A 56,430-nucleotide genomic window follows, 5' to 3' on the forward strand; every position below is an offset into this window, starting at 1 on the left:
TTCCAAGCTGGCTGAGCCGGATCCAGGCCGGTGGCGCGGCCCCTGCCTTCAGCACGCGGCTGCAGGCGCTCAATGTGCACGACGCGGCCATGAGCCTGGTGCAGGGCGGCAGCGATCTGGCCATGGTGTACTGGAATCCGCGCCTTCCGGTCCAGCTGGATCCCCGGCATTACGACATGCTGGTGCTGGGCACCGAAACCGTCTATCCCTATGCACGCCGCACCGCCGACGGCCGGCCCGAATATGCGCTGGACGGCAAGAACGACCGGCCCACACCGTACCTGGGCTACACGCCCAATGCCTACCTGGGGCGGATCGCCGAACTGATCCTGTCGGAAGCCAAGCCGCGGCCCGCGCTGGAACAACGCTATGAAACCGACATGGCGGAAGCGCTGAAGGTCATGGTCCTGGCGGGACATGGCGTGGCCTTCCTGCCCGACAGCGCGGTGCGCAACGACCTGGCGGCGCAGCGGCTCGCCTGCGCGGGCGAAGCCTATACCCAGACGATGGAAATCCGTCTGTATCGCGAACATCCCGCAGGCGGCGGTGGCAAGCCGGTGGTCAACGCCTTGTGGGCCTACCTGAATGCGCAACAGGCCGGCGACGTCTGACGGAGCTGCCTGCGGCTGCGGCACCCGGATACTGCACCTGGCTGCTCCGTCTGGCTGCGGCATCTGGATACTGCATCCGGCTGCGGCATCTGGCTGCGGCATTTGGATGAGGCAAGCATCCCGCCGCGGCCCGCGCCGCCCTGCAATGCACAAACGGCATTGGCTCATGTTGGAATAGCATTGGCGCGCCGTAGCGAGCGGTCCCTATAGTGTCTGCATGGCCGGCGCACCGTGCGCCGGCCGCAGCCGATGGAACCGCAATGAGCAATGCAGGCCAGATCAAAGCCTTCCGGATCGAACACGATCTGCTGGGCGAACGCGACATTCCCGCAGCATCCTACTGGGGCATCCACACGCTCCGGGCCAAGGAAAACTTCCCCATCACCGGTACCCCGATCGGCGCGCAGCCCGATCTGTTGCGCGCACTGGCCTGCGTCAAGCAAGCCGCTGCCCGGGCGAATCGCGACCTTGGCGTGATCGCCCCGGAACGCGCCGCCGTAATCGTGCAGGCCTGCGAAGAGATCATGAACGGCGCGCTGGCCGACCAGTTCGTCGTCGACGTGATCCAGGGCGGCGCGGGTACGTCCACCAACATGAATGCGAATGAAGTCATCGCCAATCGCGCGCTGGAACTGCTTGGCCACGACAAGGGCCGCTACGAGGTCCTGCACCCGATCCAGGACGTCAACGCCTCGCAAAGCACCAACGACGTCTATCCGACCGCGCTGCGTATCGCCACCTGCTTCGCCATCGAACGCCTGCTGGCCGCCATGGCCGAATTGCGCCAGGCCTTCGAAGCCAAGGCGCACGAATTCGACGACGTGCTGAAAATGGGCCGTACGCAGTTGCAGGACGCCGTGCCCATGACCCTGGGTCAGGAATTCCTGACCTACGCCGTCATGTTGGGCGAAGACGAATTGCGCCTGAGCGAAGCCCGCGCCCTGATGGTCGAAGTCAACCTGGGCGCGACCGCCATCGGTACCGGCATCAACACGGATCCTGACTACAGCCCGCTGGCCGTCAAGTACCTGGCCGAGATCACCGGCCTGCCGCTGGTACGCGCCGCCAACATGATCGAAGCCACGCAAGACACCGGCGCCTTCGTGCAGATGTCGGGCGTGTTGAAGCGTATTGCGTGCAAGCTGTCCAAGACCTGCAACGACTTGCGTCTGCTGTCGTCCGGACCGCAATCGGGACTGAACGAAATCAACCTGCCCGAACGCGCGGCAGGCAGTTCCATCATGCCGGGCAAGGTCAACCCGATCATTCCGGAAGTCGTCAATCAGATCGCTTTTGAAGTCATCGGCAACGACATGACCGTCACCATGGCGTCCGAAGCCGGGCAATTGCAGCTGAATGCGTTCGAACCGATCATCGCCTGGAGCCTGGTCAAAAGCATTTCGCACCTGGAAGCGGGCTGCACCACCTTGGCGCGCAACTGCGTCTCGGGCATCACGGCCAACCGCGACAAGCTGCTGGATGCGGTAAAGCGCTCGGCCGGTCTGGCCACCGCGTTCAATCCGGTCATCGGCTACGAAGCGGCTACCCGCGTTGCCCGCGAAGCCATTCGTTCCGGGCGTTCGGTGTCGGAACTGGTGCTCGAACTGGGGCTGATGGACGAGGCCACCCTGGCGCAATTGCTGCGTCCGGAAGTTCTCACCAAACCCTATCGTTACGTCCGTCCGGTCGTCCCCGATGTGGTGCCCGCTGCACCGATCAACGACTCGTCGGAAGTGCCGCCGCCCCCGCCTGAAGAAGTGGCGCACTGACCTCGGGCGCGCGCCAGCGCAGTGGGCGCCTGCCCACTGCAGCACGTCATTTTCCGGTGTGATGCAGGGGCTGGACGAAGGGTCGCAACACAACGACATTCGCAAGGAATTTCGCAGCTTCGCAACGACTGAAGTCGCAACAATTCCCTGGCTTTTTTCCGTTCGTTGTTTGCTACACTCGTCCGAACCCCATCTACAGGAAGGCGATTTCATGAAGAAGTCCATCGTGCTGTTTTCCGTCGCGCTGACCCTTGCCGCGGGCTCCGTCCACGCGCAGGAACTGACTGGCCGCCTCAAGAAAATCAAGGACACGGGAACCATCACACTTGGCCACCGCGATTCGTCCATTCCGTTCTCGTATCTGGACGACAAGCAACAGCCGATCGGCTATTCAATGGACATTTGCAACCGGATTGCCGATGCCGTCAAGACCGAACTGAAGCTGCAAAAGATCAACGTCAAGCTGCAACCCGTCACGTCCGCCACCCGCTTGCCGCTGATCGCCAACGGCACCGTGGACCTGGAATGTGGTTCCACCACCAACAACACCGAACGCCAGCAACAAGTCTCGTTCGCGCCCACCACCTTCGTGACGGCCACGCGGTTCGTCGCCAAGACCAGCGCCAAGCTCAATGACCTGCCCGACTTCAAGGGCAAGACGGTCGTGTCCACCGCCGGCACCAGCAACCTGAAGTGGCTGACCGAAACGAACGGCAAGGACAATCTGGGCATGAACATCATTCCCGCCAAAGACCATGCCGAAGCCTTCCTGATGGTCGAAAGCGGCCGTGCCGCGGCGTTCTTCATGGACGACATCCTGCTGTACAGCCTGGTGGCGGGTTCCAAGTCGCCCAAGACCTACATGATCAGCACCAAGCCCTACACGGTCGAACCGTACGGCATCATCGAACCCAAGGGTGACGACGCCTTCAAGAAGGTGGTCGACAAGGCCGTGACCGACCTGATGAAGTCCGGCGAACTGACCAAGCTGTACACCAAGTGGTTCAATCAGCCCATTCCGCCGCGTAACCTGAACCTGAACGTTCCCATGAGCGAACAGCTGAAAAAAGTCATTGCCAAGCCCACCGATTCGGGCGACGGCAAAGACTACATGTAAAGCCACTTCCAACGCGTTCCGGATCCACCCGACGACGCCTGGCTCACAGAGGACCCACCGCGGGTCCTCTGTGTTTATGGGCATCGCCGGGGCATCTCCCGATTGACGAATCCACCCCGCAGGAAACGCCATGAACTACAACTGGAACTGGAAGATCTTCTGGGAGCTTTCCCCGGACGGCCAGGGCACCTATCTCGACACCATGATCTCGGGGTTGTGGTGGACCCTGTCCACGGCCTTGCTGGCCTGGGTCATCGCCTTCACGCTGGGCTCGCTGGTCGGCGTCATGCGGACCACGCAATCCAAATGGGCGGTCCGCCTGGGCAATGCCTACGTCGAACTGTTCCGCAACATTCCCCTGCTGGTGCAGTTGTTCCTGTGGTACTTCGTGCTGCCCGAAGCGCTGCCCGAATCGATGGGCGACGCCATGAAGCAAGTGCCGCCACCCTGGGGTTCCTTCATCCCCGCCGTCCTCTGTCTTGGTTTCTTCACGTCCGCGCGGGTGGCCGAGCAGGTGCGTGCCGGCATCCAGTCGCTGCCGCGCGGCCAGCGCATGGCCGCGACGGCGCTGGGCATGCGCGGCTTCCAGGCCTATCGCTACGTGCTGCTGCCCATCGCGTATCGCGTGGTGCTGCCGCCCATGACGTCCGAGTTCATGAACATCATCAAGAACTCGTCTGTCGCCCTGACGATCGGGCTGCTTGAAATCACGGGCCGCGCACGGTCCATGCAGGAATTCAGCTTCCAGGTGTTCGAGGCCTTCACGGCCGCGACCATCCTGTATCTGTGCATCAGCCTGTGCGTGGTGTTCGGCATGCGGTGGGTCGAGCAGCGCGTTGCGATTCCAGGTTTCAGCGGGCCCCGGCAGAACGCCGGCGGCCATTGATCGGAGCGAGCCATGTTTGAAAATTTCGACTTCGATACCATCTGGCGGACCGCTCCCTATCTGTTCAAAGAGGGCATGGTCTTCACCCTGACGCTGACCGTCACGGCAACCTTTTTGGCGTCATCTTCGGCACCTTGCTGGCGATGATGCGGCTGTCGCCCTACAAGGTGCTATCGGGGGTGGCGGGCACGTACGTGAACCTGATGCGCTCACTGCCCCTGCTGCTGGTGATCTTCTGGTTCTACTTCCTGGTGCCCTACATCGGCGCGTGGATCATCGGTTCCAGCACGCCCATCCAGGTGGGCGCCTACTGGTCGTCGGTCATCACCTTCACGATGTTCGAGGCGGCCTTCTTCTGCGAAATCATGCGGGCCGGGATCCAGTCGATCTCGCGCGGACAGGCGTGGGCAGGCTATGCGCTGGGGCTGAATTATTGGCAGGTCATGGCGACCGTCATCCTGCCTCAGGCCTTCCGCAACATGATCCCGATCCTGCTGACGCAGACCATCGTGCTGTTCCAGGACACGTCGCTGGTGTATGTGCTGTCGATCACGGACTTCCTGGGCGCGGCGTCGAAAGTGGCGCAGCGCGACGGCCGGCTGGTCGAAATGTATGTGTTTGCCGCATTGGTGTATTTCATCATCTGCTTTGGCGCATCGAAACTCGTGAAGCACCTGCAGCAACGCGTCGCGATCATCCGCTGACCCCCTATTGCCTACCCATTTCTTTACGGAGTCTCGGACATGATCGAGATCAAGAACGTCAGCAAGTGGTACGGTTCCTTCCAGGTCCTGACCGACTGCACCACCTCCATCGCCAAGGGTGAAGTCGTCGTGGTGTGCGGGCCGTCGGGCTCGGGCAAGTCGACCCTGATCAAGACGGTCAACGCGCTGGAACCGATCCAGAAAGGCGACATCGAGGTCGACGGCATTTCCGTCGCCAATCCCAAGACGGACCTGCCCAAGCTGCGCTCGCGCGTCGGCATGGTGTTCCAGCATTTCGAGCTGTTTCCCCACCTGACCGTGACGGACAACCTGACGCTGGCGCAGGTCAAGGTGCTCAAGCGCGGCAAGGAAGAAGCCCGAGTGCGCGCCCTGAAACTGCTGGATCGTGTGGGCCTGCAGGCGCACAAAGACAAATTTCCGGGCCAGTTGTCGGGCGGCCAGCAGCAGCGTGTGGCAATCGCCCGCGCCTTGTCCATGGACCCGATCGCCATGCTGTTCGACGAACCCACGTCGGCGCTCGACCCGGAAATGGTCAATGAAGTGCTGGATGTGATGGTCGACCTGGCCAAGGAAGGCATGACGATGATGGTGGTGACGCACGAGATGGGCTTTGCCCGCAAAGTGGCGCACCGGGTCATCTTCATGGATGCCGGCAAGATCGTGGAAGACTGCTCGAAAGAAGCTTTCTTCAGCCCGACCGAAGAACGGTCGGACCGCGCCAAGCAGTTCCTGTCGAAGATCCTGCAGCACTGACAGGACGGAGGAGGGCGCCGGGAATGTCGTCCTCCTCCGCTGGGGTTCGCTGTATCCATTCAGCGGCAGGTCGTTGTCTTATTCAGCGGCGGGTCGCTGTCTCATTCAGCCATGGGTCGTCACCGCCGCCAGGGCGGTACGTCTCCCAGGCTTGCGCATAGAAAGTCCACGAAGGTCTTGACCTTGGCGGGCACGCGTTCCCGCTCCGGGTACACCGCAAAAATGTCGGCCGGCGCGGGTTTCCACGCAGGCAGCACTTCCACCAGCCGTCCGGCCTTCACGTCGGCGGCCACGTCCCATTCCGACCGCATGATGATGCCCAGGCCCGCCAGCGCCCACTGGCGCACGGCCTCGCCATCATTCGACGACAGGGCACCCTGGACCCGCACCGTGCGCGCCAGTCGTCCCGACCCGAGCCGCCACAGGGCATAGGCATCATGGTTTTCGCGGATCACCAGGCACTGATGCAGCGCCAGGTCCGCCGGTTTGTCGGGCATGCCGTGGGCGGCCAGGTAGTCCGGTGACGCCAGCAGCAATTTACGGTTCGGCGCGATCCGCCGGGCGACCAGGACCGTATCCGCCAGGGGCGCCACCCGAATGCCCAAGTCAAATGCCTGATCCGCCAGATCCAGCGGTTCATCGGTCAATTGCAGCTGCAGTTGCACGTCGGGGTATTGGCGGGCAAACGCGGTCATGGCGGGGACCAGATGCGCGCGGCCAAAACCAAAGGTGGCATTGACCCGCAGCAGGCCCCTGGGCTGATGGTGCGCGGTGGCAATGGAGGCTTCGGCCGCATCGATGTCGGCCAGGATGCGCTGCGCATGCCCAAGATAGGTTTCGCCTTCTTGCGTCAGGCTCATGCTGCGTGTGGTGCGTTGCACCAGCCGCACCCCCAATCGCCGCTCCAGCTGTTGCAGCCGTTTGCTGACGGCGCCCGGCGTCACCCCCAATTCCCGCGCGGTGGCGGTCAGACTGCCTTGCCGTGCCAGCAGGGTGAAGAAAGCCAGGTCGGATTCGTTCGCCATCGTCATGGTTCCAGGGCTATGCACGCAAGATTTGTGAATGTTAGGAATGAATGGTTTTCCGGCACGCGCATTATGCCCGTGCCAGAATGTGTCCCATGCACTTGTCGTGACGCGCCGGATACGCGGTGGTAACGCCGGGGCGGCGGCATCCAGAAATGCGGCCTTGCCCTTGCGCCTCATCGCCAGGTACGCCTTGACTCCTTGTCGTCCACGACAGCAACTCCTATCTCCAGGGCCTTTCATGACTGCCACCGTTGCTCCCGATTCCCTGTTCGACCTGCCCGTCCAGCACGTGGCGGTCAACGGCGTCGACATCGCGTTCCGCCAGGCCGGCACGGGTCCGGTGCTGCTTCTCCTGCACGGCCATCCGCAAACCCATGTGATGTGGCACAAGCTGTGGCCGGCCCTGACCGCGCGCTTCACCTGCGTGGCGGCGGACCTGCGCGGCTATGGCGACAGCGAAAAGCCACAGGGTGGCGATGACCACCACGGCTACAGCAAGCGCGTCATGGCGCAGGATCTGGCCGCGTTGATGACCCATCTGGGCCACGAGCGTTTCCAGGTGCTTGCCCACGATCGCGGCGCCCGCGTCGCGCACCGGCTGTCGCTGGATCACGCCGCGCGTGTCGACCGGATGATGCTGCTGGACATCGCGCCCACGCTGGACATGTACGACCAGACCACGCGCGGCTTTGCGCAGGCCTATTTCCACTGGTTCTTCCTGGTCCAGCCCGCCCCCTTGCCCGATCGCATGGTGGAAGCCGACCCCGTGTTCTACATCCGTTCGGTCATGGGCGGACGGCATGCGGGCCTGGCGCCGTTCACGGATGCCGCCATGGCCGAATACGAACGCTGCGCCCGCAAAACGGGCTGGGCCTATGCGATCTGCGAAGACTATCGCGCGTCGGCAGGCATTGACCTGGACCACGACCGTGACGGCCGTGCATCGGGTGAAAAAGTGCAGTGCCCGCTGCGGGTGCTGTGGGGCGCCAAAGGCGTCGTGGCGCGGCACTTCGACGTGCTGGGTCTATGGCAAGCCATTGCCAACGACGTGGACGGCCACGCCATTGATTGTGGCCATTACCTGGCCGAAGAAGCGCCCGACCTGCTGCTACCCGAGGTGCTCGGTTTCTTCAAGAACTGACCCGGGCAAGGCGCGCCGGGGCGCGCGGCCTTTCATCCGCGCAACCGATCCACACGACCGCTTCACACGACCGACCCGCACAACCCATCGAACCGGAACCCGATGGGTTCCCCGAATTGCACTTCAACGCAAATCCCCGCTTTCCAGGAGACTTTTCCATGACCCACCGTATTGCAGTGATCCCCGGCGACGGCATCGGCACCGAAGTGATGCCCGAAGGCATCAAGGTACTGAAGGCCGCGGCGCAGCGCTTCAACATCGACTTGAGCTTTGACGAATTCGACTTTGCGTCCTGCGACTACTACGCCAAGCACGGCACCATGATGCCGGACGACTGGAAGGCGCAGATCGGCGGTCACGACGCCATCTTCTTTGGCGCGGTGGGTTGGCCTGCAACGGTGCCCGATCACATCTCGTTGTGGGGCTCGCTGCTCAAGTTCCGCCGCGAATTCGACCAGTATGTGAACCTGCGCCCGGTTCGTCTGATGCCGGGCGTGCCGTCGCCGCTGGCCAACCGCCAACCCGGCGACATCGATTTCTATGTCGTCCGCGAAAACACCGAAGGTGAGTACTCCAGCGTGGGCGGCCGCATGTTCGAAGGCACCGACCGCGAAGTGGTGATCCAGGAAACGGTCATGACCCGCACTGGCGTCGACCGGGTGCTCAAGTTCGCCTTTGAACTGGCCCAGTCGCGTCCCAAGAAGCACCTGACGTCGGCCACCAAGTCGAACGGCATCGCCATCACCATGCCGTACTGGGACGAACGCGTCGAAGCCATGTCGGCCAACTATGGCGACGTCAAGGTCGACAAATTCCACATCGACATTCTGACCGCACACTTCGTGCAGCACCCCGACTGGTTCGACGTGGTGGTCGCATCCAACCTGTTCGGCGACATCCTGTCCGACCTGGGCCCGGCCTGCACCGGCACGATCGGCATTGCGCCGTCGGCCAACCTGAATCCGGACCGCAACTTTCCGTCGCTGTTCGAACCCGTTCATGGTTCGGCGCCCGATATTGCCGGCAAGGGCATCGCCAATCCGATCGCGCAGATCTGGTCGGGCGCGCTCATGCTGGAATTCCTGGGCTACCGAGAAGCGCACGACGTGATCCTGGCCGCCATCGAAAAGGTGCTGGCTGACGGCCCGCGAACGGGCGACATGAAGGGCACGGCCAAGACGACGGAGGTCGGCGACGCCATTGCCGCGATCGTCGCGGGCTGAAGGCAGGCCGGGCCCCGGCGGCGCCTGCCATCGCCAGCGCGGCCTGTGAACGCGGCTCGGTCAGCGGGCCGCTTTACGGCTCGACGAACCGCTGCTTGTACAGGACGGCGTCGACCAGGGCGCCGGGAGGCTGAGTGGCGCTGCCCTCGCGCGCCACTTTCCTGAGCCCGTCCTTGGCGTCGAAGCTTGGCAACTTGCCGAGTGACAAGGCCGTCATGCGGTCCACCAGGATGTCGTTGTCGCGCAATGCCACCATCTTGCGCGCGGCCGCGATCACCGCATCCCGATATGACGCCACATCGTCCAGCCGGTAGGCCGACAGGTCAGGGTCGCGCCGTTTGCGCAGCCAGTACGCCCACGCCATTTCGACGTGCGGCGTTCCGCCTTGCGGACGCACATACCCGATGTCGCGTGTAAAGAACACCAGGCTTCGATACGGGTCATCCCGCAGGTCGACCAGGCGAAAGGTCTGTGGCAGCGCTTCGGGCGCAATCATCTGCCCTTGCGCGTTGCGCAGCCAGACGCGCCGTTCGGCCGCCATTCGTGTCCAGAAGCCGCCCCCGGGATCATCAAGCTGTAGTTTTCCTCGACCCGCACCGTCATGCGTACGTGACTGCCGCCGTCAGGCAAGGACGTCAGCGCGACGGCCGTATGGTGGCCGGACTGCAGGTAGAACCTGCCGCCCGGGCCGATCACCACGCCGTACAGGGTCGCTGCATGCGGCGAGGCCGCGTCGGGCGCGTCCTGCTTGCAGGCAAAGCTGGCCGGATCGTCGATGCGTGACCTGGCCGGGTCAAACGCCCGGACGCCGCGCTGGCCGTTGTAGAAGCAGTAGTCGTCGAACTTGTCCTGCGGGCTGCGCCGGTAGCGTTCCAGCGTCGCGTAGACCTGGTCATAGCCGACGGCAGGCTGGGTCGGGCGCAATTCGTCGATGCGCAGGTGCAATACGGCACCCGGCCGGATGTCGGCAATGGCGCGGGGAAAGGGAGATAGATCCGGGGCCGACGCAACGGCCGGTCCGGTCAAAGCCATCGAAGCGGCAACGGCGGCAAAGGTGCCGGCTGCAGCCCGGAGGCGCAAGGGCGGGAACATCATGGCAGGGTGCAACTCAGTGAATGCCAGCATGGGTGACTGGCGATGGAACATTCACTCGACGGGCACGGCGCGTCGCCGGGCGCCGTCATGTGGCATAACGGTCAAGTTCGAGAGAAAGAAAGGATCCGGTGTGATCCGGCGCGGTTCAGGTCCGCGCCAGATCACACCCCATATCGTGCAATGAACTCGGCCAGACAGGCCGGCTTGCCTGCGCCGTCGGTCTCGATGGTGATCGCCCATACAGCCTGGGCGCCGCGCTGACCGGCCGTCTCGGGCAACATGTCGATCGACATCAGCGTGAAACGCGCACGCAGACGGCTATTGACCTGCACGGGCGACACGAACCGCACGCGGTTCAATCCGTAATTGACGCCGGTCACCACGTCGGCGATGTGCATGGCGGTGGCAGCGAACAGCGGGATCAGGGACAGCGTCAGAAAGCCGTGCGCGACCGGCACGCCGAAAGGGCCGCTGGCCGCGCGGTCGGCGTCGACATGGATCCAGGCGTGGTCGCCGGTGGCGTCCGCGAACCGATCGATCCGCGACTGGTCGATCACGAGCCAATCGCTGACGGCGACCTCGGTTCCGACGTGGTCGATCAGTTCGTTCAGTGTGTCAAAATGCCGCATGCCGGTGTCTCCTCAAGCCCGCCATGTTAGCCGACAGATGACTAGAAAATGGCGCTAACGCTGGCGTTTACAACTCCAAGACCCCATTCCGCCATGCAAACGCTCCTGCTCGAATCGTTCCAGGCCGCCGTGGCCGCCGCCGACCCCCTGTGTGTCATTGCCGCGCATCTGCCTTCGCCGCCCAAGGGCCGGACGGTGGTGGTCGGGGCAGGAAAAGCCGCCGCCAGCATGGCGCGCGCCGTGGAAAACGCGTGGCCAGCCGACGCCCCCTGTCGGGCGTGGTGGTGACCCGCTATAAGCATGGCCTGCCGCTGTCGCGGATCCGTTGCCTTGAAGCTGCCCATCCGGTGCCCGACTCGGCTGGCGAAGACGCCTCCCGCGACATCCTGGCCCTGGCGCGCGACCTGGGGCCGGATGACCTCATGATCGCCCTGGTCTCTGGGGGCGGGTCCAGCCTGCTGTCCTTGCCGGTGCCGGGCGTGTCGATGGACGACCTGAAAGCCGTCACCCAGGCCCTGCTGCGCAGCGGCGCCCCCATTGAATCCATGAATGTGGTGCGCAAGCATCTGTCGCAGGTGCAGGGCGGCCGACTGGTCGCGGCCACGCGCGCACCGGTGCTGGGCCTGATCATTTCCGACGTGGCGGGGGACGATCCGTCGGCCATCGCGTCGGGGCCGACCGTGGCCGATCCCAGTACCTACGCCGACGCCTTGGCCATTCTGGCGCGGTACGAGGTCGAGACGCCAGAGTCCGTGGCCGCCTGGCTGCAGGCCGGTGCGGCGGGGAGCATCCCGAAACACCCAAGCCCGACGATCCCCTGTTCCAGCGCGTCGACAACCGCATGATCGCCACGGCGCAGCAAAGCCTGCAGGCGGGGGCGGCCGTATTCGAACGCGCCGGCATCCGCACGGTGGTGCTGGGCGATACGGTCACGGGCGAAGCCCGCGAAGTGGCCAAGGTCTATGCCGCGCTGGTCCGGCAGGTCGTGCGCTTCCAGCAGCCGTTCACCGCGCCGGTGGCGCTGATTTCAGGCGGGGAATGCACCGTGACCGTCAAAGGCAACGGGCGCGGCGGCCGCTGCACCGAATTCCTGCTGTCGCTGGCCGCCGAGCTGGGTGATCAGCCCAACGTGGCCGCGCTGGCGGCCGACACGGATGGTATCGACGGCAGCGAAGACAATGCCGGCGCCTGGTTCGACACTGCGCACCTGGCCGACGCCGCGGCGCGCGGCATCACGCCGCAGTCCTGGCTGGATACGAATGATGCGTGGGGGTACTTCGATGCGCTAGGGACCCTGGTGGTGACCGGCCCGACGCTCACGAACGTGAATGACTACCGGGTGATTCTGCTGGCCTGAGCCTGGTCACGGCTTGGCCTGGGCCTGTCGATGGCCTGAGCCTGGTCATAGCTTGCCCCGGTACTGTCGATGGCCTGGCCAGAGCCTGCCATGGCCCGAACCTGCCAATGACCTGACCCCGGCCGATGCGGCAGCCGTGAGAGCGCCACCACGCGGACCGCCGCCTTGCGCCGAGGTCCGCGCCCGGCGCGCTTAGCGGCCGGCTTCCACGGGCTCGGCAGTGTCAGCCGTTACCACTACCCCGGCATGCGCCCCGAACCACTGGTGCACCAGGTTCACCCAGTACGTCGCCCCCACTGGCAGCAGGTCATCATTGAAGTCATAGCTGCCGTTGTGCAGGGTGCAGGGCCCCAGCCCATGACCTGCTTCGCGATGGTCGCCTTCCCCGTTGCCGATGAATACATAGCAGCCCGGCTTGTCCTGCAGCATGAAGGCGAAGTCTTCGGCCCCCATGGTGGGCTCGCACTCGGCGTTGACGTTATCCGGTCCCACCAGCGACGCCAGCACCTTGGCGGCAAACGCGGTTTCTTTCGGGTGGTTGATCAGCGGCGGATAGTTGCGGTCGAACACCATGTCCACCGTCGCGCCAAAGGCCTCGGCCGTGTGCGTGGCGATCGCCCGCATGCGCGACTCGATCATGTCCAGCACGTCCATCGAGAAGGTGCGCACCGTTCCGCGCAGCACCGCATCGTTCGGCACGATGTTGGTCGCGCTGCCCGAATGGATCTGCGTGATGCTGATCACGGCGGCGTCGACCGGCTTCTTGTTGCGTGTGATGACGGTCTGCAGCGATTGCGCAATCTGCACCGCCACCATGATCGGATCGACGCCCAGGTGGGGGAGGGCGGCATGCGCGCCCTTGCCGTTCACGGTGATTTCGAATTCGTTGCTGGACGCCATCATCGGGCCGGGCGTGACGGCGAACTGGCCTACGGGAATGCCGGGCCAGTTGTGCATGCCGAACACCGCGTCCATGGGAAACCGGCTGAACAAACCGTCGTCCATCATGGCGCGCGCGCCGCCACCGCCTTCTTCGGCCGGCTGGAAAATCAGGTAGACGGTTCCGGCAAAGTCGCGATGCGCCGCCAGGTGGCGCGCCGCGCCCAACAGCATGGCGGTGTGGCCATCGTGGCCGCAGGCGTGCATTTTTCCTTCGTGGCGGCTGGCGTGGCCAAAGGTATTGCGCTCCTGCATGGGCAAGGCGTCCATGTCGGCGCGCAGGCCGATCGCGCCACCGTGGCCGGGCCGCGTTCCTTTGACAATGCCGACCACGCCCGTCGTGGCCAGGCCCCGTTCAACCGGGATGCCCCAGGCTTCGAGCTGCCGGGCGACGACGTCGGCGGTGCGGACTTCTTCGAAGGACAGTTCGGGGTGCGCGTGGATGTCGCGGCGGATGGCTTTCAGTTCTTCCTGAAATTGGATGATAGGTTCGAGCAGATTCATGGCGGGCCTCCAGGCGCGTGCAGCGGCGGGGAAGGGCGGTGCACCTGAGCTGCCGGTGCGCCCACGTCCACCGGTGCGCGAAGCCCCATTATGGCCAATGTGCCCGCGGAATGCGACCCGGCCAAAAGCGGGGGCGCAGCGGGCCGCTACGCTTGAGCCGGGGCGCGCCGCGGATCGCGGCCTGACGCTGCGGCGCCTCTGCTACGCTAGGCGCTCCGAACCGTGCAAGGATCCGACTCGATGCCCGCTAGCGTGCGCCGCCTGGTGACCGCCATCCCTTGGCTATCTGCCGCTGCCGCGATTTACCTGCTGGCCGGTTGCGCCCAGATCGGCTATTACGCCCAGTCCGTTGGCGGGCATTCGGCCTTGCTGCAGGCTGCGCGCCCCGTGGACGCGGTGCTGGCGGATCCGGCTACGCCGCCCGACCTGCGCAGCCGGCTGGCGCAGGCGGTAGCAGCCCGCCGCTTCGCCAGCCAGTCGCTGGGGCTGCCCGACAACGACAGCTACACCCGGTATGCCGACGTCAAACGGCCGTTCGTGGTCTGGAACGTATTCGCCACCCCGGAACTGTCCTTGCGGATGAAAGCCTCCTGCTTTCCGGTGGTGGGCTGCCTGGACTATCGCGGCTACTACAGCGAGACCGCCGCCCGCGCCACGGCGCAGGACCTGAAGGCCGACGGCTGGGAAGTGACGGTGGGCGGCGTGCCGGCTTATTCGACATTGGGCTGGTATGACGACCCGCTCGTCAACACCTTCATCCGCTATCCCGCCGGCGAAGTGGCCCGGCTGATCTTCCATGAACTGGCGCACCAGACGGTGTATGCGCGCAACGACACCATGTTCAACGAATCCTTTGCCACTACGGTCGAAGAAATCGGCGTGGAACGGTGGTTGCAGCAGCCCGAGAATGCACCGATCCGCGATCAGTACCTGGCGTTTGCCGGGCGCAAGCGTCAGTTCATCGCCTTGTTGCTCGACACCCGCAGGGAACTGGAACGGGCGTATGGCGAAGACAGCCCCGACGCCCGGCGCGCCAAGGCGCCGACCCGCCCCGATCCGACTGGCCTGTCGGGCACCCAGATTGCCGAGCGGCGCGCTGCCAAGGCCGCCATCCTGGCTCACCTGCGCGCCCGGTATGACGCCCTGAAGCGTGACGCCTGGCAGGGCTATCCGGGCTACGACGGCTGGTTTGCCGGCGAGATCAACAATGCCCGCTTCGCCTCGGTCGCCACCTACCATCAGTGGGTACCCGCTTTCCGCGCGCTGTACGCACGCTGCGGCTCGTGCCAACAAGGCAGCCTGGCGCCCTTCTTTGCCGAGGTCAGGGCGCTGGCCGACCTGCCGTCGGCCGAACGGCGGCGCGCCTTGACGGCCCTGGCGGCCGCGGGGTGAGGGCGCTCCCCACTATGCCTGGAAACGCTCTGGGCTATCATCGAAACGATGAGCAGCGCCCGTGCTGCGCCCCAGTGCCGATGTCCCGACAACAACGATAAGCGGAGGAGTCCTTTTCATGGATAAACCCTGGCTCGCGCAATATCCCCCTGGCATCCCGGCCGAGATCGACCCGACCCGATACGCCTCGCTGGCGCATCTGCTGGAAGAGTCCTTCACCAAGTTCGCCGAGCGCAAGGCCTTCGTCTGCATGGACAAGGTGCTGACCTATGCGCAGGTGGATCGCCTGTCGCGGCAACTGGGCGCCTGGCTGCAGTCGCGCGGCCTGGCGCGCGGTGCGCGGGTCGCGCTCATGATGCCCAATGTGCTGCAATACCCGGTGGCCATTGCCGCCGTGCTGCGGGCGGGCTACACCGTGGTCAACGTCAACCCGCTGTACACCGCGCCCGAACTCGAACATCAGCTGAAAGACAGCGGCGCCGAAGCCATCGTCATTCTTGAAAACTTCGCGTGCACGCTGCAGAAGGTGATTGCACGCACCCCCATCAAGCATGTCGTGGTCGCGTCCATGGGCGATCTGCTCGGACCCTTCAAGGGACTGATCGTCAACCTGGTCGTCCGGCACATCAAGAAGCTGGTGCCGGCCTGGCGGATCGACCAACACGTATCCTTCAAGCGCGCGCTGTCCGAAGGTGCGCGTCTGCGCCTCAAGCCCGTCACCATCACCCCCGACGACGTGGCCTTCCTGCAGTACACGGGCGGTACCACCGGCGTGGCCAAGGGCGCCACGCTGCTGCACCGGAACGTCGTCGCCAACGTCCTGCAGTGCGATGCGTGGCTGCTGAATGACGAAATCCGCAACGCACCCGGCACCCGGGGCTCGCAGCAAGTCTTCGTGTGCGCGTTGCCGCTGTATCACATCTTCGGGCTGACGGCGTGCGGCCTGTTGGGCATGCGCGCCGGCGGCCTTTGCCTGATGATCCCGAACCCGCGCGACATTCCCGGCCTGATCAAGGAATTGCGCAAGCGGCCCTTCACCCTGTTCCCGGCGGTCAACACCCTGTTCAATGCGCTGGCCAACAATCCCGACTTTGCCAGCCTGGATTTTTCGGCGCTGCGCGTAAGCGTGGGCGGCGGCATGGCCGTGCAACGGGCCGTGGCCGAACGCTGGCTGAAGGCCACCGGCACGCCGATCTGCGAAGGCTACGGCCTGTCCGAAACGTCGCCCGTGGCGTTCTGCAACCCGGTCACCGTGCGCGAGTACACCGGCACGATCGGGCTGCCGCTGCCTTCCACCGAAGTGCTGATGCTCGATGACGCCGGCCAGCCCGTGCCGATCGGCAGCCAGGGTGAAATCGCATTGCGCGGACCGCAGGTCATGCCGGGTTACTGGAACATGCCAGACGAAACCGCCAAGGCCATGACGCCCGATGGCTTCTTCAAGACAGGCGACATCGGCGTGATGGACGAGCGCGGCTATGTGCGCATCGTCGACCGCAAGAAAGACATGATCCTGGTGTCTGGCTTCAACGTCTATCCGAACGAGGTCGAAGCCGTCGTGGTGCAACATCCGGGGGTGCTCGAATGCGCCGCAGTGGGCGTGCCCGATGAACACTCCGGCGAAGTGGTCAAGGTGTTCGTGGTCCGCAAGGATCCGGCGCTGACCGAAGCCGACCTGCTGGCCTTCTGCAAAGAGCATCTGACCGGTTACAAGCGGCCCCGCAAGGTGGAGTTCCGCAACGAACTGCCCAAGACCAACGTCGGGAAAATTCTTCGCCGGGAATTGCGTGATTCAGACAAAAAAACGTCTTGAAATAGTCAATGCGGGCAGGTTTTTCTTTCGGCACTAGAATAGCTGGCGCTCCGACACGGGGCGCCTATTGTTTTGGCAGCAGTTCGAGCAGATCGAGGACATCATGGTGCGCAGGGGTTTCAGGTTGAACAAGCGGGTTGCCGCGGGCGGTCGGACCATACCGATGGCCGCAGCCGCGGCCGTCGCGGCGCTGGCGCTGGGCGCTCCATTGGCGGCGGACGCGGCGGTCACTTTCCGCCTGGATCGCCTGCAGGCGGGCCCTGGCGAAACCGTCAAGGTCGAAGCCATGTTGTTCAACGACGGCAACGGCACCCTGAGCTATGTGGCGCCGCGCGAACTGGTGCTGCAGTGGCGCAACGCCGAAGGCGGCGTGATCCGCTCGCGCGCGCGGCTGGAACGGGACGTCGCCGCGATCGAACTGCCCGTGGGCCGCTTCTCGCGCGTGACCTGGACGGCCACCGTGCCCCAGCAGGTCAAGGGCCTGCAAGCCGTGAACATCGAAGGCGAACCGGTGCTGCTGGCGCTGGACGCCACCACCGCCGAACGCGGCACCATCGCGTCGACCCCGGCGGTCGGCCCGATCATCGACGCCGACAAGCAGGCGCTGGACGGCAAAACCGTGGCCGTGGTGCCCGATTCGGGCGTGCTGAGCGGCGTGTCCGCAGCCAGTGGCGGCGTGGCGGGCAACGCCACGGTGGGCCCGGCCCCGGCCGACGCGGTCGCCAATTCCAGCTTCGAAAGCTCCACGCTGGACCGCTTCCGCAGCGCACTGTCGTCGTACGAACCGGTGTATTTCAGCCTGGGCGGCCGCGGCGACCTCAACGCCAAGTTCCAGATCAGCCTGAAATACCGCTTCTTCCAGCCCACCGGCACGCGAAGCTCCGGCTTCAAGGACAACCTGTACTTCGGCTACACACAAACGTCGATCTGGGACCTGGGCGAAGAATCCGCGCCGTTCCGTGACAGCAGCTACCGCCCCAGCTTCTTCTGGCTGTCGGACCGCATCTGGGAATCCGAAAACCGCCGCTTCTCGATGGGCTTCGATGGCGGTTTCGAGCACGAATCCAACGGCAAGGAAGGCACGCTTTCCCGTGCCGTGAACACGCTGTACGCCCGTCCTGCCCTGCGCTATCGCCTGGAAAACGGCAGCACGCTGAGCTTCGCGCCCAAGGTGAGAACCTTCCTGACACGCGAAGGCAATCCCGACATTACCGACTATCGTGGGCACACCGACTACCAGATCCGCTGGGCAATGGATGACGGCCCGATGGTGTCGAGCGTGATCCGCCGGGGCGATGGCCGTGGCTCGCTGCAATTCGACGTGGCCTACCCGCTGCGTGGCGAATACCTGGGCAACCTGAACGGCTTCCTGCACCTGCAGTACTTCAATGGGTATGGCGAAACGCTGCTGGACTACAACCGCGCATCGGGTTCCCAGTTCCGGGTGGGCTTGATGATCGTGCGGTAATCACCGCGGCGAATGATTACCGCGGCAAATGATTACCGCGGCAAATGATCACCGCGGCAAATGAGGCTGGACCATTGCCATCAATGCCGGCGCCACGACGTTGTTCCCCGACACCACGTTGCCATCGATCGGCCAGGGGTGCCGGCCCATGGCGTCGAAGCACTGTCCGCCGGCTTCGCGCACCAGCAGCGTACCCGCCGCCACGTCCCACGGCTTCAGCCGCAATTCCCAGAACCCGTCGAATCGCCCGCAGGCCACCCAGGCCAGGTCGAGCGCGGCAGCGCCATTGCGCCGCACGCCCTGGGTCTGGTGGATGGCGGCGTTCAGCATCGGCATGTAGTGTTCGCTGAACGACATGTCGCTGTACGGAAAGCCCGTGCCCAGCACCGCATCGTTGAATGACGCGGTTCGCGACACGTGGATACGATGGCTGTTCAGCCAGGCGCCCACGCCATGCACGGCCGTGAACATCTCTTCCCGCACCGGGTCGTACACCACGGCCACCACCGGCCCGCTTTCGGTCATGGGGGTGCCGAAACACACGGCGCAGCCCGGCTGGGCGACCAGAGCGATCGACACTGCGTAATGCGGGATCGAATGAATGAAGTTGGTGGTGCCATCCAGTGGATCGATGTACCAGCTGGCGGAACCCGTCGGCGTGCCCCCGGTTTCCTCGGCCACGATGCCGAACTGCGGCGTGCGAGCCTTGAGCACATCGATAATGGCCGCCTCGGCTTCCCGATCGGCCTGCGACACCAGGTCATTGCGCGCCTTGGTATCGATGACCAGTTCGGCGCGTTTGTGGGCGTAGGCCTGCAGCACCGCCGCGCCGGCGTGGGCGGCCGTGACCGCGGCGTCGAGCGCGGCAAAAAGATCCAGGGCAGGGGACTTGGCGGGGGCGGTAGGTGTGCTCATGATCCGAGTTTACGTCCGGCTGGACTAGGGCGTAAGGGGCAAAGTGTGAAGGCTTTGTGACCGCAAGAGGCGTCGCGTGGGATGACTAAGGCGGGCACGTCGGTGGGCATGTCGATAGGCATGTCGGTGGGCATGTTGATAGGCACCTAGGTGGGCGTGCGGGTAGGCATTGCATCAGGTATGTCGGCGGGCACGTGGGTGGGCATTACGCCAGGCATGTCAGCAGGCATGTGAGTAGGCATCACGCCAGGCATGTGAGCGGGCAGCCGCGCCTGCAGGGGTATCATGGCGCCCGTGTATACGCCCCTCATTCCTTCTCAGCCCGCTTTTGCTTCCGCCAACGTGCCGTTCAGCGAACGGTATGGCGACGTCTACCACGCCGTGCAAGGGCCGATCGCCCAAGCTGACTACGTCTTTCTGCAAGGCAACGGCCTGCCCGAACGCTGGCGCGGCCGCAAGCGGTTTACGGTGTGCGAGACAGGCTTTGGCCTGGGTTTCAACTTCCTGGCGCTCTGGCAAGCCTGGCGAGCAGATCCCGACCGGCCGGCCAGACTGCACATGGTGTCGGTCGAAGCGCACCCCTTTTCGCGCGAGCACATGACGGCCCTGCTGGCCAGCAAGCTGGAAGGCGATCTGCGCGGCATGGCCGAAACCCTGATCGCCCAATGGCCGCCGCTGCTGCCCGGGCTGCATCGGATCGACCTGGAAGGCGGGGCGCTGACGCTGACGCTGGCCTTCGGCTACGCATTGGACGTGGTGCCGCAATTGACGGCGCACGTCGACGCCTTCTTTCTGGACGGGTTTTCGCCCGCCCGCAATCCCGAAATGTGGTCGCCCCCGTTGATGAAGGCGCTGGCGCGCCTGGCGGCACCGGGCGCCACCGCCGCCACGTGGTCGAGCGCCGGGGATGTGCGCCGCGCCCTGGCCGAGGCCGGATTTGCGGTGCGCAAGCATCCTGGCTTTGGCTATAAGCGGGTGATGACGGTGGCAACTTATGCGCCACGGTATGTCCCGCGGCATGCGTCGCCGCCGCCGCCAGTGTTCAAGGAACGGCATGCCATTGTGGTTGGCGCCGGGATCTCGGGCGCCAATGTGGCGTACGCGCTCGCCCTGCGGGGATGGCGAGTGACGGTGGTCGCGCCGGAGGGGGCCACGGGCCGAGCCTGGCGGGCAGCGGCAGTGGGGACGTTGGCGCCGGCCAGGCGAGCGCGGTGATGGCAGGAGGATCGGCGGTCGACGAGGCCTTGGGTACGGGCGGCACTAGGGCTTTTGGTGCCGCCCAGGCAAGCGCGCCGCTGGCAAGGGAATCGGTGGTGGACGAGGTGTCGGGCGTCCGGGGCCCGCTCGATAACGTTCCGGCCGAGGGCGTTCCCTTCGACGAGGTGCTCAATGTGGGCCACCTCGCCGCCGCGCTGACGCCGCTCTTCGCCCGTGACGACAACGCGCGCGCGCGGCTCACACGCGCCGGCGCCTTGCGTGCCTTGGCCCGTTGGGCGCCCTGGATCGACGGCGACGTCGTTGCCCGCACCGGCACCCTGCAGCTGGCCAAGTCCGTCGCCAAGGAGGCCGACCTGCAGGCCACGATGGATGCCCTGGGTTTCCCGCCGGACTGGGTGAGGGCGGTCGATGCCAAGGAAGCCTCCGGAATTGCCGGCACCGCCATTCCTCGCGGTGGGCTGTACTTCCCGGACGGCCTGCGTGTCCGGCCGCAGGCGCTGTGCGAGCGGCTTCTGGCCCATCCAGGCATCGTCCGCGTCAAAGCGCAGGTGCACGGTTTACGTCAAGTCGACATAACGCGGGAGGCTGGCACGGCGTCTGACATTGCCGCGGCTGGCGGAGCGGCAGCCCCTGCCGCCGCCGCCGCTCGCGCCGCCGCCGCTCGCGCCGACGCCACAGCCGCCACAGCCGCCACTGCCGCAGCCGCCGCCGCCACTGCTTCCGCCACCGCCGCCCCCGCCGCCACCACCCCCACCGCCACCGCCACCGCCGCTCCTACCCCCAACGTCCCCGCCGACGCGACTTCGGCCGGTGCCCCCAGCCGCCCGCCATCCACCAGCCCCTACATCTGGCAAGCCCTGGACGCCCACGGCGCCGTCCTTGCCGCTGCCGAAGTCGTCATCATCGCCAACAGCACCGGCGCGCCGCAGCTGCTGCGCCGCGCGGAATTCGACGCCTCACCCGCGTCGTCGCCCGGCGTGCAGCCCCCGCACCAACTCCCACCCGCTTCGACGACCAACTCGCCGTCGCCGGCCAGATCACCACCCTGCCGGCGACGAACCGTGAATGGGGCCCGCCGCCCCGCTGCATCGTCGCCGGGGAAGGGTATGTTTTGCCCTCCGTGGAAGGCCAATGTGTAACAGGCAGTACCTATGTCTACGACGTCGGCACGGCCCGCGCCACGCTTGAAGGTAGCGACGCCAACCTGACACGGGCAACGAATCTCCTGCCATCCATCGCCCCTGTCACCCGTGACCTGCCCGGCCTGGGCGGCTGGGCCGGATGGCGCGCCGTAGTGCCCGGACGGCTGCCCGTAGTAGGCGAATGGCCTGCTGCATCGGGCATCTGGCTGGCGACGGGCTATGCCTCGCGCGGGCTGACCTGGTCGGCCCTGGCTGGGGACATCATCGCCGCCTTGCTTGATGGCGAACCCCTCATGCTGGAGCGGGAATTGCTTCAAATGATCGGCTGGCGCTGAAAACCGACTGAATCATGGGAAAATAGCGGTTGGATCTCGCTCAAATGGTGCGATTGCGGTGTTTTTTTCCGTGGCGCATAGTGTGGCGGGACGCGTGGGCGGGGCGCAGGGTGTCACCAGAGGTTTATTTGACACTCCGAATCCGTCAAAATAGAGGTTTTGGCAAAATGAATGTCGGCGTGCGTCCTGTCCGGTTCGATCCGGACGTTGAAGCGACTGCGCGCGGGTGCTCGTGAGCCAAGCTGCCGAAAGCGATCGAGGGAACCTGTGCCACTTCAATTCGACTCCTCCCGCTACCAGCGTCTGGAATCCCTTTCTCTTCAAACGTCCAACCCGGTCGCCTTTTCGTTTACCACCGACGGGGGCCAGGCGCTCCTGATCGAAGCGCACGCGCCGGGCGTGTTCCGCGTGTGCATCGGCGGACCGGCGGCCACGGGCCAGCCCGGCACGGGCATGGCCACGCGCGCGGCCGCGCTGCACGACCTGCTGGCGCGCGCCGAAGCGATCGGCGAAGGCACGCTTGAAGAGGTCACGGTCGATGGCCGCCCCGGGTTCAAGATCCTGCAGGGCGAACATGCGCTCGAAATCGCCACGCAGCCGCTGCGATTCACGCTATATCGCAAAGACGTGCCGGTGCTGGTGTCGTCGCCGGATCCGGCGCTGACCACGCTGGGCATGCAGGCGGCCGACGGCGATCGCCCGGGCGCCTTTGCCCTGGCGTTCACGCTGGACCCCCACGAGGCCCTGTACGGCCTGGGCGAAAGCACTGTTGCGCTGGACCGCCGCTGTGAAACCGTGGTGACCGACGACCCCGTCGCGCGCGCCTTGCCGCTGTGCTGGAGCCCGCGCGGCTGGGGTGTGTACGTCAACACCGTTGAACGCGTGGTCCACCACCTTGGTACCGACGAACTCAGCCCCGACAACTATGTCCTGGCCATCGAAGACGGTCAGCTCGACCTGTTCCTGTTCGTGGGCGAACCGGTTGAAATCCTCAACCAGTACACCCAGATCACCGGCCGCGCCGGCCAGCCCACCCTGTGGAGCATGGGCACCTGGCTGCATCAGGCCAAGGGCGCAAGCCCGGCCGAAGTGGCGGAAGTGGCGGCGCAGATGCGTGCCCGTGGCATCGGCTTCGACGTCGTGTCCCTCGATACCCCCGCGGGCTGGGAAATCAAGGCCAAGCTGGCGTTCGAATGGGACGCCACCCGCTTTCCGGATCCGCGCCAGACACTGGCCGCGTTCAAGGCAGTCGACGCCCGTGTCTGCGCGCCTGGTTTCCCGGGTGTCACCACGCAAAGCCCCATGTTTGCCGAGCTGGAAGACAAGGGCTGGCTGCTGACCAACGACAACGGCAACGCCCAGGTGTTTGCCGGCGTCCCGGCCACCCATGGCCTGGAATTCGGCCTGCTGGACCTGACGCACAAGGATGTCTGGACGTTCTGGCGCGACAAGCACCGCGCCATCCTGGATGAAGGCGTGGACGCGATCGCGTGCGATGTCGAAATCGACATCCCCGACGACGTCACCGCCCGCAACGGCGATACCGGCGCGCGCCTGCGCACCGTGTACCCCATGCTGGCCAAACGATGTCTGTTCGAGGCGGCGTCCTGGAACAAGACGCCGGCCGAAGGCGTGGTCTGGAGCCACGACGTCTTCCCGACCGGCCAGCGCGTGCCGCTGCAGGCGTCCACCGACGTGCCGAACACCTGGGAAGGCCTGGCCGAATCGATCCGCGCGGCCCTGACCGTCGGCATGAGCGGCCTGCCGTCCCATGCGCACGACATCGGCTCGCAGGAACACCCGCTCGACACCATGACGCCGGAACTCTACCTGCGCTGGCTGGCGGCGGGGGTATTCAGCTCGCACTTCCGTTTCCACGGCACGCCTGGCCTGTTGCCCTGGGCGTTTGGCGATGACGTGCTGCAACAGGCGCAGACCTGGATGCAGTTCCGCTATCGTCTGATCCCCTACGTGCTGGGCGCGATCGAAGACGCGGCGCGTACCGGCCTGCCCGTGCAGCGGTCCATGGCGCTGGCCTTCCCCGACGATACCGAAGCGCACTACCACGAACTGCAATACCTGCTCGGCCCGGCCCTGCTGGTCGTGCCAGCCGTCCAGCCCGGCAAGGAAATGCGCGTCTACCTGCCCAAGGGCGATGCGTGGTGGGACCTGAACACCGGCTGGCGCTACGAAGGCGGCACGACGTGGACCTTCGAATGCGACACGGATCGCCTGCCAGTCTTTGGTCGGGAAGGTCACATGCTGTGCCTCGGACCAACGGCGCACCACACGGGCGAATACAACTCCGCACGCATCCTTGACGAAGTCTGGCTGTTCGGCATGCCCGTCCACAATCCCGTTGTCATGCGCAACAAGATCCGTGTCATGCAGATGCAGGGATCGAGCTATGCCAAGGGGCTGGAAGGCCTGAAGATCCTGCCGTCCGAAGGGCTGGAAGTGAAGCGCCGGGGCGCGGAAGTCCGGATATCGCGGGCGCGTTGAAGGGTTGAATAGCGCACCGGCATCTGTCGGTTGCCTGGAAAAATGCCGTGGTCGCTCTCTTTACGCGCCACGGCATTTTTTTGCCCAATCGACACACTATCCCTGCATTTCGTGCCGGGCAGATTGCTGGCCAAGTCGTTCGGAAAAGTCGTCTTTGCTTGTCTCGGCTCAGGCTGTTTGCGTCCGGCCACGTCATATTGGCTTATCGGTCAGTAACCTGCCGCGCCAACGGCTGTCTGTCTAGGTAAGATCGCCGAAACGATACGTCGACACGGCAAGGAGACGGCATGCGCTACATACTGGCATTCGACCAGGGCACCACCAGTTCACGCGCCATCGTGTTCGACCACGCCGGCGCCATCCGCGGACTGGGGCAACAAGAGTTCACCCAACACTATCCGCACCCCGGCTGGGTCGAACACGACGCCACCGAAATCTGGACCAGCCAGCTGGCCGTCGCCCGCCGCGCCATGCGCAACGCCGGCGTGGCTGCCGCCGACATCGCCGCGATCGGCATCACCAACCAGCGTGAAACCACCGTGCTGTGGGACCGCGCCACGGGCGACCCCGTCGGCCGCGCCATCGTCTGGCAAGACCGCCGCACCGCCGCCGCCTGCGACGCCCTGCGCGAAGCCGGCCACGGCGACTTCATCCAGGCCCGCACCGGGCTGGTCGTCGACGCCTACTTCTCCGCCACCAAACTGGCCTGGCTGCTGGACAATATTCCCGGCGCTCGCGACCGCGCCGAACGCGGCGAACTCGCCTTCGGCACCGTCGACAGCTGGCTGGTCTGGAATCTGACCGGCGGCGCGGTGCACAGCACCGACTACGGCAACGCAGCCCGCACCATGCTGTTCGATCTGCATACCCGGGTCTGGTGCGATGCGTTGCTCGAGATGTTGAGGATTCCGCGATCGCTGCTGCCATCGATTGCGCCAAGTAGCGGCGTGGTGGGCCAGACCCTGCCGGAGCTGCTGGGCGGCGCCGTGCCCATCGCCGGTGTCGCCGGCGACCAGCACGCGGCCACGTTCGGCCAGGCGTGCCTGACGCCCGGCATGGCCAAGAACACCTATGGCACCGGCTGCTTCATGCTGATGAACGTGGGCAAGGCACCGGTTGTGTCTCACAACAATCTGTTGTCCACGGTAGGGTGGGGGTTAAAGAAGGCGGCTTCTACTGGCGCGCCGACCCCAGCCATAGCCGCGCCTAGCGCTGTGCGTGCTGACGCGTCTGATCCGGCGGTCAATGCAGGCGCGCCGGCTTCCCCAGTCGACATCGACTTCATGCTCGAAGGCAGCATCTTCATGGCCGGCGCCACCGTGCAGTGGCTGCGCGACGGCCTCGGCATCATCGACAGCTCTCCCGAAGTCGAAGCCCTGGCCACCAGCGTCCCGGACACCGGCGACGTGTTCCTCGTCCCCGCCTTCACCGGCCTCGGCGCCCCCTACTGGGACCCCTACGCCCGCGGCGCCATTGTCGGCATGACCCGCGGCACCACCAAAGCCCACATCGCCCGCGCCGCCGTCGAAGCCATTGCCTTCCAGACCGCCGAACTGCTCGACGCCATGCAGAAAGACAGCGGCATCGACCTGCAGGAACTGCGCGTCGACGGCGGCGCGTCGCACAACAATCTGCTGATGCAATTCCAGGCGGATCTGCTGGGCGTGGACGTCGTGCGTCCCCGCGTCACGGAAACGACAGCCTTGGGCGCCGCCTACCTCGCCGGCCTGGCCGTCGGCTTCTGGTCCAGCAAGGAAGAAGTGCAGGCCAACTGGCGCGCGGAGCGAAGGTTCAAGCCTGCCATGTCGGAAGAGGACAGGGCAAGGAAGATGGCGCGGTGGCGGCAGGCGGTCGCGCATGCGCGCGGGTGGGCTAGATGCTGAAATAATCATTGCGCCGTAAACCTAGATAAGAGTCTCGCGCTGCTCACTTTTAAGTGTATCTCCAGCTTTTCAATCAAGCCGAAGTCAGCGCTGCGTTAGTCGATCTAATGATTCCGTAAGCTCATTCTGGAAATCTCTGATTTTTTTAGATCGTGAATCGGATAATTTATCTATGTTTTCGTCTAGGGCTGCCATGCAATCGGTAAGTATGGGGTTGTTCTTTATTAGTATCTCTCGCGCGGCGATTTTTCTTAAAAGTGCATCGCAGAGGTGTTTGCCTTGTTGCGAAATGCCTAGAAAAATAACTACTGCTACTCCGTTCGATTCTATGCGAACAAAACGCACATGTTCATCGTACGTATGAAATCTTGGGTGGTACCAATCGACTATGGATGTTGCGCGTGGATATTTTTTACTCAGCAGATCAATGGTCCCCCAGACGGTGTCTTTCTTTATACTATTGCAGTCTGTGCAGGCAACAGCAAGATTCCAAAAGTGCAACGAGAACTGTTTGAATGCAGAACGAGGAAGTATATGATCGATAGGCCTAGCATAAGCAGAATTTACCAACCAGCGTTGGCAGTAACAGCACCTGGACGCCTGGTGCTTAATCAACTGGTCTCGCAAAGCCGCTTTTAGTTCGCGGCTTGTAAAGCCATCCGCAGCGGATAGTTCTTCAATTAGCTTCCAACCGTCCACACGCGTACGACTAGCTTGCCGATACAAATCTCTGAGCCTCAACCTGACGTTCTCACGGTGCTTCTTTACTCGATGGGGACGAAGTAGGTAAGCGACTAGTTCGCTTCGAAGGCGAGTTCTAAGTTGACTGTTAAGCACCAGGGTCGTCCGTGGTAAGTCCGTCGATAGCGGCCATTGCTGTGCTGACCAAGCTGATGTCTCTGGCAGCATCGACGCTTTGATTTTGTTCTAGTTTGAGCTTCAATTCCTTTAGCTGGCTTATACACTCCTGTTCGAAAGCCATTCCAGCCCCGTCATTGCTCGTCTCGGCGATGAGTTTTGAGACGATCTCCGCGCAACGCTCTTGGATGTGATGGGTGTTAGGAGTGTGCGTTTCGAACCCCTCAAATAAACTTGACTCTACGGATCGCCTCTGTTCGGGGAGCAACAGGGTGAGAAGTTTGTTTCGCATAAGAAAACAAAAATCTTCGTCGTTATTGGCGGAGGCGATTAGAACGGGCGAATGGGTAGCTATAACGAACTTGCAATCGAGCGCGACCGATAATGCATGAAAAACTTCCGGCAGTCTTCGTTGCCACGCGACGTGTAAGCTAATCTCCGGCTCATCGATGAGTACGACGGTTCCGGCACTGGCGAGCGCAACAGCTTTAATAATCATTGTCAAAATCTGCTGCTCCCCTGAACTTAATGCGTCGAAGATGATTATTTCCTGCGAGTCAGCACGCATAAAGGCCAGCTTATACGCTTCCTTGTCTAAGCTATCAATAATAGCTCTGTCGTTCAAGTTAGCGGAATGCTCAGAGGAAATTGGGTAAATGTCTGCCAAAACATCATCCAATCCTTCGACAGTTGAATCCATATTCAATGGTACCAAGAATTGTCGAAGTCGAAATCCAAGAACAGAAAGTGAGTGCTCGAAACAACCCGTTTTGACCGAATCGCGATAGATGCTTTTTACCTTCTCTGCAAGATCGCTCATCCACCGTTTATAGTTCGGAAGCCCTCTAAGACTTGTAGTGCCGGCGTAAGTAAAAAACGACCTCGTTGGTTCGATTGCCGATAAACGATTGAATCGGTCGTAAAAGCTAAAGGCGATTCCCGTAGAGCGCAACTCATTTTGTGCAAGCGCTGTTGCCGCGTCGCGCAGCGCCAAACTTTTGCCAGATCCATTGTTGCCGATTATGTAGACGCAGCGGCAACTGCCTTGTTCGTTTAGCAGATTAATGACAGGTTCAATTTCGACTTGCGACTCCCACGCCGGTTTCGCATGCCGCACATATGGTCCGGCACTTAAGTGGTACTCGCTGTGAGCAAGTTCATCCTGCTCTACAAATCTAAGCAAGCCCGGAACATCGTGTTCATTGCGCTCGATTCCCTTTTCTACAAAGGCAATTGCTCGCGCTGAAGCTCCGGATGCTACTAATTCGCTTCTTCGAATACCGCTTCCAGTTATCCAACATTTTAATAGCGTACCAATCAACGCGGCGCAGGAAGTCATTTCGTCTAAACGACTGTTTCTACAGAGGGCACGAGCATCGAGTGCTAGTATCTTGTCGCCAACCCATGGAAATTGAGGCCCGAAATACCAAAGGGTTATGGTCGTCCGCCGGTTGCCTGTAAACGAATGTAAATCAATGATGGCCCTGAGCTCATGTTCCTCGGCAAGCTCACGTCGGAGATTCTTGGTATTGGCAGGCGACAGCCTGTCCTTTCCTCCAATAACGACGATCGTCGGGCGGTGGTTATGTCCAAGATGCGTAGTTAGGAGCTCAAGCGGCTTTGCGTATGTTATGTTGTTGTTTACTACAACCCTAGATAACTTGAGCAGCCTGTTGCTGAGGTCGAGAACTGTCAAGGCGTCCGAACTGAACGAGCCCGACAAATTTGTATCGATGCCATGAGTTAGCAATCTTAGGTTTCGAAAAAGACTCGGCCAAGGCGGTAGTGCAAGTCCAGACTGTAAATCTGACAGAATAAAGGAAGCACTCTGCGCTTCGGTGTGACTTGCGTCAATTAAATAGTCTCCAGTCGTAGGCTCCCATTCGACGTATTTATCGAAAGCACCAGCGGCCCTGCCAGCACAAGCTGCAACTATGGAGTCGTGCTTCACGTTAGTAAAAAGATGCCTAGCAATTAATCTATAGAAAATGGTGTCTAAGGCACTGGGCACAACATCAGGTTCCAAAGATGAAATTTGACTTTCAATAAGATATGCTGCTTGTTCGATAGTGATTGCAAGCATCTTCTTATCGGACCAAGGATGGTGAACCCGTGTCTGGCAAATGCGTTCTAATAGACTCATTAACTTTTCGAATGCATCTATCACATTGACCATCACTTGCGCTCCAAGTAGTTGGTCGACCGCTTGGTTAAATTCGATGGTCTGCGTTGAGGAGAGTGCGGTTGGCAGTCGAGTTCCATGCCTAAGAAAGGAAGCGGCCGCCAATAAATAAAAAACTTCCTCCAAATCAGTTGCAGAATATCCCGAACTCGTTGCTGATGCTCTGATTGCGCGGGAGATGCGATCGCCCTGCAAGAGACCTTCAGATATCATTATTTTTCTCTCGTGATCAACCCGAATCGTATTGTAGCGAGTAAGGCTTTGTTGGTAACGACTGAATGAAGTGGCGGCCTTGATGGAAAGTTGACCGTCACGGTCGCGAACAGCTGCGGGCGCGGTCAGTGGGAAACTGGCGCTAATGGGCTCGGCGAGATGGCAGGGACCTTCTTTACCGTAACGGTGAATCGCTATCGCGTCCTGCCGATCTATCTGGCAGCTCGCATCCAGATCCTCGTTGATGCTTATGCAGATAGTTGAATAGCTATCTGAGTCGTGCGGCGAAGTGACGCACGAAGCCAAGAGGTGCAACACACCGCAGGTCCGTACGACTCTTGCTTTATCCTACGAACCGTTTGCTCGCCCCTCAACTCGTGCAGCTTTCTTCGTGCCACTTACTCCCGACAGTCCTTCATCAATCAAATCCGCCGACCTCCACCGCCACCGCACGTTCGAAGACGCCGTGGCATTGGTCGTCGGCACCCTGCTCATCTCACTTGGCGTCACGTTCTACGTCAGCGCAGGGCTGCTCACCGGCGGCATCTCGGGGTTGGCCTTCCTGGTCACCTATCTGACCGGCTTCACCTTCGGCCAGGCCTTCTTTGTCCTGAACCTGCCGTTCTACTGGCTGGCGCTAAGGTGCATGGGATGGCGCTTTACGATCAAGACCTTCATTGCCGTGGCGCTGCTGTCGGTGCTGACGGACCTGCGGCCGCACTTCCTGACCCTGGAAGCGGTGCACCCCGCTTACGCCAGCATCATGGCGGGTACCCTGCTCGGCACAGGCTTCCTGATCCTGTTCCGCCACAAAGCCAGTCTGGGCGGCGTGGGCATCCTGGCCTTGTATCTGCAGGATCGTTATGGCTGGTCGGTGGGCAAGACGCAGATGTCCATCGATTGCGTGATCGTGCTGCTGGCCCTGCTCACGCTCGACCCCATCAAGGTCGGCTGGTCAGTGCTGAGCGCCGTCGTGCTCAACCTGATCTTGACCTTCAACCACAAGCCGGGACGATACGTCGGTTCGTGATCGCTTGCACGGCTGCGTCCGGCTACCAGAAATAAAAATGCCCGCGGCGTCGACATGACTTCCGCGGGCATTCCTTTTCGATCCGGCGATCACGCGTGCCGCTTCACGTCACGAAAAACGTGTCACGATCAGCGCGTTATGGTCAACCCTCGCAAGGACTGTTCAGCGTCCCGCGCGACAGGTTCTGCACTTCCACCTGCTCAACGGGCGGTTGACCGGATGACACGATACGGCCATCCACCCACATCAGCACCGAGGTGCCGGGCGCCACGCGCAGCTTGCTGTACGCATCGGCCAAGGCCTGGCCCTGGCCGGTGGACGCCACCGGATAGGTCTTGCCCGTTCCGCACAGGGCGATGGTGGTCTTGCCCTCGGTGGACGTCACACGCCCCGCATCGCGAACGGCTCGGTGATCAGGTCGGAATCGAACTGCTGCGTCAGCGAATAATTCAGCGCCGACCGCGCGGGCTCGCCGTCCTGATCCACCAGGCGCAACGCGCTGTTCTGGGTGACTTCGTACGTTGCCGTATCGTTGCGATCGCCGATCACGCGGATCTGGCGCAGATTGTCGAGCGATCGTTCCCACCGTCCGGTGCTGATGAAGGTCTGGTCCTTGCCGTCACGCGTGCCGAAGTACGTACGGCGCATGCGCCACGTCCAGTCGGGCAGCAGCGTCAAGGTCACGCGCTGACCCGTGCAGTCGGCGCAGGGAATCACGCCGCGATAGGTCTGCGCCTCACGAATCGGATTCGACTGGCTCAAACGCTGTGCGGTGGCCAGCACGTCGCCCGGTGGAGGCGGCACGGCAGCCTGGGCTTCCGCGGTCTGGGGAATCTTGCTGTCAGGCAGAGTAATGGCGCAACCGGCCAGGGTGGCCGCCACGGCGAGGGCGCCAAGCGCCAGCGGCAGGCGTGACAGGAAAGACGAAGAAGGGGTGGGGTAAGGCATCAGGTGCTCCGGCGCATGCATAGACGAAGTCTACCTTGTGTTGTCCCCGACCATCCCGGCAACATGGTCACCAATGGCCATGCACGACGTCAATCCGGGCGACTCGATCCCGAACAGATGAATGATCCCCGGCACGCCATGGTCGGCTGGACCGGTAATCATGAAATCCACCGCCGGCTCGCCAGGCGCCTGGATCTTCGGCCGGATGCCGGAGTACGCCGGCTGCAACGCGCCGTCCTTCAGCGCCGGCCAATACGTACGGATCGCCGCATAGAAACTGTCGGCACGCTGCGGATCGACCTCGTAGTCCAGCGTCTCCACCCATTCCACGTCCGGGCCAAACCGCGCCTGATGTCCCATATCGATTGTCAGGTGCACGCCCAACCCGGCGGCTTCCGGCACCGGATAGATCAGTCGCGAGAATGGCGCCCGGCCAGAGATGGAAAAGTAATTGCCCTTGGCATAGTGCGATGGCGGGATGTGCGCTGGCGGAAACCCGTCAATCTTGTGCGCCAGATCCTGCGCGTGCAGGCTTGCGCTGTTCACGACCAGCTTGGCCAGCAGGGTCATCGGCTCATCGCCACCCGTCTCGAGCAGAATGCCGTCGTCCGTCACCTTGCCACCGATCACCGGACTGCCAAACACGACCATGGCCCCGGCGTTTTCGGCGTCGCCCTGCAGCGACAGCATCAACGCGTGGGTGTCGACAATGCCCGAGCTGGGGCTGTGCAGCGCCGCCGCGCAGGTCAGCTCAGGCTCCATCGCCATGGCTTCTTCGCCGGTCAGCATGCGCAGGTCGGTCATGCCATTGGTCGTGCCGGTGCGCTGCAACTGCTCCAGCTTAGGGATCTGGTCGGTATGGGCCGCCACGACCAGCTTGCCGCACCGTTCATGGCCAATGCCGCGTTCGGCGCAATAGGCGTAGAGCATGCGGTTGCCTTCGACGCAGAATTTGGCCTTGAGCGACCCAGGCGGGTAATACAGGCCGCCGTGGATCACTTCGCTGTTGCGTGCGCTGACACCGGTGCCAATGCCGCGTTCCGCTTCCAGGACCAGCACGTCCCGGCCCACAAGCGCCAAGGCCCGAGCAACTGCCAAGCCGACAACGCCGGCACCGATTACTACTACGTCTACGTGTTCTGACACTGTCTTGTTCCTTCTGCGCAATTCCGCAGGCTTGCGATGGCAGAAGTATTACATCTCGGGGCGGAATGTGGCTTCTACGGATGGAGCAACGTTGACGTCCTACCCCATCATGGGCGGTGGTAGTGGGAGGATACCGGGACCAAAACAGCTCCATGGAACGCTGCAATGCCTGGGTATCCGAATCAACCAGACCCCGTTCTGGAGAACGATCATGCCATCGCTGAAAGTCAAAAATTTACCGGATCCGCTGTACTGCGCACTGCGGACTCGCGCTTTGGCGCACGGAAGAAGCATCGACGCCGAAGTCCGGGCCATATTGGAGCGCACGATCGCCACCGACATCACCGTGCCGAAGTTGCAGCACACGGACGAAACCGGGCCGCTCCCGTTCCCGTGGACATCGATGTCCGAAATGTCCCGTGCGATGGGGCTAACCAACGAGGACTTCGAGGCACTCGACGCTGTGTTGGCGCAACTTCGCGCAGAGCAGGCGGCCCTTTATGTATCGTCCTCGACACCAACGTCGCCTCCGAGGTGATGAAGCCGTACCCTGATGCTCGCGTGATCGCATGGATGTGGAGGCCCACGCGTTGCCGCTTGGCTCGCTTGCCGATGTGGGCCCCGTTGCTATAATCGCCGCTCACCCAGAGGCAACGTCCTCCCCACTCCCCGTGGGTTATCAAGTCCGGGACGGCCCGGCCCTTTCAGGAGGGTCGTCATGCCCTGGATTTATCTGGTGATTGCAGGTCTGCTCGAGGTCGTCTGGGCCTTTTCCATGAAGCAGTCCGACGGTTTCACCCGCCTTTACCCCACCCTCATCACCCTTGCCACCATGACCGCCAGCTTCGTCTTGCTGTCGTTCGCCATGCGTTCGTTGCCGCTCGGCACGGCGTACATGATCTGGACCGGGATTGGGGCCGTCGGGGCGTTCGTGGTGGGCATCATGGTGCTGGGCGAGCATGTCAGCGCCATGCGGTTGGCGGCGGCGGGGTTGATCGTCGCGGGGATCGTGTTGATGAAGCTGGCGACGCCTTGAGCCGGGGTGCCGGGGTAGGACGTCTCTGTCCTGATGCCCTCCCAGCCACGCTCCCCGGCGGCGCCTTGCGCGGTTACTCTCTCGATGTGCCGGTTGCCGGCGTCTTGTCGATGAGTCCATGGAATTCCTGCAACTGCTGTCCGCGTCCCCCGGCGTCGCCTTGGTCCTGGCGGCTGTGTTTGGCTTGATCATCGGCAGCTTTCTCAACGTTGTGATCGCCCGCTTGCCGGTGATGATGCAGCGGGAATGGGAGGCGCAGTGTTGGGAGCTGATCGCTGCCAGCGGCGAAGGGCAGGTACTCCCTGCAACGCGCGATCCCAGCGCTCACCCGGGCGACGACCAGGGTCAAGAAGCGATCACTGACCGGGTCACGCCTCGGCCGGCCCGCTTCAACCTGTCCCACCCCCGTCGCATTGCCCGGCCTGCAAGCACCCGATCGCCTGGTACCGGAACATTCCGGTGGTCAGCTGGCTGCTGCTGCGGGGCAAGTGCCACGACTGCGGTACGGCGATTTCATGGCGCTACCCGGCGGTGGAAGTGCTGACCGCCGCGTTGTTTGCGGCTTGCGTGGCGCTGCTTGGCGTGACCGGGGCGGCATTGGCGGGCATGGCGTTTTGCGCGGCGTGCGTGGCGCTGGCCTTCATCGATGCGGACACGTCCTTCCTTCCCGACGACATCACGCTGCCCTTGCTGTGGGGCGGGCTGTTGGCGAATCTGTTCGGCCTCTTCGTGCCTATCTCGGACGCGGTCATCGGCGCCATGGCGGGCTACTTGGCCTTGTGGGCGGTCTATTGGGCGTTCAAGCTGCTTACCGGTAAGGAGGGCATGGGCTACGGCGATTTCAAGTTGCTGGCGGCGATTGGCGCTTGGATGGGATGGCAGGCGTTGCCAGTAGTGATCCTGGCGTCGTCGATTGCCGGGGTCATCATCGGTGGCGGGTTGATCCTGTCGGGCAGGGCGGAACGAGGGCAGGCGCTGCCGTTCGGGCCGTATCTGGCGGTGGCCGGGGTGGCGGTGTTGCTGTCGGACGGGGCATGGCGGGGGCTGATGGGCGGGTGACCTGACCGATTCGGTAGCGTCGAGGCAACCAAGCAACCTAGCAACCTAGCGACCAATCAGCCACGCTTGACTTGGCACCTCGTCGGCAAGTCCCGCAAGGCAGCCATTCCCAAGCCCCGTTTGACGCCACGCGCCGCTTGCCCCTACAAAGTGGGCTAGACCTTCAAGTCCAAAGCCCGCGCGCATGACCTCTCCCGCTCCCCTCCAGCAACCCCTCAAAATCGGCCTGACCGGCGGCATCGGGTCCGGAAAAACGCGGGTGGCCGATCTGCTGGCGGAAAACGGTGCCGCCGTCATCGACACGGACCTGATCGCCCACCAGCTGACTGCTCCCGGCGGCGCCGCAATCGAACCGTTGCGGCAAGCGTTTGGCGACGGCATGATCGACGCCAACGGCGCGCTCGACCGGGCCAAAATGCGAGAGTTAGTATTTACTAACCCGCAGGCCAAGACACAACTCGAAACGCTATTGCATCCGATGATCGGTCACAGTGTGAACGCTGAAGCCGACCGCGTGCGGGGCCTGTATCAGGTGTTTGTCGTGCCGCTGTTGGTGGAAAACGGCCGTTGGCGGCAACGGGTGGACCGGATCTGTGTCGTGGATTGCGACGAGGCCACCCAGGTGCGGCGCGTCCAGGCGCGCAGTGGTCTTGACCCTGCGCTGATCGATCGCATCATGGCGGCGCAGGCGACGCGCACGGCGCGGTTGGCAGTGGCTGACGACGTGATCTTGAATGATGGCGCGACGGACCCCGATCAGCTCGTGCAGCGCACACTGGCCCAGCATCAGCACTGGCTGGCGATGGCGCACGCACCGTGTTGAACGGCGCCGGCACCCTCGGTCTTGCAGATCTATCCCGTTGCAGGGCTGGATGCATCGCACGGCGGAGTGCCAAGAGCACCGCTCGGCGCAGGGCCTAGGCACCGCGCCAGCGCACGTCCGGCGGCCACGGCATCATCCTCGCTCCCTGATAAAGGACGAGGTTATTCATTTCATTGCGATCCGGGGCGGTCTAGTGGTTCTATACGAATACCCCTTCAACGAACGTGTCCGCACGCTGCTGCGTCTGGAAAAACTGTTCGATTCCATGTTCTTCTTCGTGCGTCAGCCCGACGCGCGCGGTCATCACGTCGCCGTGACGACCCTGTTCGAGATCCTTGACGTCTCGGCCCGTGCCGATCTGAAGTCGGATTTGTTGCAAGATCTTGAACGCTACCGGCAGTCCCTGCATGGCCTGCGCGAGCATCCCGGCGTGGATCACGAGGCCCTCGGGGCGCTATTGTCCAGCATCGAAGACGCGGCGGCCGCGCTCAACCAGCAGGGCAAGACAGGCGACCCGATACGTCAGAATGACTGGCTCACCAGCATTCGCAGCCGTCTGGCGATTCCGGGCGGCGTGTGCGAGTTCGACCTGCCCGCCTATCATGCGTGGCGGCACAAGCCCGCCCAGCAGCGGGTCAATGACCTGGCGCAATGGGTCGAGCCCTTCCTGCCGCTGCGGGAAGGGCTGACGATCGTGTTAAAAATGCTGCGGGAATCCAGCCAGCCTCAGCCCCTGTTGGCCGAAGAAGGCGCCTACCGGCAGATGCTGGGTGGCAAGGCTTTCCAATTGCTGCGCGTGTACGTGGAAGAGGGGGACGGGATCTTTCCCGAGATCAGCGCCAACAAGTACATGGTGTCGATCCGCTTCTCGATCCAGGGCGGCGACATGAAGCCGCAGCACGTCCAGCAAGACGTTCCTTTCCAACTGGCCCTGTGCAACAGCATCTAGGGACCGCACAAGACAGCCGCACACGACAACCCATCATGGTCAAAAAAGTGAAATGCCCCACCTGCTCCAAGATGGCGGAGTGGAGCACCGACAATCCCTACCGCCCCTTTTGTTCCGAACGCTGCAAGCAGATCGACCTGGGCGCCTGGGCCGATGAAAAGTTCGCGATCCCGGGCGCGCCGCTCGAGACGGATGGGCTGACCGGCGACAGTGGCGAAAAGCTCAGTCCGCCGCCCAAATCGCTGCTCAATTGAATTGTCCTGAAGCTGGCCGTCCTGCTGGAACCCGACAGGCCGGCTGCGCTGGATCGGCGCCTTGATAGTCCCGACAAACCCGGGTCAGCGTTTCGGCCGGATCAGCGTGTCGATCACATGCAGTTCCTCGGCCACGACGGCACGCAACATGTCCGTGAACGCCGCGGCAAAGCGCGACGGCGCGGGCATGTCGCGGTACACCGCTGCAAAGGGCATCGAGATCTTCGGGCTGAAGGGCCGGATCGCGATCTGCTCCGCGCCCGGTCCCATCACCGCAATCGGGTCGATCACCGCCACCCCCACGCCCTGGCTCACGTAGCTCACCACGGATGACGAATGCACGGTTTCCAGCCGGATGTTCGGCCGCACGCCTGCCTTCAGCATGGCGGCGTTGATCTGCATGCGCTGCATGCTGTTCGACCCCAGGGCAATGAAATCCTCGTCATGCAGGTCGCCCACGGCCACGGATCGCTTGCGCTCCAGCCGGTGTCCCAAGGGCATCACACAGACGGCCTGGGTCGGCGGAAACGGCGCGTGCACCAAGCCGCGCGGGTCGGCGGGCGGCACGGCATAGGCCACATCCAGCTGGCCATGCAGCAACATCTGGTTGAGGTTGACCGAGCTGTCGGGATGCACCGAAATCACCAGGTCGGGATATTGGCTCAGCATGGCCGAAACCGCCTTCGGGATGCAAACCATCGACAGGTTGGGCATGGTCCCGATATGCAGGTAACCCGCCTTCGACAACCGCAATGACCGGGCGGCATCGCGAATCCGTTCGGCGCCCGAAAAGTGCCGCTCGACTTCGCGGTACAGCTCGCGCGCTTCTTCGCTTGGAACGATATGGGTGCCCTGGCGCTGGAACAGCGACAGCTTCAGTTCCGCTTCCAGGTCGCGGATGAGCCGCGACACGGCGGGCTGCGAGATCGACAGCGAATGACCGGCGCCCGTGATGCTGCCAGTCAGCATCACGGCGCGAAAGGCTTCGAGCTGGCGAAAATTAAGGGGTCTGACCACCGGCGGGTTCCGCGAGGAAGGATCGGCCCGCACCTTACCGTTATCCGCGCCGGTGGGCAAGGTGCGCCTGCGGTGCGATCAGCGCGCCGGCGCCGTCAGCGCAAAGTCGGCATCGGTGATGGGATCCAGGCAGGTTTCCAGCAGGGTGCCATAGCCGGACACCGGCATCTTCAGGCCCAGGCGACGCAGGCACGCCCAGAAACACGCCTGGTTGCTGGTGACAACCGGTTTGCCCAGTTCCTGCTCGATCTCGGCGATCACCTCGAGCGACGCCAGGTTGGTGCACGATAGGAAAATGACATCGGCGTCGGGGCGGTCAATGGCGCGGGCAAGCCGGTAGATGGCTTCAGGCGGCACGCGGCCGATGGCGCGGCGTTCTTCCTGGGTCTCGCCCAGCAGCAAGCCTTGCATGGCCGTGACGTCAAAGCCGTATTCCTTCAGGAAGGCGACTTCACGTTGGTTGACGAAGTCAACATATGGGGTGCCTAGCGCGACGCGTCTGGCGCCCAGGGCGCGCAGGGCGGCAACCACCGCGCCGGCGGCTGCGATGGCCGGTGTTCCAGTGCGCTTGGCCATGCCGTCCACGATCTCTTCCATGGGGCACACGAACGATCCGGACGTGCAGCCATAGGCGACGATGTCGACTTCGGCGGTCGCCAGCTGCTCGGCGGCGCCATCGACCGCGGCGGCCATCCGGTAGTACGACTCTTCACTTGCGGCGCCCAGCAGCATGGCGCGCGCGGTAAAAATGGCGACGCCATCGGGCGCCATCTGCCAGAACTCGGGTTCGTTCACGATATTGGTCGATGGAACGATCAGGCCGATCTTTGCCTTCCAGCCATAGTGGCTGTACAGGGCGACTGCCTTCATGTCTTGTCTCCTGGTGCGGTCTGTCGGGGTGGTCAATCGAGCTTGATGCCCATGGTGCGGATCAGGTCGCCGTACTTCTTTTCTTCGGATACCAGCAGGGTCTGCAATTCGGCGGGCGAGCTTCCCACGATCTGCGCGCCTGCATCTTCCAGACGCTTGCGTACGGGCGGAAGGTTGAGAACGGCAACGATCTCGCGATTGAGCAGGTTCACCACGTCCGGTGGCGTGTTGGCGGGCGCGATGACCGCGCCCCACGACTCGGCGCGGAAGCCCGGAAAGCCGGCTTCGGCCACGGTTGGCAGGTCGGGGTAGAGCGGCAGCCGGTCTGCGCCCGCGGCCAGCAGCTTCATCTTGCCGGCGGCAATGTGCGGCTGCACGGCGCCTAAAGTGTCGAACACGATCTGCGTGCGTCCGGCCATGAGGTCGACGTGCGCGGCGGCGCTGCCTTTGTACGGCACGTGCGCCATCCGCAGGCCGGCCAGGTCCGCGAACGATTGTCCGAATATATGGACATTACTTCCATTGCCGGCCGACGCAAACGCCAGCTGGTTGGGCCGCGCCTTCACATAGCTGATGAGTTCGGGCACGTTCTTGACGGGCAGATCGGGCGTCGCCACCAGCACCATGGCGGTCCGCGTCGCCAGGGTGACGGGCGTGAAGTCCTTGATCGGATCGAAGGGCAGGTCAGGCATCAAGGATTTGCCGAACACGTGCGAACTGACCACCAGTGCCAGCGTGTGCCCGTCGGGCGGGGCCTTGGCAACCAGCGCGGTGCCGATCGAACCATTGGCGCCGGGCCGGTTTTCGACCATGACGGTCGTGTTCAGGCGCGTGCTCAGATGATCGGACAGCAAGCGCGCGGTAATGTCGGCCAGGCCGCCCGCGGCGTAGGGCACCACGATGCGCACCGGCTTGCCTGCCAGCGACGGCGCATCGGCCGCGGCTGCATGGGCGCCGGCCAGCGGCAGGGCAGAAAACGCGGCGCCGCACACGGCGGCCGCAACAAGGCGTTGGAAGAAAGACGTCATGGTGGACTCGATGAAGTTAGCGGTCGATATCGCCGTGGGACAGCCCGCGGTCGGGGGGCGCGATGTTCACGCGGACCATGTCCCGAAGCAGCTGGACGATGGCCATCGAGCTTTCGCCTTCGGTGCCATCGACAATGAAGCGGGAGGTGCAATACCGCATCTCCCAACCGCCCGCATCAAGGCAGGCGGTCACGATCTTGCGTTCGAGTTCAGGCGTCTGCACCAGGTCCTGCTGCTTGCACAGAAAGGCAAGCATGGCGCAGATGCCATAGGCGCCCCAGTTGGAAATCGACGCCGGCAGAAAGATGTCGGTTGCAACGATCGTCGGCACGCCCTTGCCGCCGTCGTATTGGCAGCGGCGTCCATACGGATGGAAGTCCTGCATGAAACCGTGAATGCGGCCAAAGCCGATCTCGTTGCCGTTGTCACCGATGCCGATCGACAGCACATCCCGCTTGCGGGCTTCGTCGAACAGAGGCGACAGGTCCACGCAGCCTTCCGGACGCACGCCGGTCGAGTAATGCAGGATGCCGTCCACGTTCGGACCCAGGCGTTCGATCGCAATAATCGCCGCGGGGCGGCAGATCTTGAAGACGTCGGCCGCCCATTCCTCCACGGCATGCTGTTCGGTCGGCGACGTCATCAGCGCGGCGCCCATGCGGCGCGACTTGGCGAGCGGATAGTCCCGCACCATGATGCCGGCCGCCTGGCTGCTGGCCACAACTGGAGGCGCGTGGCACGGCTCTGTCACGAACACCGGAACGGCTCGCAGTCCCCAGAACATGGCTCGGGCCAGCGCGGCGGCGCCCGGCGGCCCGTCGCTTTCGCCATTGGGCGCTTCGGGTGCATAACCCGCGCCCGTCACGATCAGCACGGTATCGCCAGGCTTGACGCGGTCCGCCAGCGCTTGAGCGGCGCGCGCGGTAATCGGCCGGCCACCCCCTCACGGCGGGCTTCGTCGTAAATCTGGCGGATGATGCCGTGGTTCATTGCGCGGTTGCGCATCTCGACGGTGATCAATCGATCGACGGTATCGCCAATGATGTCGGGCATGTGTTCTCCGGAAAGCTGCATTGGAGCAACCATTCTGGTGGACCGCGGGCCGGCTGAAAAATCAAATTATTGGCTGTCTGGATAACAGAATGTTATGGATTGCCAGTCGCCGATGGCGTGTGCAGGTCGCGTCGGCAAGATCACCGGCCGTAGAATGAGGCCCCTTGTCCGCCTCTGCGCCCACGTTGCCCGCACCCATGACTGCCTCGTTTTCCACCCTCCGCGCTTTCATGGAAGTGGCTCGGCTGCAGAGCTTCACGCGTGCTGCCGAAACGCTGTGCGTCACGCAAAGCGCGGTCAGCAAACAGGTCCAGGTGCTCGAGCATCAATTGGGTTTTCGCCTGTTCCAGCGGTCGCGCCGCGCGCTGTTGCTGACGCCCGCGGGCAGTGCCTACCTGTCGCATGCGGCCGATGCGCTGGCGATGCTGGACGAAGGCAAGGCCATTGCGCAAGAGGTCGCGGGCGAAAAGGCGGCCGGGTCGTCCGTCGAGTTGTCCGCCTCGCCCGCGTTTGCTGCGCATTGGCTGGTGGCCCGGCTGCCGCGTTTCCTGGCCAATGCCCCGACCACCAAGTTGAGCTTGCGGCCGCGGCTGCCGGATTTTTCGCCGGTGACCGAACGATTCGATATGGAAATCCGGGTGGGAGGAGGGCGGTGGCCCGACGCGCGCGCCACCTACCTGCTGGGACGCGAGATGGCCCTGGTCGCCAGCCCAGGCCTGCTCGCCGGGCGCCGTATCGAATCGCCGCGCGACCTAGATGGCCTGCCCTTGCTGCAACGTGCGCAGCGCGGATACGACTGGCGGGAATGGAGCGCGGTGGCAGCGCCGGACTGGGAGCATGATGGGCCAGAACTTCTGTTCGAAGGATTTTCGGTGCTGATTCCTGCGGTCATTGCGGGCTGCGGGCTGGCCATCTGTCCATTGTTCATGGTGCTCGATCAATTGCAGAGCGGACAACTGGTGCGTCCGCTCAACGATTGCGTGCGCGCACGGTATGCCTACTATGGTGTGGTGCCAGCGGGGGCCGGACGAAACTCGGCGCGTGATCGTCTGCTTGACTGGATGTTGTCCGAAGCACAACTGACGCAAATGCGCTTGCAGTCCTATCTGGACCGCTAAGCCACCGTGGTGTTGAGACCGACCGTCCCTTGCATTCCAAACTGGAATATGAGTCGTCGGCTTTTCGTTTGACCCTGTCCGGACAGCAAACTTAAGGTAGCGGCTTCCCTGACTCCCTTGTGTGGCACCGACCATGGTCTGCTCGATCCTCCGGAAACTGTCCGCCAGCCTGCTTGCCTGCGCGGTCCTGACGCCCGCCCTGATGGCGCCTGCCTCGGCGTCCGCCGAGACCTATCCGTCGCGTCCTATCGAGCTGGTGGTGCCCTACGCACCCGGCGGCGCGTCCGACATCATCGTCCGCGCCATGGCGCCCTTCCTGCAGAAGGAAATGGGCCAGTCCATCGTCGTCATCAACCGCGCGGGCGCCAATACCGCCATCGCCGCCACGCAACTGGCTCGCAGCCCGGCTGACGGCTACACCCTGATGCTGGGTGATGTGGCTCTGCTGTTGAATGCCGCCGTCCGCACCGCGTCGCCCGGCTACGACACCGAAAAAGACTTCACTCCGGTCAGCCAGATCGGGTCCGCCCCGCTGGTGCTGTTCGTGCCTTTTGCGGGCAGCCGGACCGTGGACGAGTTCCTGGCGCGCGGCAAGGAACGCGGCGTCAACATCGCCAACGCCGGTCCCGGATCGCTGGGCCATCTGGCCGCGGAACTGCTGCAATTGAAGACGGCCACGTCCATCGTCAGCGTGCCGTATCGCGGATCAGGCCTGGCCATCAACGAGACCATGGCCGGTCAGGTCGACGCCACCTTCACCAGCACCGCGTCGGGCATGCCGCTCGTCAAGAGCGAGCGCCTTCGTGCCCTGGCCATCGCATCGCCGACACCCAGCAAGGAATTCCCGGAGATCCCGACTTTCGATCAACTCGGCATCAAAGGCGTGTACGCGTTGAACTGGTGGGGCATCGTCGGGCCGGCCGGGCTGGACAAAGCCGTTGTCGATCGCATCAATCTGGCGCTGAAAAACGTCGTGGCCTTGCCCGAAATGCGGGAACGTTTCGCAGCGCTGGGCATCACGCCGTCCCTGAAGCCGACCACGGAGTTCGCGGCGGTCATGAAGGGCGATCTGGCGCAGTGGCGCACCGTGGTGCAGCAGGCCAAGATCAAGGTCGACTGAGACCCATGAACGGCACGCGGCAGGTCCGCGTACCGAAGCGCCACGCGTCGCCTGCACCGACGCGTCAACGCGCTGTACTACCGACATGCACGATGTCGCCATGTGCAGATATCCAAACATAGACAGACCAGGAGAAGACACCATGACCCGCACCCTTGACCTGAAAGCCGCCGACGGCTTCGAACTGAAAGCCTACGTGGCCGAACCCGAAGGCACGCCGCGCGCGGCCCTGCTGATCCTGCCCGAGATCTTCGGCGTGAACAGCCACATCCGCAGCGTGGCCGACCGGTATGCCGGGCACGGATACCTTGCCATCGCGCCGAACATGTTCGACCGCGTCCAGCCCGATCTGGACCTGGGCTATGGCGACGAAGACGTCAAGACCGGTCAGGCGCTCATGCGCGAACTGGACTGGGATCAGGCCGTGCTCGATATCGAAGCCGCCGCGCAAGCCGTGGCGCATGCCGGCAAGGTAGGTATCGTCGGCTACTGCTGGGGTGGCACGGCGGCGTGGGTCGCGGCGTCGCGCAGCACCGGCCGCAGCGCAAGCGGCGACAGCCTGATCACCTGCGCCGTGTCTTACTACGGCAATGCCATTACCACGGTCATGGAAGACCGGCCGCGCATTCCGATGATGCTGCATTGGGGCGAGAAGGATCACCTGATCGCTCTGGCCGACATCGAACGCGTGCGCGACATTGCTCCTGCCTCGTCGCAGACCTTCATCTACCCGACCGGGCACGGCTTCAATTGCGATCAGCGTTCGCTGTACCACCCGGAATCGGCGGCACTGGCAGAGCAGCGCACCCTGGACTTCCTGAAAGCCCACATCGGCTGATCGATGTCCATGTCAACGACTTCAACGACGCCAACGCGCGATACGTCCGGCTCGATCAGGGATGCCGGTGCATCTGCCCACGCCTTGCCAGCCTGGCGTGCCAATGCCGACACGCCACTGCCTTTGGCCGACTACCTGCGCGCCGTACAGAACGATCCCGCCCTCTGGGCCGACTTCAACGCGCTGTGCGACACCGGTGGCAGATTGGCCGGCACGCCAAGCGAAGCGGCTGCCCAGGCCTGGTGCGCCTCGCGGCTCGATGCCATCCTGCCCGGCGCAGCGACACGCCGAGACCCCACCCCGTACGCGGGTTGGGTCTGCCATGTCGCCGAGGTCCGCGCAGTCAACCAACACGACGCGTCTTCGGCATCCCAACCGCTGGTCGCCACGCCGCTGCTCGGCACCGCGCCCACGCCAGCCGAAGGCCTGACGCTAGCCGTGCTCAACCTGGGTCGTGGCACGCCAGAACAGATCCAGGCGGCAGGCGATGCCGTGCGTGGCAAGGCCGTGCTGGTCGAGCACGAATACCCCTTCTCGACCTCCACCGTCCACCGCCGCGTCAAGCTGGCGGCGGCCCAAGCGGCAGGCGCCGCTGCGTTCTTTGTCGCGCATCCCGAATGCAATGTCGGCCCGGTATCGGGTTCGTCGGGCCGGGGCGGCGCGCCGGGCATTCCCGCGATGGGATTGTCGGCGGAATCGGCGGCGGTGCTCAAACAGCCCGGCGCGCGCGTGCACGTGCGCATCGACGCCGAAGACCTGACCGGCGCGCAGACCGATGTGCTGGTGCTGGACCTGCCCGGTGCGGGCCCGGACCGCGTGGTACTGTCGGCGCATATCGACGGCCACCCGCTGGCCGAAAGCGCGATCGACAACGGTACGGGCGTGGCCGCGGCGCTGGCGCTGGCGCGCCAGATGGCGCCGCACGTGGCCAGCCTGCCGCGCGGTCTGACCGTCTGCATTTTCAGCGCTGAAGAATGGGCGCTGAACGGCTCCCGCGAATGGTTGGCCAAGCTGCCGGCCGAGGAACGCGACCGCATCAAGCTCAACGTCAACCTGGACTCGCTGGCCGGGTCGCCGAATCTGACTGCGCTCATTTCCGGGTTCGTGGGACTGGCGCCGCTGGTCGACGCGGCGGCCAGCGGCGCAGGCCGGCCCATCGCGCAGCACCTGCCGCTGATGTCGAACAGCGATCACGCCAATTTCGCCGCTGTCGGCATTCCGGCGATGCGATTAATTGCAGGATTCAACGAACCCGACAGTTCGCTGCGCCTGCTGCTGACCCCGGCCGACACGAGGGACCTGGTGGACGAGTCGGTGCTGCGCAAGGCTACGGCCACCGCAGGCGCGGTGCTGTGGACGGCGCTGACCGCCAGCAATGAGCAGATCGCAATGTTGAGCGCGCCCAATAATGAGCACGACGGTGCCATCCAGGCATGGGCAGATGTCACTCGGGCCGCCGCAACATGAACGCTGTGAATGAATCGCCCGGCGGGCGGTCCAGCCGGACCGCAAGCAACGTAAATTCCGGCACCGTTGCCATCCTGGGCGCGGGCCTGGTCGGTCTGGCGTGCGCCCGCGCGCTGCAACGCGCCGGCTTCCAGGTCACGGTCGTCGACCGGGGCGGGCCGGGGAGGGCGCAAGCTTCGGCAACGCATCGCATATCGCCACGGCATCCGTCATTCCGCAGGCGACGCCCGGCATCTTGCGCCAGACCATCAATCTGCTCCGCGATCCAGCTGGCCCGCTGGTTGCGCGCCCCGGGTATGTGGCCAAACACTTGCCGTGGTTCTTGCGCTTCATCAACAACGGCAACCCGGCCACCGTGAAGGCCGGGTCACTGGCCATGGCGGCGATGATAGGCAAGGCTTGGGACAGCTGGCTGCCCGTACTTGACGACGTCAACGCGCGGCATCTGGTCATCCAGTCGGGCGCGCTGCACGTGTTCCGCAGCCAGGCTGCGCTGGACGCCGCGCAGGGGTCCTACGCCTTTCGCCGAGATCTGGGCGTTGCGTCCGAACGCTTGAATGCGGACGCCGCCCGTGCCATCGAACCCACCCTGTCACTGACGATCGGGGGCGCGATGCACGTGCCCAGCATGGGCTACGTGACGGACACGCTCAGCCTGTCACTTGCGCTGGCGGCGCGCGTCGAACAAGCGGGCGGCCGCATCGTCAAGGCGACGGCGACGGGTCTCGATGCAAAGGGCATCCAGACGCAGGACGGCCGAATCGATGCCGATCTGGTGGTGCTGGCGGCAGGGGCGTGGTCGCAAGCGTTCGCCAGGCAACTGGGCGTGCATATCCCGCTGGTGTCCGAGCGCGGCTATCACGTGATGTTGCCACGCGAAAGCAGCGCGCTGCGCATGCCCTTGTTGCTGGTCGAACGCAAGGTGGCCGTCACGCCAATGGAGAAAGGCATCCGGCTGGCAAGCATGGCCGAATTCGACGTGCCCGACGCGCGGCCGGATCATGACCGCGCGGTGCCGGTGTTAACCGGTCTGGATGGCTGGGCAAAGGGGCTGGATGCCGAGCCCATCAGCCGCTGGGTGGGGCCCCGGCCCTCGGTGCCCGACAGCCGCCCCGTGATCGGCCGTGCACCTGGGGCGCCGAACGTGTTGCTGGCCTGCGGACATGGGCATCTGGGCCTGACCCTGGCCGCGCTGACAGGCGATGCCATCGCGGCATTGGCGACGGGGCGGCAACCAGAGATCGACATGGAAGCCGTGTCGCCGCTCAGGTTCCGCTAGGCTGAGCTAGGCAAGGCAAGGCAAGGACCAAGCTACGCCAAGCAAGGCCAAGCCACGCCAAGCAAAGCCAATCTACGCCAAGCAAGGCCGATCAAGGCCAGGTGCAGCAGTGGCGCAGCGGAACCGCTGCATCAAAGCAGTCCGCGGATCCCCGCAATGCCGTGCGCGCCATGCTCGCGAGCCATCTGCTCGGTCGCGTCGGACTGCCCACCCAAGGCGAACACCGGCAGCCCGGCAGCCTGCACCAACGCTGCGAACCCCTTCCATCCCAGCGTCTGCGCGCCAGGGTGGGACGCCGTGTCCAGCACGGGCCCAAGCACCGCAAACTCCGCGTCCAATGCGCGCGCGCACGCCAGATCCTCAGCGTTGTGCGCAGACACCGCGCGCCATTTGCCGGCGGGCAGGGCGGTCGGGGCGGTATCCCCGTTTCTAAAATCGCCGTTTTCTGCCACATCTGCCGCGTGCAACACCTGCGCGGCATCTGTGGCACGAAAGTGGACGCCGTCGGAAATGGACCACCAGGCCTCGGGATGCACGCTGTTGACCAGCAGGCGCGCGCCCGCGAACCGGGTGCGCGCCAGGATCTGCTGCATGGCGTCGAACAGGCTGTCGGCATCGACGCCGTCAGGCCAGGCGGGCTCGCGCAATTGCACCAGCTTCAGGCCCGACGCCAGTGCCGCGTCCAGGCGTTCCAAATAGGCGGGCAAGCCGGCAGGTCCGCCGATCTGCGTAATCGCATACCGCGTCGGCACCTGCAGCCAACGCAGCGGTGGCAGGGCGGCGGGCAACAGGGGACCGACAGCGGGCGTCAAGGCCAGGCCCAGGGCATCTTCGGGCGCCTGGGCGCGGGCCTGCGCCACATCGAGTTCACCGGGCGTCTCGCCGGCGGCCTTGCGGGCCTCCAGCGCGGCCAGGCGGTCCGACAGGGCAAGGCGTGCCGCCGCAATCTCGTCCTCGGTCGCAAGGCGTGACCCGACCCACTGCAAGGCCTGCGATTCCAGGCCGCGCGGCTCGCCGGTCCATGCCGTCACGCGGCAAAAGAACAGCCGCACCGTGGCGTGGCTGTAGGCATGGATGTGCGTGACCCAGGGTGTCGACGCGGTGACGTCGATGTCGACCTCTTCCTTCAGTTCGCGGGCCAGCGCTTCCAGCACGGTCTCGCCGGGCTCGAGCTTGCCGCCAGGCAGTTCCCACCACCCTGCGTAAGGTTTGCCGTCGGGCCGTTGCCCGAGCAGCAGGCTGCCATCGGGGCGGATGACCACGCCCACAGCCACATCGAGCAGCTTGCTCCCGTCCGCACCCGCAGTATTCACCGTCATAGATCGCTTTCGTCCGACGCGTCGCCGTAATCCGCAATCTTTGTCCGCTTTTCCGGCGGCGCGCTGATCAGGTCCTTTGCGGCTTTTTTCGCCGCCTTGCGCGACGCCTTGTCATCAGCCAACGCTTCACCGCGCACCGGCAACGCCGTCACGCCCGCGCCGCCATGCCGTGCGGCCCAGTCCTTCGCGAACTGCCACGCCACGCGGCCCGACCGCGACCCGCGTTCCAGCGTCCACTGCAGCGCTTCCATCCGCGCGGCCGCGATCGAGTCGGCATCGCAGCCCAGCTCTTCCAGCCAGTGCGCCACGATGTCCAGATAGTCGTCCTGCTTGAACGGGTAGAAGGACAGCCACAGGCCGAACCGTTCCGACAACGAGATCTTTTCTTCGACTGTTTCGCCTGGGTGGATCTCGCCGTCGGTCTGGTGCTTGGCCGACAGGTTCTCGTTCATGTATTCCGGCATCAGGTGCCGGCGGTTCGATGTCGCATAGATCAAGACGTTGTTGGTGGCCGCGGCAATCGATCCATCCAGCACCGACTTCAGGGCTTTGTAGTCCGCTTCGCCCTCTTCGAACGACAGGTCGTCGCAGAACACAATAAAGCGTTCCGGACGTTGCGCCACGGCTTCCACGATTTCCTGCAGGTCGCACAAATCGGACTTGTCGACTTCGATCAGGCGCAGCCCTTCGTCAGCGTACTGAGCAAGCATCGCCTTGACGAGCGAACTCTTGCCCGTGCCGCGAGCGCCGGTCATCAGGACATTGTTGGCTGGCCGGTTCGCCAGGAACTGGGCCGTGTTGCGGTCGATGATCTGTTTCTGCCGATCGATGTGCTGCAGGTCATCCATGCCGATGCGCGCAATGTGGCGCACGGGTTCCAGCCAGCCGCGCGATCCGCGACGACGCCAGCGGAAGGCGTGCGATTCCCACTCGGTTGCCGGTGGGGCAGGGGGCAGGAAGGCTTCCAGTTGCGCGAGCACACGGTCGGCGCGCGCCAGGAAAGCGCCCAGGTCGACGGTGTCGAGCATAGGCAGTGCAGCAGGCTTGGACTTTGCCACGGATGACCTCTTGTTGTTATGAACGGTAGTCGGCGTTGATCGTGACGTACTCGTGCGAAAAATCGCAGGTGTACACGGTCTCGGTCACGTTGCCGCGGCCCAGTCCGATGCGCACCAGGATCTCGGCCTGTTTCATCACGCGTTGGCCATCGGCCTCCTGATAGTCGGGATTGCGGCCGCCATTGACGGCAACGTGCACGTCATCCAGCCACAGGTTGACGCCGCTCACGTCCAGGTCGTCGATGCCCGCATAGCCAATGGCTGCCAGAATGCGGCCCAGGTTGGGGTCCGAGGCATAAAAGGCCGTCTTGACCAGCGGCGAGTGCGCGACCGCGTAGGCCACCTTTAGGGCTTCGTCTTGCGTGCCCGCTCCTTCGACCTTGATCGTCATGAACTTGGTGGCGCCTTCCGCATCGCGCACGATCAGCTGGGCCAGTTCCGTCGCCACCGCCTTCAGGGCGTCGCGAAGTTCAGCGTACTGAGCATCCTGGGCCGACGTCACCGTGACGCCCGACTTGCCCGTCGCCGCGATGATGAACGAGTCATTGGTGGACGTGTCGCCGTCGACCGTGATCCGGTTGAACGACACGTCGGCCACGTCGCGCGCCAACTGCGTCAGCAAGCCTTGATCGATACCGGCGTCGGTGCCCAGAAAACCAAGCATGGTCGCCATGTTCGGGCGGATCATGCCCGCGCCCTTGCTGATGCCGGTCAACGTCACGGACTTGCCGCCAATCGACACCTTGCGCGACACGATCTTGGGCAGTGTGTCGGTGGTCATGATGCCGTGCGCCGCGTCGAACCAGTTGTTCGGACCCAACGCCTGGATCGCCGCGGGCAGGCCGGCAACGATACGATCCACCGGCAGCGGTTCCAAGATCACGCCGGTCGAAAACGGCAGGATTTGGTCGGCGGCCACGCCCAGCAGGCCCGCCAGGGCATCGCAGGTGGCGCGCGCCGCGGCCAGGCCCGGTTCGCCGGTACCGGCATTGGCGTTACCCGTGTTGATGACCATGGCGCGGATCGCCGCGCCCTTGCCCAGATGGTCCTGGCAGACCAGCACCGGCGCGGCGCAAAAGCGGTTGCGCGTGAACACGCCGGCCACCGACGTGCCTTCCGCGAACCGGAACACGGTCAGGTCGCGGCGGTTGGCCTTGCGGACCCCGGCTTCGGTCACGCCGATCTCGATACCATCGACAGGCAGGATCGTGTCCTGGGCGGGAATGTTCAGGTTGACGGCCATGGAAGGTCCTCGCAGGCAGTAGAAAGGAGAAAAGACAAGAATGGACAACGAAGCCGGCCACGCACAGCCGGCCAGTGATCAGCGCGCGGTGATCTCCGCAAACGCAGCTTGCGCCACGTCCAGCGTGTTCTTGATGACGGCATCGTCATGCATGGCTGACACGAAGCCGGCCTCGAACGCCGACGGCGCGAACATCACGCCGCGCGACAGCGCCGCATGGAAAAACTGGTTGAAGGCATCCACATTCGATGCCGACACTTCGGCCAGCGACGTCGGAATGGTGTCTCGGAAGTAGATGCCGAACATGCCGCCCACCGAATCCGCACTGAATGGAATGCCGACGTCCGATGCAAGCGAACACAGCCCCTTCACCAAGCGCGCCGTCTGTGTTTCCAGACGCTCGTAAAAGTCCGGCTCGCCGATCAGGCGAAGCGTCGTGATACCGGCCGCGACGGCAATCGGGTTGCCCGACAGCGTGCCCGCCTGGTACACCGGGCCGAGCGGTGCGATCTTGGCCATCACGTCGCGACGGCCGCCAAACGCGCCCATCGGCATGCCGCCGCCAATCACCTTTGCCAGCGTGGTCAGGTCGGGCGTGATGCCCGCGCGGCCCTGCACCCCTTGCGGGCCAACACGGAATCCCGTCATGACCTCATCAAAAATCAGCAGCGCGCCATGGCGCGTGCACTGTTCGCGCAGGCCTTGCAAGAAGCCCGGCTTGGGCTGCACCAGGTTCATATTGCCCGCAACCGGCTCGACGATGATGCACGCGATCTGGCCGCCGTATTCCTTGAACGCCGCTTCCACCGCATCCAGATCGTTGTAGTCCAGCACCAGCGTGTGAGCGGCAAATTCGGCCGGCACGCCCGCCGATGTCGGGTTGCCAAAGGTCAGCAGGCCCGACCCGGCTTTGACCAGCAGGCTGTCGGCGTGTCCGTGGTAGCAGCCCTCGAACTTGATGATCTTGTCGCGGCCGGTAAAGCCTCGCGCCAGGCGGATCGCGCTCATGGTCGCTTCCGTGCCGGAGCTGACCAGGCGCACCTGCTCGATCGAGGGCATGCGTTCGCACAGCATCTCGGCCAGTTGCACTTCGCCTTCGGTCGGCGCGCCAAACGACAGGCCATTCACGGCCGCGTCCTGCACCGCCTTGATCACCGCCGGGTGGGCGTGACCCAGAATCGCCGGCCCCCACGACCCCACGTAGTCGATATACCGCTGCTTGTCGGCATCCCATACATACGGACCGGCCGCGCGTTCAATGAACGGCGGCGTGCCGCCCACCGACCGATAGGCACGCACGGGCGAGTTCACGCCTCCGGGAATGGTGCGGCTTGCGCGCTCGTAAAGCTCTGCGTTGCGGGTCATGGCTGGGCCTTCTTTATTCAGACAGGGTTGGAGCGGACGATGCGAACGCCCGGCTGAATGCGCGGGCGGTGGCTTCGATGTCGTCGGTCTCGAAAAGGGCGCTGATCACGGCCAGCGCATCGGCCCCGGCGGCGACCACGGACGGCGCGTTGTCGGGGGTGATACCGCCAATGGCAACCACGGCGGGGCGGCGGGCGTCTTCGCCGTTGGGGGGCAGGCGCAAATCGCGTGCCGCGGTCAGGCACGACAGGGGCGCGCGCACAGCCAGCGGTTTGGTCGGCGACGTGAACACTGCCCCGAACGCCACGTGGTCGGCGCCTTGGCGCAAGGCGGATTCGGCCAGCGCCAGCTCGTTATAGCAAGACGCACCGATGAGCATGCCCTGGCCCACCTGCGCACGCACGGGCGCCAGATCGCCGTCGTCCCGGCCCAGATGCACGCCGGTCGCACCCACGTCCAGGGCCAGGCGCCAGTCATCGTTGATGATGTAAACAATCCCGAGCCGGTCGCACAGGTCCTTCAACCGGCGCGCCTCCGCAAGTTTCCGATTTCCGGACGCAAGCTTGCGGCGGAACTGCAGCACCTGCATCCCGCCCCGGGAAGCCGCCGCGATACCCTCGGCCAGCCGATCGATGTCATCCCATTCGGGAGTGATGCCATACAGGCCCATGATCGGGCTGGCTGGGGGAAACGCCAAAGACTTCGGGGTCGGCGCAGGCAGGTCCAATGCAGATGCTGACGACATCGTCCAGGCTCCCGGCAAGGTCAGGACGACAGACCGCCGCGCGCGGAATCGGTGGCCGCGCCGCTGACGGTATCGTCGCCAATGGTGGAAGGGTGGCCGCCGTCACGATCCGGCTGGCGCGCCCAGAAAAAGCGGTCGGGCAGAATGCGTCCCATGCCCGGCTGGAAGCCGGCGGAAAGGGCCTGCCACGTATATTCCTGCGCTTCGGCGGCGGCGTCGGGCGCTTCGACACCCCCGGCCATCATCGCCGCCAGCGCAGCCGACAGCGTGTTGCCCGCGCCGCGGAAGTTGCCTGGCAGGCGGATCCAGCGGTATTCGACCTCGATCACGTCCGACGGCGATTCGCCCGCGCCGGTCAGGGTGTTGACCACGTTTTCGCCACCAAGATGCAAGCCGGTCGTCAGCACCCAGCCCGCCCCCAGGCGCAGCAGGGCCTGCACACCCGATTCCGAGCTGGACTCCAGTTCCAGCAGGCCATCGGCCACCCACTGGCGCAGGCGCATGGCGTCCACCACCACCAGGGTCGCCTGCGGCACCAGCAATTCCAGCGTGGCCGACAGGATCTCCTCGGCCGAGTCCTCGGCTTCGGCATCCTGCGTTTCCAGGGGATCCGACCCCAGGTGCAGCACGACCGGAATCGCCGAATAGTCGGCCAGGATCTCGGCAATCGTGCTCACGGCCTCGGGGCTGAACATGCCGCCAATCTTGAAGGCGCGGACTGGCATGTCTTCCAGCAGGCTGCGCGCCTGGTCGTCGATCCATTCCGGATCGACCTCCTGGCTGTCTTCGATGCCCGCCGAATCCTGCACCGTCAACCCGGTCAGCACCGTCAGGGCCTGGCACCCCATGCTGGCACAGGTAAGCAGATCGGCCTGGATCCCGCCGCCACCGCTGGGGTCTGACGGCGCGAACGTAAGGACAAGGGGAGGGGTCAAGGCAGAGGCTGGCAAACGTGAAATCTGTAAAAGGTGGCGAGCGCCGGCGACGGCGCGCGACGGAGGCCAACGGGTTTGGGTAAGATGCGTGATTCTAATGGAAGCCCGCCGACTCCCGGATTTCCGGGTTGGCCTACAGAGCGAAACTCGATAATGCGTACCTGGATGTGTTTGATTTGCGGCTGGATCTATGACGAAGAAGCCGGCCTGCCCGAAGAGGGCATCGCCCCCGGCACCCGCTGGGAAGACGTGCCGCCGAACTGGGTCTGTCCGGAATGCGGCGCCCGCAAGGAAGACTTCGAAATGGTAGAGATCTGAGAATCCAGCGCCGCCGCATTACAATCGCAGCATGACCGACAGCACCGCCATCGACCTCTCCAACCAGTTCCTGATCGCCATGCCCAACATGGCGGATCCCAATTTCGCGGGCGTAGTGATCTACGTCTGCGAACACACGCCTGAAGGCGCGCTGGGGCTGGTGATCAACCGGCCCACGGATCTGACCCTGGCCGGCCTTCTGGAACGCATCGAACTCGACATCGACGACGTCGACACGGAAGGTCATACCGAGCCGGTGTTCTACGGCGGCCCGGTACAGACCGACCGCGGCTTCGTGCTGCACGCACCCACGGGCAAGTACATGTCCACGGTCGAAGTCGGCGAACTGGCCCTGACCACGTCCCGCGACGTCCTGCAGGCGGTGGCCGAAGGCGGCGGTCCGCCGCGCCTTCTGGTCACGCTGGGCTATTCGGGCTGGGGCGCCGGGCAGCTCGAAGAAGAACTGTCCGACAACGCGTGGCTGACCGTCACGGCCAGCCCGGACATCATCTTCAACACGCCGCCCGAACAGCGCTTCAATGCGGCCCTCAAGCTCCTTGGCATCGACCCCATCATGCTGGCGGGCGAAGCCGGCCATGCCTGACGAAACGCTGCTGGCCTTCGACTACGGCACCCAGTTCATTGGCGTCGCAGTCGGCAACACCCTGACCGCCCATGCCCGCCCGCTCGAAGTCCTGGGCAATCCCTCGCGCGACTTGCGCTTTGCCCGCATCGAAGCATTGATCAAGGAATGGCAGCCCGGTCGCCTGGTGGTGGGCCTGTCGCTCAATGCCGACGGTGAAGAACAACCCATGACGGCGCACTGCCGCAAGTTCGCGAACCAGCTCAAGGGCCGCTTCGGTCTGCCTGTGGCGCTGGTGGACGAGCGCGGCACCAGCCTGGCCGCGCAGTCCGAAATGGGCGGATCGCGGCGCGGCCAGCGTGTCGACGCCGTGGCCGCCGCCATCATCCTGCAAAGCTACTTCGACGAGCCGCCCGAGCCGCCGCATGCGTAACCCCCAGCTCAACCGCAACGGCGAACTGACCCACCTGTTGTCCATCGAAGGGCTGCCGCGCGCCGTCATCAACCACGTGCTCGATACCGCCGCGTCCTACGCGCCGCTTGCCGATCACGAGGTCAAGAAGGTGCCCCTGCTGCACGGCAAGAGCGTCTTCAACCTGTTCTTCGAAAACTCGACGCGTACCCGCACCACCTTTGAGATCGCTGCGAAACGCCTGTCGGCCGACGTCTACAACCTGAACATCAACGCCTCGTCGGCCAGCAAGGGCGAATCGTTGCTGGACACCATCAACAATCTGTCGGCCATGCAGGCGGACCTGTTCGTGGTGCGTCATGCGTCCAGCGGCGCGCCGCACCTGATCGCCCAGCACGTCGCGCCGCATATCCACGTCATCAATGCCGGTGACGGCCGTCATGCGCACCCCACCCAGGGGCTGCTGGACATGTACACCATCCGTCACTACAAGCAGGACTTCACCAAGTTGACGGTGGCGATCGTGGGCGACGTGCTGCATTCGCGGGTGGCGCGGTCCGACATCCACGCATTGACTACCCTGGGCGTGCCCGAAGTGCGTGTCATTGCACCGCTGACCCTGCTGCCCGCCGGCATGGAAAGCCTGGGCGTCAAAGTCTTCACCGACATGGCCGAAGGCCTGAAAGGTGTCGATGTCATTATCATGCTGCGCCTGCAGAATGAACGCATGCGCGGCGCGCTGCTGCCTTCCGCGCAGGAATACTTCAAGCACTACGGCCTGACGCAAGACAAGCTGGCGCTGGCCGCCCCCGACGCGATCGTGATGCACCCCGGGCCGATGAATCGGGGCGTGGAAATCGATTCGTCGGTCGCTGACGGCAAACAGGCGGTAATCCTTGATCAGGTCACCTTCGGGATCGCCGTGCGAATGGCCGTCATGAGCATCGTTGCGGGCAGCTAGGCGCCGCGTACCTCCCTTGCGGATGAGCACCGGCGTTCGATCTAGAGCCGCTACACCAAGGGCGTACGGCATACGCGTGTAGGCATCTCGCGGCCCTGGGCCGTTTAATGGCGGGGCGTTCAGTGAACAGCTTGAGCACTGCGGCGCCACATAGATGTCCCTACGGATGCCCACGCCATGAAAACCATCAAGAAAGTCTTGCGGCGCGTCTACTTCCTGTACTGCCGTGCAGGAAAAACCGTCGCCTCGCTCCAGCCAGGCGTTTCCCTGAAAAAAGGCGTGACCTTCCTGGGACTGCCCATCATTACCCTGATGGCCGACTCCACCCTGGAAATCGGCCAGCGCACCGTACTGGTATCGACATCCATGGTGGCGGACCTTGGCGTGATCAACCCGGTCATCCTGCGCACGGTCCGGCCGCACGCGCATATCTCGATCGGCGACGACGCAGGCCTGACCGGCACCGTCATCTGTGCGGCCATGTCCGTCACGGTGGGGCGGCATTGCCTGATCGGGTCCGACGTCATCATCGCCGACAACGACTTCCATCCGGTCACGGCGCCCAATCGCCGCTACGAACGCGACCCGGACCGCATCGGCGCCAAACCCGTTGTGATCGGCAACAACGTCTTCATCGGCGCCCGGTCTGTGATTCTCAAGGGCGTCCACATCGGCGACAACGCCGTGATTGGCGCAGGCTCGGTGGTCACGCACGACGTCCCGGCCAACACCATCGCGGCGGGCAACCCGGCGCGCGT

51 protein-coding genes and 5 pseudogenes (2 of these 56 only partly in view) are annotated in these 56,430 nt (G+C 64.0%); 34 read left to right on the forward strand and 22 right to left on the reverse strand.

What is annotated here, in order from left to right; all coding sequences use genetic code 11:
- The 6 genes and pseudogenes from ACNANG_RS16550 to ACNANG_RS16575 form a co-directional block, all read left to right on the forward strand.
- A protein-coding gene (locus ACNANG_RS16550) for a LysR family transcriptional regulator (RefSeq protein ID WP_420223897.1) crosses the window boundary here: on the forward strand, positions 1-611 show its 3' portion. The gene continues 316 nt to the left of window position 1, outside the view; only the last 611 of its 927 coding nucleotides appear in the window; its start codon lies off the left edge, out of view; it ends in the stop codon at positions 609-611.
- 260 nt (positions 612-871) lie between these two features.
- The gene (gene aspA / locus ACNANG_RS16555; protein WP_420223898.1) at positions 872-2,380 is read left to right on the forward strand and encodes an aspartate ammonia-lyase; all 1,509 of its coding nucleotides are present in this window, start codon (positions 872-874) and stop codon (positions 2,378-2,380) included.
- A 211-nt stretch (positions 2,381-2,591) separates the two neighbouring features.
- Complete coding sequence (locus tag ACNANG_RS16560; protein ID WP_420223899.1) at positions 2,592-3,497, forward strand: amino acid ABC transporter substrate-binding protein; 906 nt, start codon at positions 2,592-2,594, stop codon at positions 3,495-3,497.
- 130 nt (positions 3,498-3,627) lie between these two features.
- A complete protein-coding gene (locus ACNANG_RS16565) occupies positions 3,628-4,383 on the forward strand; it encodes an amino acid ABC transporter permease (protein WP_420223900.1) in 756 nt (251 codons plus the stop codon).
- Positions 4,384-4,395: 12 nt separating this feature from the next.
- Positions 4,396-5,087, forward strand: a pseudogene (locus ACNANG_RS16570) (amino acid ABC transporter permease).
- A 39-nt stretch (positions 5,088-5,126) separates the two neighbouring features.
- Positions 5,127-5,861: an amino acid ABC transporter ATP-binding protein gene (locus ACNANG_RS16575; RefSeq protein ID WP_420223901.1), complete on the forward strand. Its 735-nt coding sequence runs from the start codon at positions 5,127-5,129 to the stop codon at positions 5,859-5,861.
- A 119-nt stretch (positions 5,862-5,980) separates the two neighbouring features.
- On the opposite strand, the gene ACNANG_RS16580 is transcribed toward ACNANG_RS16575, so the two are convergent.
- Positions 5,981-6,886, reverse strand: a complete 906-nt coding sequence (locus ACNANG_RS16580) for a LysR family transcriptional regulator (RefSeq protein WP_420223902.1) — start codon at positions 6,884-6,886, stop codon at positions 5,981-5,983.
- Positions 6,887-7,127: 241 nt separating this feature from the next.
- Here ACNANG_RS16580 and ACNANG_RS16585 point away from each other — a divergent pair, with 241 nt between their 5' ends.
- Together ACNANG_RS16585 and ACNANG_RS16590 are read left to right on the forward strand one after the other, a co-directional pair.
- Positions 7,128-8,030, forward strand: coding sequence for an alpha/beta fold hydrolase (locus ACNANG_RS16585; protein WP_420223903.1), 903 nt, complete (start codon positions 7,128-7,130; stop codon positions 8,028-8,030).
- 158 nt (positions 8,031-8,188) lie between these two features.
- The gene (locus ACNANG_RS16590) at positions 8,189-9,253 is read left to right on the forward strand and encodes a tartrate dehydrogenase (protein WP_420223904.1); all 1,065 of its coding nucleotides are present in this window, start codon (positions 8,189-8,191) and stop codon (positions 9,251-9,253) included.
- A 73-nt stretch (positions 9,254-9,326) separates the two neighbouring features.
- On the opposite strand, the gene ACNANG_RS16595 is transcribed toward ACNANG_RS16590, so the two are convergent.
- The 3 genes from ACNANG_RS16595 to ACNANG_RS16605 all read right to left on the reverse strand — a co-directional run bounded on the left by ACNANG_RS16595 (position 9,327) and on the right by ACNANG_RS16605 (position 10,977).
- Positions 9,327-9,794 carry a ParB/Srx family N-terminal domain-containing protein gene (locus tag ACNANG_RS16595; RefSeq protein ID WP_420223905.1) on the reverse strand — a complete coding sequence of 156 codons (468 nt, stop codon included), beginning with the start codon at positions 9,792-9,794 and terminating at the stop codon, positions 9,327-9,329.
- The gene (locus tag ACNANG_RS16600) at positions 9,746-10,378 is read right to left on the reverse strand and encodes a ParB/Srx family N-terminal domain-containing protein (RefSeq protein ID WP_420223906.1); all 633 of its coding nucleotides are present in this window, start codon (positions 10,376-10,378) and stop codon (positions 9,746-9,748) included. The genes ACNANG_RS16595 and ACNANG_RS16600 overlap by 49 nt, the downstream gene beginning before the upstream one ends.
- Before the next feature lie 131 nt (positions 10,379-10,509).
- On the reverse strand, positions 10,510-10,977 hold the full coding sequence (locus ACNANG_RS16605) for a MaoC family dehydratase (protein ID WP_420223907.1): 468 nt from the start codon (positions 10,975-10,977) through the stop codon (positions 10,510-10,512).
- A gap of 48 nt (positions 10,978-11,025) precedes the next feature.
- On the opposite strand from ACNANG_RS16605, the pseudogene ACNANG_RS16610 reads away from it, so the two are divergent.
- Positions 11,026-12,334, forward strand: a pseudogene (locus ACNANG_RS16610) (glycerate kinase type-2 family protein).
- Positions 12,335-12,526: 192 nt separating this feature from the next.
- On the opposite strand, the gene ACNANG_RS16615 reads toward ACNANG_RS16610, so the two are convergent.
- Complete coding sequence (locus ACNANG_RS16615; protein ID WP_420223908.1) at positions 12,527-13,777, reverse strand: M20 aminoacylase family protein; 1,251 nt, start codon at positions 13,775-13,777, stop codon at positions 12,527-12,529.
- Positions 13,778-14,017: 240 nt separating this feature from the next.
- On the opposite strand from ACNANG_RS16615, the gene ACNANG_RS16620 reads away from it, so the two are divergent.
- The 3 genes from ACNANG_RS16620 (at position 14,018) to ACNANG_RS16630 (ending at position 18,450) form a co-directional block, all read left to right on the forward strand.
- A complete protein-coding gene (locus tag ACNANG_RS16620; protein WP_420223909.1) occupies positions 14,018-15,169 on the forward strand; it encodes an aminopeptidase in 1,152 nt (383 codons plus the stop codon).
- Between the two features lie 118 nt (positions 15,170-15,287).
- A complete protein-coding gene (locus ACNANG_RS16625) occupies positions 15,288-16,982 on the forward strand; it encodes a long-chain-fatty-acid--CoA ligase (RefSeq protein WP_420223910.1) in 1,695 nt (564 codons plus the stop codon).
- 163 nt (positions 16,983-17,145) lie between these two features.
- Entirely contained in the window at positions 17,146-18,450 is a 1,305-nt protein-coding gene (locus tag ACNANG_RS16630) for a phospholipase A (RefSeq protein WP_420223911.1), read from the forward strand.
- A gap of 48 nt (positions 18,451-18,498) precedes the next feature.
- Here ACNANG_RS16630 and ACNANG_RS16635 read toward each other — a convergent pair whose 3' ends face one another.
- The gene (locus ACNANG_RS16635) at positions 18,499-19,365 is read right to left on the reverse strand and encodes an inositol monophosphatase family protein (protein WP_420223912.1); all 867 of its coding nucleotides are present in this window, start codon (positions 19,363-19,365) and stop codon (positions 18,499-18,501) included.
- A 285-nt stretch (positions 19,366-19,650) separates the two neighbouring features.
- Here ACNANG_RS16635 and mnmD point away from each other — a divergent pair, with 285 nt between their 5' ends.
- The 5 genes from mnmD (at position 19,651) to glpK (ending at position 26,445) form a co-directional block, all read left to right on the forward strand.
- Complete coding sequence (mnmD, locus tag ACNANG_RS16640) at positions 19,651-20,580, forward strand: tRNA (5-methylaminomethyl-2-thiouridine)(34)-methyltransferase MnmD (RefSeq protein WP_420223913.1); 930 nt, start codon at positions 19,651-19,653, stop codon at positions 20,578-20,580.
- Positions 20,577-21,722 carry a hypothetical protein gene (locus ACNANG_RS16645; protein WP_420223914.1) on the forward strand — a complete coding sequence of 382 codons (1,146 nt, stop codon included), beginning with the start codon at positions 20,577-20,579 and terminating at the stop codon, positions 21,720-21,722. Before mnmD ends, ACNANG_RS16645 begins: the two co-directional genes overlap by 4 nt.
- Positions 21,629-22,060, forward strand: coding sequence for an FAD-dependent oxidoreductase (locus ACNANG_RS16650; protein ID WP_420227570.1), 432 nt, complete (start codon positions 21,629-21,631; stop codon positions 22,058-22,060). The genes ACNANG_RS16645 and ACNANG_RS16650 overlap by 94 nt, the downstream gene beginning before the upstream one ends.
- A 267-nt stretch (positions 22,061-22,327) precedes the next feature.
- Positions 22,328-24,562: a glycoside hydrolase family 31 protein gene (locus tag ACNANG_RS16655; RefSeq protein WP_420223915.1), complete on the forward strand. Its 2,235-nt coding sequence runs from the start codon at positions 22,328-22,330 to the stop codon at positions 24,560-24,562.
- Between the two features lie 287 nt (positions 24,563-24,849).
- Entirely contained in the window at positions 24,850-26,445 is a 1,596-nt protein-coding gene (glpK, locus tag ACNANG_RS16660) for a glycerol kinase GlpK (protein ID WP_420223916.1), read from the forward strand.
- 829 nt (positions 26,446-27,274) lie between these two features.
- Here the strand turns inward: glpK and ACNANG_RS16665 are convergent.
- On the reverse strand, positions 27,275-30,016 hold the full coding sequence (locus ACNANG_RS16665) for an AAA family ATPase (RefSeq protein WP_420223917.1): 2,742 nt from the start codon (positions 30,014-30,016) through the stop codon (positions 27,275-27,277).
- A 73-nt stretch (positions 30,017-30,089) separates the two neighbouring features.
- On the opposite strand from ACNANG_RS16665, the gene ACNANG_RS16670 reads away from it, so the two are divergent.
- Complete coding sequence (locus ACNANG_RS16670; RefSeq protein ID WP_420223918.1) at positions 30,090-30,728, forward strand: YitT family protein; 639 nt, start codon at positions 30,090-30,092, stop codon at positions 30,726-30,728.
- 142 nt (positions 30,729-30,870) lie between these two features.
- Here the strand turns inward: ACNANG_RS16670 and ACNANG_RS16675 are convergent, their stop codons facing one another.
- The 3 genes from ACNANG_RS16675 to ACNANG_RS16685 are packed head-to-tail and all read right to left on the reverse strand — an operon-like array spanning position 30,871 to position 32,822.
- Positions 30,871-31,113 (reverse strand): hypothetical protein, encoded by a 243-nt coding sequence (locus ACNANG_RS16675; protein ID WP_420223919.1) that lies wholly within the window; start codon positions 31,111-31,113, stop codon positions 30,871-30,873.
- Entirely contained in the window at positions 31,110-31,676 is a 567-nt protein-coding gene (locus ACNANG_RS16680; RefSeq protein WP_420223920.1) for a copper resistance protein NlpE N-terminal domain-containing protein, read from the reverse strand. Before ACNANG_RS16680 ends, ACNANG_RS16675 begins: the two co-directional genes overlap by 4 nt.
- Before the next feature lie 30 nt (positions 31,677-31,706).
- Positions 31,707-32,822, reverse strand: coding sequence for an NAD(P)/FAD-dependent oxidoreductase (locus ACNANG_RS16685; RefSeq protein ID WP_420223921.1), 1,116 nt, complete (start codon positions 32,820-32,822; stop codon positions 31,707-31,709).
- A gap of 211 nt (positions 32,823-33,033) precedes the next feature.
- Between ACNANG_RS16685 and ACNANG_RS16690 the strand changes: the two genes are divergently transcribed.
- Both ACNANG_RS16690 and sugE read left to right on the forward strand, forming a co-directional pair.
- Complete coding sequence (locus ACNANG_RS16690) at positions 33,034-33,360, forward strand: FitA-like ribbon-helix-helix domain-containing protein (protein ID WP_420223922.1); 327 nt, start codon at positions 33,034-33,036, stop codon at positions 33,358-33,360.
- A 180-nt stretch (positions 33,361-33,540) separates the two neighbouring features.
- The gene (gene sugE, locus ACNANG_RS16695; protein WP_420223923.1) at positions 33,541-33,858 is read left to right on the forward strand and encodes a quaternary ammonium compound efflux SMR transporter SugE; all 318 of its coding nucleotides are present in this window, start codon (positions 33,541-33,543) and stop codon (positions 33,856-33,858) included.
- A gap of 73 nt (positions 33,859-33,931) precedes the next feature.
- Here sugE and ACNANG_RS16700 read toward each other — a convergent pair whose 3' ends face one another.
- The gene (locus ACNANG_RS16700) at positions 33,932-34,207 is read right to left on the reverse strand and encodes a hypothetical protein (protein ID WP_420223924.1); all 276 of its coding nucleotides are present in this window, start codon (positions 34,205-34,207) and stop codon (positions 33,932-33,934) included.
- A 110-nt stretch (positions 34,208-34,317) separates the two neighbouring features.
- Here ACNANG_RS16700 and ACNANG_RS16705 point away from each other — a divergent pair, with 110 nt between their 5' ends.
- The 4 genes from ACNANG_RS16705 (at position 34,318) to ACNANG_RS16720 (ending at position 36,943) form a co-directional block, all read left to right on the forward strand.
- On the forward strand, positions 34,318-34,917 hold the full coding sequence (locus tag ACNANG_RS16705; RefSeq protein WP_420223925.1) for a prepilin peptidase: 600 nt from the start codon (positions 34,318-34,320) through the stop codon (positions 34,915-34,917).
- A gap of 184 nt (positions 34,918-35,101) precedes the next feature.
- The gene (coaE, locus tag ACNANG_RS16710; RefSeq protein WP_420223926.1) at positions 35,102-35,740 is read left to right on the forward strand and encodes a dephospho-CoA kinase; all 639 of its coding nucleotides are present in this window, start codon (positions 35,102-35,104) and stop codon (positions 35,738-35,740) included.
- Positions 35,741-35,933: 193 nt separating this feature from the next.
- On the forward strand, positions 35,934-36,689 hold the full coding sequence (gene zapD / locus ACNANG_RS16715) for a cell division protein ZapD (protein WP_420223927.1): 756 nt from the start codon (positions 35,934-35,936) through the stop codon (positions 36,687-36,689).
- 35 nt (positions 36,690-36,724) lie between these two features.
- Positions 36,725-36,943 carry a DNA gyrase inhibitor YacG gene (locus ACNANG_RS16720; protein WP_420223928.1) on the forward strand — a complete coding sequence of 73 codons (219 nt, stop codon included), beginning with the start codon at positions 36,725-36,727 and terminating at the stop codon, positions 36,941-36,943.
- Between the two features lie 84 nt (positions 36,944-37,027).
- Here ACNANG_RS16720 and ACNANG_RS16725 read toward each other — a convergent pair whose 3' ends face one another.
- The 5 genes from ACNANG_RS16725 to ACNANG_RS16745 all read right to left on the reverse strand — a co-directional run bounded on the left by ACNANG_RS16725 (position 37,028) and on the right by ACNANG_RS16745 (position 40,911).
- Positions 37,028-37,960 (reverse strand): LysR family transcriptional regulator, encoded by a 933-nt coding sequence (locus ACNANG_RS16725; RefSeq protein ID WP_420223929.1) that lies wholly within the window; start codon positions 37,958-37,960, stop codon positions 37,028-37,030.
- A gap of 78 nt (positions 37,961-38,038) precedes the next feature.
- Positions 38,039-38,830 carry a maleate cis-trans isomerase family protein gene (locus ACNANG_RS16730; RefSeq protein WP_420223930.1) on the reverse strand — a complete coding sequence of 264 codons (792 nt, stop codon included), beginning with the start codon at positions 38,828-38,830 and terminating at the stop codon, positions 38,039-38,041.
- A 32-nt stretch (positions 38,831-38,862) separates the two neighbouring features.
- Complete coding sequence (locus tag ACNANG_RS16735; protein ID WP_420223931.1) at positions 38,863-39,858, reverse strand: tripartite tricarboxylate transporter substrate binding protein; 996 nt, start codon at positions 39,856-39,858, stop codon at positions 38,863-38,865.
- 16 nt (positions 39,859-39,874) lie between these two features.
- On the reverse strand, positions 39,875-40,732 hold the full coding sequence (locus ACNANG_RS16740; protein ID WP_420223932.1) for a glutamate cyclase domain-containing protein: 858 nt from the start codon (positions 40,730-40,732) through the stop codon (positions 39,875-39,877).
- On the reverse strand, positions 40,726-40,911 hold the full coding sequence (locus ACNANG_RS16745; RefSeq protein WP_420223933.1) for a hypothetical protein: 186 nt from the start codon (positions 40,909-40,911) through the stop codon (positions 40,726-40,728). Before ACNANG_RS16745 ends, ACNANG_RS16740 begins: the two co-directional genes overlap by 7 nt.
- Before the next feature lie 197 nt (positions 40,912-41,108).
- On the opposite strand from ACNANG_RS16745, the gene ACNANG_RS16750 reads away from it, so the two are divergent.
- From ACNANG_RS16750 to ACNANG_RS16770, 5 genes and pseudogenes are all read left to right on the forward strand, one after another.
- The gene (locus ACNANG_RS16750; RefSeq protein WP_420223934.1) at positions 41,109-42,029 is read left to right on the forward strand and encodes a LysR substrate-binding domain-containing protein; all 921 of its coding nucleotides are present in this window, start codon (positions 41,109-41,111) and stop codon (positions 42,027-42,029) included.
- A 133-nt stretch (positions 42,030-42,162) separates the two neighbouring features.
- Complete coding sequence (locus ACNANG_RS16755; protein WP_420223935.1) at positions 42,163-43,149, forward strand: Bug family tripartite tricarboxylate transporter substrate binding protein; 987 nt, start codon at positions 42,163-42,165, stop codon at positions 43,147-43,149.
- Positions 43,150-43,291: 142 nt separating this feature from the next.
- Positions 43,292-43,987, forward strand: coding sequence for a dienelactone hydrolase family protein (locus tag ACNANG_RS16760; protein WP_420223936.1), 696 nt, complete (start codon positions 43,292-43,294; stop codon positions 43,985-43,987).
- 9 nt (positions 43,988-43,996) lie between these two features.
- Positions 43,997-45,454: a M28 family metallopeptidase gene (locus tag ACNANG_RS16765; protein ID WP_420223937.1), complete on the forward strand. Its 1,458-nt coding sequence runs from the start codon at positions 43,997-43,999 to the stop codon at positions 45,452-45,454.
- Positions 45,451-46,733, forward strand: a pseudogene (locus ACNANG_RS16770) (NAD(P)/FAD-dependent oxidoreductase). The gene ACNANG_RS16765 and the pseudogene ACNANG_RS16770 overlap by 4 nt, the downstream one beginning before the upstream one ends.
- 131 nt (positions 46,734-46,864) lie before the next feature.
- On the opposite strand, the gene ACNANG_RS16775 reads toward ACNANG_RS16770, so the two are convergent.
- The 6 genes and pseudogenes from ACNANG_RS16775 to thiD form a co-directional block, all read right to left on the reverse strand.
- Complete coding sequence (locus ACNANG_RS16775; RefSeq protein WP_420223938.1) at positions 46,865-48,052, reverse strand: thiamine phosphate synthase; 1,188 nt, start codon at positions 48,050-48,052, stop codon at positions 46,865-46,867.
- Between the two features lie 164 nt (positions 48,053-48,216).
- Positions 48,217-49,080: pseudogene (locus tag ACNANG_RS16780) on the reverse strand (ATP-binding protein); the annotation flags it as partial.
- Positions 49,081-49,126: 46 nt separating this feature from the next.
- Entirely contained in the window at positions 49,127-50,353 is a 1,227-nt protein-coding gene (gene argJ / locus ACNANG_RS16785) for a bifunctional glutamate N-acetyltransferase/amino-acid acetyltransferase ArgJ (protein WP_420223939.1), read from the reverse strand.
- A 78-nt stretch (positions 50,354-50,431) separates the two neighbouring features.
- Positions 50,432-51,718 carry a glutamate-1-semialdehyde 2,1-aminomutase gene (hemL, locus tag ACNANG_RS16790; protein WP_420223940.1) on the reverse strand — a complete coding sequence of 429 codons (1,287 nt, stop codon included), beginning with the start codon at positions 51,716-51,718 and terminating at the stop codon, positions 50,432-50,434.
- A gap of 13 nt (positions 51,719-51,731) precedes the next feature.
- Complete coding sequence (thiE, locus tag ACNANG_RS16795; protein WP_420223941.1) at positions 51,732-52,463, reverse strand: thiamine phosphate synthase; 732 nt, start codon at positions 52,461-52,463, stop codon at positions 51,732-51,734.
- Between the two features lie 20 nt (positions 52,464-52,483).
- The gene (gene thiD / locus ACNANG_RS16800; protein ID WP_420223942.1) at positions 52,484-53,398 is read right to left on the reverse strand and encodes a bifunctional hydroxymethylpyrimidine kinase/phosphomethylpyrimidine kinase; all 915 of its coding nucleotides are present in this window, start codon (positions 53,396-53,398) and stop codon (positions 52,484-52,486) included.
- 153 nt (positions 53,399-53,551) lie between these two features.
- On the opposite strand from thiD, the gene ACNANG_RS16805 reads away from it, so the two are divergent.
- The 5 genes and pseudogenes from ACNANG_RS16805 to ACNANG_RS16825 form a co-directional block, all read left to right on the forward strand.
- Positions 53,552-53,716 carry a rubredoxin gene (locus tag ACNANG_RS16805; RefSeq protein ID WP_179584690.1) on the forward strand — a complete coding sequence of 55 codons (165 nt, stop codon included), beginning with the start codon at positions 53,552-53,554 and terminating at the stop codon, positions 53,714-53,716.
- A 31-nt stretch (positions 53,717-53,747) separates the two neighbouring features.
- Positions 53,748-54,320 carry a YqgE/AlgH family protein gene (locus tag ACNANG_RS16810; protein ID WP_420223943.1) on the forward strand — a complete coding sequence of 191 codons (573 nt, stop codon included), beginning with the start codon at positions 53,748-53,750 and terminating at the stop codon, positions 54,318-54,320.
- Positions 54,313-54,732 carry a Holliday junction resolvase RuvX gene (gene ruvX / locus ACNANG_RS16815; protein ID WP_420223944.1) on the forward strand — a complete coding sequence of 140 codons (420 nt, stop codon included), beginning with the start codon at positions 54,313-54,315 and terminating at the stop codon, positions 54,730-54,732. The genes ACNANG_RS16810 and ruvX overlap by 8 nt, the downstream gene beginning before the upstream one ends.
- Positions 54,731-55,672 (forward strand): annotated as a pseudogene (locus tag ACNANG_RS16820) (aspartate carbamoyltransferase catalytic subunit); the annotation flags it as partial. The gene ruvX and the pseudogene ACNANG_RS16820, both read left to right, overlap by 2 nt.
- A 177-nt stretch (positions 55,673-55,849) precedes the next feature.
- On the forward strand, positions 55,850-56,430 hold the 5' portion of the coding sequence (locus tag ACNANG_RS16825; protein ID WP_420223945.1) for an acyltransferase. It continues 76 nt past the right edge of the window; 581 of the gene's 657 nt are visible here — the first part of the coding sequence; its start codon is at positions 55,850-55,852; its stop codon lies beyond the right edge, outside the window.

The organism is Pigmentiphaga litoralis (genome assembly GCF_048632615.1).
In the GTDB taxonomy this organism is placed as follows: Bacteria; Pseudomonadota; Gammaproteobacteria; order Burkholderiales; family Burkholderiaceae_B; genus Pigmentiphaga; species Pigmentiphaga litoralis_B.

What these genes read in the sequence shown, in the direction of transcription:
- aspA (WP_420223898.1), top strand. Translation starts at nt 872, where the DNA reads ATGAGCAATGCAGGCCAGATCAAAGCCTTCCGGATCGAACACGATCTG.
- ACNANG_RS16560 (WP_420223899.1), top strand. Translation starts at nt 2,592, where the DNA reads ATGAAGAAGTCCATCGTGCTGTTTTCCGTCGCGCTGACCCTTGCCGCG.
- ACNANG_RS16565 (WP_420223900.1), top strand. Translation starts at nt 3,628, where the DNA reads ATGAACTACAACTGGAACTGGAAGATCTTCTGGGAGCTTTCCCCGGAC.
- ACNANG_RS16575 (WP_420223901.1), top strand. Translation starts at nt 5,127, where the DNA reads ATGATCGAGATCAAGAACGTCAGCAAGTGGTACGGTTCCTTCCAGGTC.
- ACNANG_RS16580 (WP_420223902.1), bottom strand. Translation starts at nt 6,886, where the DNA reads ATGGCGAACGAATCCGACCTGGCTTTCTTCACCCTGCTGGCACGGCAA.
- ACNANG_RS16585 (WP_420223903.1), top strand. Translation starts at nt 7,128, where the DNA reads ATGACTGCCACCGTTGCTCCCGATTCCCTGTTCGACCTGCCCGTCCAG.
- ACNANG_RS16590 (WP_420223904.1), top strand. Translation starts at nt 8,189, where the DNA reads ATGACCCACCGTATTGCAGTGATCCCCGGCGACGGCATCGGCACCGAA.
- ACNANG_RS16595 (WP_420223905.1), bottom strand. Translation starts at nt 9,794, where the DNA reads ATGGCGGCCGAACGGCGCGTCTGGCTGCGCAACGCGCAAGGGCAGATG.
- ACNANG_RS16600 (WP_420223906.1), bottom strand. Translation starts at nt 10,378, where the DNA reads ATGCTGGCATTCACTGAGTTGCACCCTGCCATGATGTTCCCGCCCTTG.
- ACNANG_RS16605 (WP_420223907.1), bottom strand. Translation starts at nt 10,977, where the DNA reads ATGCGGCATTTTGACACACTGAACGAACTGATCGACCACGTCGGAACC.
- ACNANG_RS16615 (WP_420223908.1), bottom strand. Translation starts at nt 13,777, where the DNA reads ATGAATCTGCTCGAACCTATCATCCAATTTCAGGAAGAACTGAAAGCC.
- ACNANG_RS16620 (WP_420223909.1), top strand. Translation starts at nt 14,018, where the DNA reads ATGCCCGCTAGCGTGCGCCGCCTGGTGACCGCCATCCCTTGGCTATCT.
- ACNANG_RS16625 (WP_420223910.1), top strand. Translation starts at nt 15,288, where the DNA reads ATGGATAAACCCTGGCTCGCGCAATATCCCCCTGGCATCCCGGCCGAG.
- ACNANG_RS16630 (WP_420223911.1), top strand. Translation starts at nt 17,146, where the DNA reads ATGGCCGCAGCCGCGGCCGTCGCGGCGCTGGCGCTGGGCGCTCCATTG.
- ACNANG_RS16635 (WP_420223912.1), bottom strand. Translation starts at nt 19,365, where the DNA reads ATGAGCACACCTACCGCCCCCGCCAAGTCCCCTGCCCTGGATCTTTTT.
- mnmD (WP_420223913.1), top strand. Translation starts at nt 19,651, where the DNA reads ATGGCGCCCGTGTATACGCCCCTCATTCCTTCTCAGCCCGCTTTTGCT.
- glpK (WP_420223916.1), top strand. Translation starts at nt 24,850, where the DNA reads ATGCGCTACATACTGGCATTCGACCAGGGCACCACCAGTTCACGCGCC.
- ACNANG_RS16680 (WP_420223920.1), bottom strand. Translation starts at nt 31,676, where the DNA reads ATGCCTTACCCCACCCCTTCTTCGTCTTTCCTGTCACGCCTGCCGCTG.
- ACNANG_RS16690 (WP_420223922.1), top strand. Translation starts at nt 33,034, where the DNA reads ATGCCATCGCTGAAAGTCAAAAATTTACCGGATCCGCTGTACTGCGCA.
- sugE (WP_420223923.1), top strand. Translation starts at nt 33,541, where the DNA reads ATGCCCTGGATTTATCTGGTGATTGCAGGTCTGCTCGAGGTCGTCTGG.
- coaE (WP_420223926.1), top strand. Translation starts at nt 35,102, where the DNA reads ATGACCTCTCCCGCTCCCCTCCAGCAACCCCTCAAAATCGGCCTGACC.
- ACNANG_RS16720 (WP_420223928.1), top strand. Translation starts at nt 36,725, where the DNA reads ATGGTCAAAAAAGTGAAATGCCCCACCTGCTCCAAGATGGCGGAGTGG.
- ACNANG_RS16730 (WP_420223930.1), bottom strand. Translation starts at nt 38,830, where the DNA reads ATGAAGGCAGTCGCCCTGTACAGCCACTATGGCTGGAAGGCAAAGATC.
- ACNANG_RS16735 (WP_420223931.1), bottom strand. Translation starts at nt 39,858, where the DNA reads ATGACGTCTTTCTTCCAACGCCTTGTTGCGGCCGCCGTGTGCGGCGCC.
- ACNANG_RS16745 (WP_420223933.1), bottom strand. Translation starts at nt 40,911, where the DNA reads ATGCCCGACATCATTGGCGATACCGTCGATCGATTGATCACCGTCGAG.
- ACNANG_RS16750 (WP_420223934.1), top strand. Translation starts at nt 41,109, where the DNA reads ATGACTGCCTCGTTTTCCACCCTCCGCGCTTTCATGGAAGTGGCTCGG.
- ACNANG_RS16755 (WP_420223935.1), top strand. Translation starts at nt 42,163, where the DNA reads ATGGTCTGCTCGATCCTCCGGAAACTGTCCGCCAGCCTGCTTGCCTGC.
- ACNANG_RS16760 (WP_420223936.1), top strand. Translation starts at nt 43,292, where the DNA reads ATGACCCGCACCCTTGACCTGAAAGCCGCCGACGGCTTCGAACTGAAA.
- ACNANG_RS16765 (WP_420223937.1), top strand. Translation starts at nt 43,997, where the DNA reads ATGTCAACGACTTCAACGACGCCAACGCGCGATACGTCCGGCTCGATC.
- ACNANG_RS16775 (WP_420223938.1), bottom strand. Translation starts at nt 48,052, where the DNA reads ATGACGGTGAATACTGCGGGTGCGGACGGGAGCAAGCTGCTCGATGTG.
- argJ (WP_420223939.1), bottom strand. Translation starts at nt 50,353, where the DNA reads ATGGCCGTCAACCTGAACATTCCCGCCCAGGACACGATCCTGCCTGTC.
- hemL (WP_420223940.1), bottom strand. Translation starts at nt 51,718, where the DNA reads ATGACCCGCAACGCAGAGCTTTACGAGCGCGCAAGCCGCACCATTCCC.
- thiE (WP_420223941.1), bottom strand. Translation starts at nt 52,463, where the DNA reads ATGTCGTCAGCATCTGCATTGGACCTGCCTGCGCCGACCCCGAAGTCT.
- ACNANG_RS16805 (WP_179584690.1), top strand. Translation starts at nt 53,552, where the DNA reads ATGCGTACCTGGATGTGTTTGATTTGCGGCTGGATCTATGACGAAGAA.
- ACNANG_RS16810 (WP_420223943.1), top strand. Translation starts at nt 53,748, where the DNA reads ATGACCGACAGCACCGCCATCGACCTCTCCAACCAGTTCCTGATCGCC.
- ruvX (WP_420223944.1), top strand. Translation starts at nt 54,313, where the DNA reads ATGCCTGACGAAACGCTGCTGGCCTTCGACTACGGCACCCAGTTCATT.